The organism is Marinicauda salina, from assembly GCF_003122085.1.
Classification (GTDB): domain Bacteria; phylum Pseudomonadota; class Alphaproteobacteria; order Caulobacterales; family Maricaulaceae; genus Maricicauda_A; species Maricicauda_A salina.
This window is the reverse complement of record NZ_QEXV01000001.1, coordinates 564442-619922: the sequence shown is the minus strand read 5'-3', so window position 1 is coordinate 619922 and position 55481 is coordinate 564442. Positions and strand designations below refer to the sequence as shown.

Genomic DNA, 55481 nt, shown 5'->3' with positions numbered 1-55481 from the left:
GGCCTCGGCCTGGGAGATGGCGTTGGAGCCCACCGTGCCGTCCAGCACCAGGATGGTGTGGTGCGGCGCGGTCTCGTCGAGCTTTCGGACGACGCGGATGATCTTCCTGAGCTCGTCCATCAGCTCGGTCTTGTTCTGCAGCCGGCCGGCGGTGTCGATGAGCACCGCATCATCGCCCTCGCGCCGGGCCTGGTCGACGGCGTCCCAGGCCAGCCCGGCCGCATCCGAGCCCAGCGGGCGGGAGACGAATTTCGCCCCGGCGCGCCCGGACCACACGTCCAGCTGCTCGATCGCCGCGGCGCGGAAGGTGTCGCCGGCGGCCACCACCACGTCGCCGCCGTCGCGCGTCATCTTGACGGCGAGCTTGCCCAGCGTCGTGGTCTTGCCCGACCCGTTGACGCCGACGAACAGCACGATGCGCGGCGCCGGGCCGGACATGTCGAGCGGCTGCTGGTAGGGCAGAAGCGTCTCGGTCACTACGTCGGCGAGCGCTTCGCGGATCTCGGGATCGGTGACCTCCTTGTCGAACTTCTCCTTGGCCAGCTTCGCGACGACCTTCGCCGCCGTCGCCGCGCCGAGATCGGCGGCGATGAGGAGATCCTCGAGCTCCTCGAGCGCCTCGTCGTCGAGCTTGCGCCGGGTGAAGAAGCTCGAGACGGATTCGGAGATCTTCGACGAGGACTTCGACAGCCCCGACGCGAGGCGCGAGAAGAAGCCCTTCTTCCCGGCGTCCGGTTCGGGTTCGGTTTCGGGCTCCGGTTCAGCCGCTGCTTCCGGCTCGGCCTCCGGTTCGGGTTCCGGTTCAGGCTCGAGCGCCGGTTCCGGTTCGGGGGCGGGTTCGGTCGCGGCTTCCGCCTCGGGCTCCGGCTCCTCGGGTTCGACGGCCTCCCGGCTCTCGAATGCCTCGTCGGGCAGGTCGGGACCGTCGGCGAGCGTCTCCGGTTCGGCGGGTTCCGGCTCCGGCGCGCTTTCGCGCGGCTCGGGCGCGGGTTCCGCTTCCGGCTCGGCTGGCGCTTCTTCCGGCGCGGGTTCGGGCGCGGCTTCCTCGACCGGCGCCGCGGCGGCTTCAGCCTCGGCGCGCCGGGCCTCGGCCTCGCGCGCCTCCGCCTCTTCCTTCTTTTTCTTCTTCTTCCGTCCGAAGCCGAACCAGCTCATCGCGCCGCCCCGATCGCCTCCGCCGTCAGCACCTGGCCGTCATGGCCCGTCGCCCGCGCGCGCACAAGCGCGCCGGGGCGCGCCGGCGTCGCCAGGCGCGCCGGCGTGAAATCGGCGGCGCGCGCGAAGCCGGGCTTCTCGACGAGAAACTCCATTTCCGCGCCGACGCGGCCGTCGAGATGACGCGCGCGGGCGGCGTCGCCCTTCTCGCGCAGGCGCCGGGCGCGGTCCTTGATCGCCGCGCCGTCGAGCTGGGGCATGCGCGCGGCCGGCGTGCCCGGGCGCGGCGAGTAGGGAAAGACGTGCAGCCAGGCGAGATCGCATTCGTCGACGAGCCGCAACGTGTTCTCGAACATCGCCTCGGTTTCGGTGGGAAAGCCCGCGATCAGGTCGGCGCCGAAGGCGATGTCGGGACGAACCTTGCGCAGCCGCTCGGTGAGCGCGATCGCGTCGGCGCGCAGATGCCGGCGCTTCATGCGTTTCAGGATCATGTCGTCGCCGGCCTGCAGGGAGAGATGGAGATGCGGGCAGAGCCGCTCTTCCTCGGCGATCGCGGCGAACAGGTCGTCGTCGATCTCGATGGCGTCGATCGAGGACAGCCTCAGGCGCGGCAGGTCGGGAACCTGCTTGAGGATCGCGCGCACCAGCCGGCCGAGCTTGGGTTCGCCGGGCAGGTCCTGACCCCAGCTCGTGAGATCCACCCCGGTGAGCACGACTTCCGAATGGCCGGTTTCGACGAGCCTTCGCACCTGGTCGACGACGTCGCCGGCCGGCGCGGAGCGCGCATTCCCGCGTCCGTAGGGGATGATGCAGAAGGTGCAGCGATGATCGCAGCCGGTCTGGACCTGGACATAGGCGCGCGCCTTGCCGTCGAGCCCGTCGACGAGATGATCGGCGACCTCGCGGACTTTCATGATGTCCTCGACGGCGACCTTTTCGCCGCCGGTGACCGCCTCGGCGCGGAAGGTCTCCGGACGCAGCTTCTCGGCGTTGCCGATCACCCGGTCGACCTCGGCCATGGTCGCGAACTGGTCGGGATCGATCTGGGCGGCGCATCCGGTGACGATCAGCTGCGCGTCGGGCTTGTCGCGGCGCATGCGGCGGATCGTCTGGCGCGCCTGGCGGACGGCCTCGTTGGTCACCGCGCAGGTGTTGACGATCACCGCGTTCTCGAGCCCGCCGGCGCGCGCATGATCGCGCATCACCTCGGACTCCCAGGCGTTCAGCCGGCAGCCGAAGGTGACGATCTCCAGCCCGTCGTCCGCCTCGTCGGCGGCCGCGGCGAGGTTTTCCACAGGCGCGGTCATGGGCGCGGAAAGTGGGGGAGGCGCATCACCCGGTCAAGACGCGCGCAGCCGCGCGCTCGGCGGGGTTCGACGAGGTCGAGCCCGATCTCGCCCTCGAACTCGACCGGGCCGGACAGGTGGACGTGGTCATCGGCGTCCCAGCGCACGCCGAGCGCGCCGCCGTCGGCCTCGACGCGCGCCTCGCGGTCGGCGAGGCCGCGGCGATGCGCGGCGACGAGAGCGGCCGCCGCGCCGGTGCCGCAGGCCAGGGTCAGCCCCGCGCCGCGCTCCCAGACCCGAAGCCGGATATCGTCGCGAGCGCGAATCTCGGCGAAGCCGACATTGGCGCGCTCGGGAAACAGCGCATCGGTCTCCACCTGCGGACCGGTCTCCGCGACGGGAACGGCGTCGACATCGTCGACGAAGAAGACGACGTGGGGATTGCCCATCGACACCGCGCCCGGGCTTTCCAGCCGCCCGCCGCCGGGCAGGTCGACGGCGTAGTCGAGGCTCAGCGCATCCATCTCGCGGGCCAGCGGGATCTCGCGCCAGCCGAAGCGCGGCCGGCCCAGATCGACCTCCGCGCTCCCGTCGGGGAGCCGGCGCGCCGCCAGCGGGCCGCCGGCGCTCGCCATGGCGAGCGTCTCGCGGCCGCCTTCGCCGAAGACCAGGGCGGCGGCGGCGCGCGCGCCATTGCCGCAGGCGCCGACCTCGCCGCCGTCGCGGTTCCAGACCCTGAGCCGGAAATCGGCCGCGTCGCAGGGCTCAAGCACGAGCAGCTGGTCGAAGGGATGCGCCGCCGCGACGGCGCGCACGAGATCGGCGTTCAGCGCGGGCGGCGCGGCGGCGTCGCGCGCGTCGATCACCACGAAGGCGTTGCCCGCCCCGTTCATCCGCATAGCCTTCATGCCTCAGCCCATACGCCTTCCCCGACCGCCCGCCAAGACCGCCGATCAAGCGACGCATAACGGCCTAGTGACTTTGCCGTGTCTCTCACGCAGCTTATTTAGGGGGCCGATGTCGATACCGTTTCTAATTCCTCTGGCGACCGCGCTGATGATGCAGGCGGCCGCGGACGACGCGCCCGACGCGCCGACCGCAGAGTCGCCGCGGCCGGTCGTCGTCGAGCTGTTCACCAGCCAGGGCTGCCCGATGTGCCCCGACGCGAACGCCCTGCTGGAGGAGCTGGGCGAGGACGAGGACGTCATCGCGATCGCCTACGGGGTGAGCTACTGGAACATGTTCGGCTGGGAGGACCGCTTCGCCAAGCCGGAGTTCAACGTCCGCCAGCAGGATTACGTCGCGGCCGGAGAGGCGACGCGGGTCTACACCCCGCACTTCGTCGTCAACGGCTCGCCCGAAAAGCTGGCCTTCCGGCGCGAAACGATCGTCGAGGCGGTGGATGCGGCCCGTCCGTTGCCGCCGCTGCTCGGCCTGGAGGAGAGCGCCGGAGAGATCACCGTGCGCCTCGACGGCCCGGGACGCGAGACCGCGGCGAATGTCTGGATGGTCGAATACGAGCCGGGCGGGCAGGTCATGCGCATCGAGGGCGGCTCGAACGCCGGCGTCGACATGCGCCATTACAACATGGCCACCGGGCTGACCCGGCTGGGCGAGTGGGACGGCGGCGAACTCACCTTCACCTTCCCCGCGCCCGACGAGGACGAGGGTTGCGTGGTGCTCGTGCAGGCCGCCGACGGCGGCCCGGTCCTTGCCGCGGCCCGCCTCGACTAGCCGCCCTCGCCTTCCGGCTCAGGCGGCGCGGGCCGTTCGGCGAGCCCCGTCAGGGGCCGCGTCATCCGCTCATAGGCGTCCTCGCTGACCCGGAAGGCCCAGCCCTCGGCGAGCGCGTCGAAGCGCTCGGCCTCCGCCTGCGCGTCGTCGGTGAGCGCCTGGAAATCGATCGTCGCCCAGGCCGTCCCGTCCTGAATGCGGAAGGTGTAGGCGTAGACCAGCCCGTCGAACGCGCCCCCGGCGTGGCGCGCCACCACCCGGCGCGTGATCTCGGATTCGGGCCGAACGTCGCGGAAGCGCACCCGCGCGCCGGCGACGGCGACGCCGTTGCCGGCGCCGGCGGTGATCATTGACCACCCGTCGGGGCGGCGAAGTTCGAAATTGCGGCTCGCGCGGCCGGGCTTCTCCAGCCGGTAGCCGGGGCCCGACGCCGGCTCGATCTCGGCGGCGGCCACCCGATCGGGATCGATGTTCATGAAGTCGAGCCCGAGCCAGGCCCCGGCGTCGGCGAGATCCGGCAATCGCCCCTCCACCGAATAGGCGCGCGCCCCGCCGGCCGGGCGGATATAGGCGCCGGTCTCGCCGCGCGCGTCGCCCACGATGAGATCGGCCAGGCGCGATCCGTCCTCGGCGACGACGGTGAGGCGCACGCCCTCGCCGCCCGCGGTCGGATCGCCGAGGCCGAGCCGGGAGAGCTTGTCGGGATCGCGCGTCATCACGCGGCGATAGCGCAGCTCGGCGAGCGCGCCGTCGAGCGCGGCGATGCGCTCGGGCCGGACCGGGTATCCGCCGCGCGAGGGCATGGTCCAGCCGTCCTCGCCGCGAACCAGGCGGAACATCGTGTCGGCGGCGGTGATCTCGATGATCTGCGCGGTCTCCGCCTGCGCCGGCCAGTCGGGCAGGACCGGTCCGGCGACCTCAGGCCGGGCGCCCCGCGCGGCGTCGCGCCACAGCGCCACGCCGGCGAGGATGATCACCAGCACGGCCAGCGAGGACAGCCAGGCCGCGGTTCGGCGGCGGCGGGCGGCGGGAGTCGCGGTCATGGCGCGCCTCTCCGGCGCAGGAAGAGGAAGATCGCGCCGAGCAGCGCGACGCCGAGCGGCGGCGCCCACATCGTCCAGAAGACGAGCGCGCGCTCCAGCGCGTCGATCTCGCGCCGGAAGCCGCGCTCGACCTCGCGCAGTCGGGCGCGGGCCTCGACCATGCGCGCGCGCAGCTGTTCGGCCTCGGCGGCCTCGTCGCGGCTGGCGCCCCCGAGGACGGAGGACTCGCCCGCGGCGTTGAGTTCCTCAAGTCGTTCGCGCGCCGCCTCGAGTTCGGCCTCGAGCTCCCTCTGAACCTCGAGATAGCGCGCCTCCGCCTCGGCGCGCAGCGCCTCGACGCGCGTCATCGGCCGCGCCGAGGAAGATCGCGAGCGCAGCGAGACCAGGGCGGGATCACCCGCCAGGCGGTCGGCGAGATTGAGCGCCAGCGCGGGGTTGTCGGCGACGATGCGACCGCCGTCGACGGGATCGGATCGCAGGTAATAGGCCGGGTCCAGCCAGTCGGCGTCGGCGATCACGACGACCTCGCCGGGCCCGGCGGACGCCGACAGGTGATCGGACGGCTCGAACGCGATCTCGCCGGCGGGCGGCCCGTCAGGGTATGCCGTCGAGAGCGCGCCCGAGACACGCGCGGCGAGCGTCAGCGGCGCGTCGTCGTCCGGCGCGTAACCGGCGAGCAGCTCGGCGGGGCCCGGCGAGCCCGCCGCGATGTCGACATCGAGCCGGGCGCCGTCGGGACTGGTGCGCACGAGCGGCTCGAACGCCGTATCCGCGCCCTCGGCGGGGGTCAGAAGCCCCGGCGAGCCGAAATTGATCCCGCGCGCCAGCGCCGCCGTCGCCGGCGACTCCGCGCTCAGACCCGCGGGCGGGGCGGCGAACCAGAGCGGATAGGCGCGCGTGCGCGCGCGTCCGTCCTCGACGACCTGGACGGGCAGGCCGTGGGCGCGGTCCATCACCGCCACGGTCGGATCGTACCGCACGCCCCAGGCGGCCAGCAGCCGCGGCAGATCGGAGGCGCGTTGCGCCTGGACCGGCGGCACGCCGTCCGGGCCGGGCTTGAGCGCCACATGGGCCAGCGGGTCGACGGCGACCAGCACGCGGCCGCGCGACAGCGCGAACTGGTCGACGAGATAGGTCTGGCCCTCGCTCAGCGGCGGGGGGTGCAGGAGAAACAGCGCGTCGACGTCCGGGATCGCCTCGAATCCGGCGTCGAGCCATCTCACGTCGAAGGCGCCCGCGAGCTCGTCGATCACCGGGTTGGCCGAGTCGCCCTCGCCGTCGGGCTCGAAGGGCAGATCGGAGATCACCGCGATCGAGGGGATGCGCGCGCGCTCCAGCTGAGCGATGACGCGAACGAGCTCGTACTCGAGACGCGCCTCGTCGGCCGGGTCGAAGAAGCCGATCATGCGTTCGTCGTCGACGGCGTTCCGGCCGACGAGTCCGAAGAAGATCCGCCCGCCGGCGTCGCCGGAGATCGGCTCGAGACCCGCGGTGATGGCGGCGTCCTCCGCCTCGGAGAACGGCTCGGGGTCGACCTCGTCGAGCCGGATCATGCCGCGGGAGCGCGCCGTCATCGTGCGCAGCAGCTCGCGCACCCGGGCCGCGTAGGCGCGCAGGCCGGGATAGCGCGCGGCTTCGGTGCGCGAGTAATAGAAGGTGAGGTCGACGGGCTCGTCGAGCCGGTCGATCACGGTGCGCGCGCCCGGGCTGAGCGCGTAGAGCCCGCGCTCGGTGAAGTCCGCGCGGACCCCGCGGAGCAGCACGTCGGAGATCAGGTTGCCGCCGGCGAAAAGCACGATCACCGCGGCGATCACCACGGCGGCGAAGCGGGCATGGCTCATCGTCCGCCTCCCCGGTGCGCGTCGACCAGCGTCATCGCCGCGACCAGACCGGCGGCGATCAGCGAGACGAAGTAGACGATGTCGACCGCGCTCACGACGCCGCGCCTGAGCGAATCGAAGCGCGCCAGCGCCGACAGCTCGGCGAGCGCCTCGACCGCCGCGCCGGGCAGCCGCGCGGCCAGCGCGTCGAGGACGAAAGGCAGGCCGGACACGGTGATGAGGAAACAGGCGCCCGCGCCGAGCACGAAGGCGATCACCTGGTTGGACGTCGCCGCGCTGAGCGCCTGGCCGACGGCGAGATAGCCGCCCGCCAGCAGGAGCGCGCCGCCGTAGGCCGTGGCGATGGCGGCGTTGTCGGGCGCGCCGAGATAGTTCACCGCCGCCCACATCGGCGCGGTCAGCGCGAGCGCGATCGCCGCGACCGTCCAGGCGGCGAAGAACTTGCCGGACGCCGCAGCCCAGAGCGGGATCGGCGCGGCGAGCAGCATCTCCAGCGTGCCGCGATCGCGTTCTTCCGACCACAGGCGCATGGCCAGCGCCGGCATGAGAATCAGCAGCAGCCAGGGCATGTAGTCGAACAAGGGCGCGAGATCGGCGCGGCCGGTCTCGAACAGCCCGCCGACATGCCAGGCGAAGCCCGGCGCGGCGATGGCGAACACCACGAGGAACACATAGGCGAGCGGCGTCTCGAAATACGCCGCAAGCTCGCGCCGGTAGACCGCCAGCATCGGCCTCACGAAGCGCCCTCCTCGACCGGCTTGTCCTTGCCCGAAGCGCGTTCGCGGACGATTTCGCGGTCGCCGGCGGTCATCGCGCGGAAGGCGCTCGCCAGACCGCCGTCGGGGCCCGCCGCGGCGAGTTCGTGCGGCGTCTGGTCGGCCACGATCCGGCCGCCGGCGATGACGATGGCGCGGCTGCACACCGCCTCGACCTCGTCGAGCAGGTGCGTCGAGATGATGATGGCCTTCTTCGGCGCCATGTCGCGGATGAGCGCGCGCACCCCGTCCTTCTGGTTCGGATCGAGGCCGTCGGTGGGTTCGTCGAGAATGAGGATCGGCGGGTCATGAGCGATCGCCGCGGCGAGCGCGGCGCGGCGCTTGTAGCCCTTGGACAGCGTGCCGATCGGCTGGCTTGCGGCCGCGCCCAGCTTGGCGAGCTCGAGCGCGCGATCCTCCGCGTGCTTCAGATTCGCGCCCGAGAATCCGCGCGCGCGGAGATGAAAGCGGGTGAAGCCGCGCGGCGTCATGGCGGGATAGGCCGGCGCGCCCTCGGGCAGATAGCCCAGCCGGTTCTGCGCCTCGCGGCGGTCGAGGGCCGTATCGAACCCGTCGAGCAGCGCGCGGCCGGAATCCGGTTCGAGACAGCCGGCCAGCATCCGCATGGTCGTCGACTTGCCTGCGCCGTTGGGGCCGAGAAAACCCAGCACTTCCCCGCGTTCGAGCGTGAAGGACACGCCGTCCACCGCGGCGCGGCCGCGGAATCGCTTGACCAGTTCGTCCGCGACGATCATGGGCCCGTCCGCTGCGCTGTCGTCCCGGCCCTTAGCGATAGCGGAGATAAGCCGGCGACGCCACACGGATAGCAGCCCGGACGTCATCAAATACTGAACGGGCGCGCCGGCGAATTCGTCGGCGCGCCCGAACAGGTCGGAGACGGGGAGTGTCGGCCGGCGGCCCGCCGAGATCCGGGGGGCTGGGGGGGCTGAAAATCCAGATCCAGCGAGTTTGCTCGCCGACCGACCACTGTACGATGGGGTTGGCGTGCGGCGGCGCAAGGACCAAAGTATGGCGGGATTGAGGCGCGCGATGAAAACTTCGTAATGCCTCGCCCCCAGGGGCGCCGCGCCGGCTGGCGCGACGGCGAGGAGGCTGGATGACGGCGACGAGTCCGGACCCGCGCGAAGACGTCGTGATGTTCGAACGCCGGGAGCTGGACGCCATCCTGCGCCTCTACGGCATGATGGTCGCGGCCGGCGAATGGCGCGATTACGCCATCGACGGCCTCAAGGACCGCGCCGAGTTCTCGATCTTCCGCCACGCCGCCGAGCATCCGATCTACCGGATCGTCAAGACGCCGGCCGACGCCCGCCGTCAGGGCGCCTGGAAGGTCGTCGCCGCCTCCGGGCAGATCCTCAAGCGCGGCCATGAGCTGGCGCCGGTGCTGCGCGTTTTCGAGCGCCGCCGCCTGCGCCTGGCCTGAAACGACGACGCCCCGGCCGAGGCCGGGGCGTCGCGCGGTTTCCGGATCGGGTTCGCGCCTACTGGCGATTGCCCAGCATCATCAGGATGACCTGGAACATGTTCACGAACGCGATGTAGAGATTGAGCGCGCCGTAATACGTCATCACGGCCATGGAGCGCTCGTCCCCGGCGATCTCGTAATACATCAGCTTCAGGTTCTGCGTCTGCCAGGCGGTCACGCCGGCCATCAGGCCGAGGATCGCGAACTGGATGAGCCACTGCAGGCCCGAGCTTTCGATGAAGAACACGTTGATCAGGCTGATCACGATGACGCCGATGATCCCCATGAACAGGAAGCTCTGGATCGGCTGCAGATTGGTCTTCGTCGTGTAGCCGTACAGCGACAGGCCGAAGAAGGCCGCCGCGGTGATCACGAAGGCCTGCGCGATCGTGCCGAACGTAATGGAGATCGTGCCGGTGAGCGTCTCCGCCTGGGCGCCGGACGTCGCCAGCAGCACCCACACGCCGAGACCCGAGCCGATCAGGGCGACGACCGACCAGTAGAGCACGGCCGCGCCGGTCGGCGAGGGATTGCGCATGAAGAACATCGAGCCGAACAGCAGCGCGATCGGCCCGAACTGCACGATGTAGAGCATGGGCGGCGACAGCACGAACGCCGTCACCGGCGTCACCGTGCCGACGACATAGGCCAGCACTGCGGAAAGCAGCAGGCCCAGCCCCATCTTGTTGTAGACGCCCAGCATGAAGTTCCGCAGACCCTGGTCCACGGAGGTGTCCATGGTGCGGGCGCCGTAGGCTTGCCGCGAGAAGTCGTTCATCTGTCTCTCTCAACCTTCAGGTTTTCGGCCCGTCATTCTCTGCAGCGGACCGTCGCATCTGAATATCATGCGCGGACCGCCGTGTTTCAAGGAAAACCGGAGGGCGACGGCGCCGCGCCCGATCGCACAACCTTGACCGATCCGGCCCGGCCGTGCCTGTTCGCGTCCATGTCCCTTCGCGTCTTCGCGGCGCTGCCGCTTCCCCCCGAAATCGTCGAGCGCGTCCTGCCGCTGATGAAAGGCGTTCCCGGCGCCAAGTGGCGGCCGCCGGAGAACCTTCACATCACGCTGGCCTTCTACGGCGAGCTGGACGAGGACGTGATCGAGGAGCTCGACCTCGAGCTCGGACGCATCGCCATCCCGCCGTTCGAGCTGCGCCTCGAGGGCACGGGTCATTTCGGCAAGGCCGAGCCGAGCGCGCTCTGGCTCGGGGTGAGCGAGAACCCGCTGCTTCTGGACCTGGCGCGACGCTGCGCGAAGGCCGGACAGCGCGCCGGCGCGCCGCCGGACAAGCGCAACTACCACGCCCACGTCACGATCGCCTATCTCGGCGAGACCGATTTCGTACGGCTGCAGAAATTCGAGAAGCGGCTCAATCTCTACCGCTCGGAGCCCTTCGTCGCCGACCGCTTCCATCTCTATTCGAGCCGCCAGCGCAAGCCCGGCAAGGCGAACGTCTACGAAGTCGAGGCGGAATACCCGCTGCTCGCCTGAGGCGCTCAGATTCGGCGCACCAGCCCCTCGCAGCCCTTCTCGATGAGATCGAGGGCGGCGTCGAATTCGGCGGCGTCGCCGTAATAGGGGTCGGGCACGTCGCGGCCGGCCAGCCCGATCGACCAGTCCATCAGGCGCGAGATCGGCTTTTCAGGCAGCCGGCGCGCCGACAGCGCCGTGCGCAGCCAGCGCAGGTGGCCGCCGTCGAGCGCGATCAGGTAATCGAAGCGGTGGAAATCCTCGTCGACGCACTGGCGCGCCACGCAGCCCGACAGGTCATAGCCGCGCCGCTTGGCGGCTTCGACGGCGCGCGCATCGGCCGGCTGGCCGGCGTGCCAGTCGCCGGTGCCCGCCGAAGCGAAGACGAGGTTCTTGCCCGCGCGCTCGGCGAGGACCGTCGCGACGCCCTGCGCCATCGGCGACCGACAGATATTGCCGGTGCACACGAAGAGGATATGGCGCGTTTTCTCGGGCATCACCGTCGGTTCGATCGGATTGCTGAACGCATACACCGCCGGGGCTTAAGAAGGCGTTCACGCCTGTGGCGCGGTCTCACTCCCCGGCAACGTCGAAGGCGTCCTCGAACACGGTCAGCGTCCAGACCTCTCCTGCGCCGCTCAGGCGGAACACGTCGCCATAGGCCTCCGACGGCAGCCGCCCGTCGACGCAGCCGGCCTCGCCCGCCGCAGCTTCGCCGGCGTACTCGACGATCCACAGGCAGACCGTGTTGGAGTGCTCGGCGACGAGGGTCGCCGGCGCGTCGTCGGCGCGCACCGCGTCGATGGCGTCTTCGCGCGTCAGCGCCACGTCGACCCCGCCGCCGCAGCGCGCGACATGGTCGGGTCCGGCCTGGTGGGGAATGACAGGAACGCCCGCCGCCTCGGCGGTCCGCACCGTGCGGCAGGCCGAGCTGGCGCGGGCGGCGTCGACGCCGCCGACATCCGGTCCGGCGAGAAAGGTTCCGAGACGCGCGACCATCGCTTCGCCGCGCTCGCTCAGCGGACAGTCCAGCGCGTTGCAGTCCTCCGAGATCTTCCGGGCATGGCGCACGACCAGCACCTGCCGCTCCGGCGCGGCGGGCTCGTTCGACATCAGGGCGGCGGCGATCGCGAGGGTCAGCATGCGTTGTTTCTATTGCGAATGCGCCCGGCGGGAAAGGCCGGACTCATCCCTCCATCGCCGCCTTGATCGAGGCGGCGAGCGCCTTGACCTCGTCGGCCCGGGCCGAGCCCTTGCGCCAGGCCACGCCGATCTCGCGGCCGGAGACCGGCGGGTCGAAATGGCGTACGGCCAGATCCATGCCGTCGATGAGACCCGCGTCGAGGGCCAGCTTCGGCAGCAGCGTCGCCCCGAGGCCGCTGCGCACCATCTGCACCAGGGTGTGCAGGCTCGTGGCGGCGAAATCCGATCGCGCCGCGTCCGACGCCGCGCCGCCGGGACCGCCGCCGCACACCGAGAGCGCGTGATCGCGCAGGCAGTGGCCGTCCTCGAGCAGAAGCAGCGGTTCGTCGGCCACCATCGACGGCTCGAGCCGGTTGACCTTGGCGAGCGGATGGTCCGGCGGCGCGGCGAACAGGAATTCGTCCTCGGCGATCACGGTGGTCTCGATGCCCGTCGATTCCCAAGGCAACGCGATGAGCGCGGCGTCGAGCCGCCGCTCCTTGAGCGCGTCGACCAGCCTGTGGGTGAGGTCCTCGCGCAGGAACAGCTCAAGCTTCGGGAACTCGTCGCGCAGCGCGGGCAGGACCTTCGGCAGCAGAAAGGGCGCGATCGTCGGGATGACGCCGAGCCGGAACTGGCCGGTCAGCGGCTCGCCGGCGGCGCGGGCGGCGTGGACCAGATCCTCGGCCTCGGTCAGCATCAGCCGGGCGCGGGCGGCGGCGGTCTCGCCGGCCGGGGTGAGGGTGGCGCCGCGGGCGCCGCGCTCGACCAGCACCGCGCCGAGGGCGTTTTCGAGCTCCTTCACGCCGGCCGACAGCGTCGGCTGGGTGACGTGGGACGCCTCCGCGGCGCGGCTGAACGAGCCGTGATCGGCCAGCGCCACCAGAAACTGAAGCTGTCGCAGGGTCGGAAGTATCGTGCTCATGGCCATTGAAATAGGCTATGGGCGGTTAAGAAACAATCCATTGGATTTATGAGTCTCAGGCGCGCATATACGCATCGCGAAACGGGGCATGCCCCCGTCGCCCCGGCGACCGCCGGGGCGGTCGATATTTGTGAAACGAGTTTTCCGGAGGACGAAACATGCTGGGTATTGGCGACAAGCTTCCCGAGTTCGAAATCGTCGGCGTGAAGCCGGGCTTCAATCAGCACGAGGAGAACGGCGAGTCGGCGTTCGAGCCGATCACCGACAAGAGCTTCGAGGGCAAGTGGAAGGTCATCTTCTTCTATCCGAAGGATTTCACCTTCGTGTGCCCGACCGAGATCGTCGCCTTCGCCAAGCTGAAGGACGAGTTCGAGGATCGTGACGCCGTCGTGATGGGCGGCTCGACCGACAACGAGTTCTGCAAGCTCGCCTGGCGGCGCGAGCACGGCGATCTCGACAAGCTCGACATGTGGCAGTTCGCCGACACGACGGGCTCGCTGGTCGACTCGCTGGGCATCCGCTCGCCCGAAGGCGTGGCCTACCGCTACACCTACATCGTCGATCCGGACGGCACGATCCAGCACGTCTACGCGACGAACCTGAATGTCGGCCGCAATCCGGAAGACACGCTCCGCGTGCTCGACGCGCTGCAGACCGACGAGCTGTGCCCGTGCAACCGCGAGGTCGGCGGCGACACGCTCGCCGCCTAGCACCGGCGACATCGGTCGTCGCGGCTCCTGTCCCCTTTGCGCCGCGACGGCCTTCCTGGCCGCTCCGGACGCCCTCGAGCGTCCCTCCCCCCGACTTGAGGGGCGTCCGGAGCGCGCCAATCCCTTGTTCCAACGCACGCCTCGCCGCGCGCCTTTCGCGCGCCGCCGGCGGTCGCCACACGGAGGCCCAACCATGAGTCTCGACGCTCTCAAGGAACGCATTCCCGAGTACGCCAAGGATCTCAAGCTGAACCTGTCCTCGCTGGCCCGCGAGACCGTGCTCGACGATCAGAAGAAGTTCGGCGCCTTTCTCGCGGCGGCCTACGCCGTGGGCGAGCCCGAAACGCTCAAGTCCATCGCCGCCGAGGTCGAGGGCAAGCTGTCGGGCGAAGCCGTCGCCGCAGCCAGGGCCGCCGCTTCGATCATGGGCATGAACAATGTCTATTATCGCTTCCTGCACCTGGTGAAGTCGCCCGACTACAAGACGCTGCCGGCGAAGCTCCGGATGAACGTCATCGCCAATCCGGGCGTCGACAAGGCCGATTTCGAGCTCTGGTCGCTCGTCGTCTCGGCGATCAACGGCTGCGGCGCGTGCATCGACTCCCACGAGGCCGAGCTGCGCAAGGCGGGTCTGTCGACCGAGCAGATCCAGGCCGGCGTGCGGATCGGCGCGGTGGTCAACGGCGTCGCCGCCGTCGTCCGGGCGGAGAACGCCGCCGCCTGACCGGCGAAGCTCGATAACTTGATATGTTATTAACGCCGCCCGGGATCGCCGGGCGGCGTTTTTTCTATGCAATATCAACCGTATGACACTTTTTTGACAGTTCTCACATTTATCCGTATCCTGATTTTCATGAGCATTGCGATCGATCAAGGTCAGGAGCGCGCTCCGGCGCGCGAACGCGGCGACCGCGGACGGGCGACCTCCGCGCGGCGCTGGTTCTCGCGGCGCACCATCCGCGCCGCCGAGCGTTTCCGCGACATCGCCTGGACGACTCTCGCCACGCGCGGCGCGGCGGCGTTGACGATCGTCGCCATCGCACGCGCCGTGCCCGCCGAGGCCTTCTCGCCGTTCGCGCTGATCGCAGGTCTGGTCTGGCTGGCGATGGTCGGACGAGTCGCGCTCATCAAGACGGCCGACGCGCTGACGCGCCGGCGACGCTGATCAGCGCGCGAACGGGGCGAAGGCCTCGGCGACCGCCCTGTAGACGTCGCGTTTCCACGGAATGATCAGCTCGGGCACGCGTTCGAGACGCTCCCAGCGGAAGCCTTCGAATTCCTGCGGCGGGACCGCCGTGAGATCGAAATCGGCGTCGCGGCCGTGATAGCGGTAGGCGAACCAGCGCTGCTTCTGGCCGCGCCAGCGACCCTTGTCGCCGCGAACCTCCGGCGGGAAATCATACGCCAGCCAGGCGTCGATCGATCCCAGCGGCGCGACCATCTCCGCAGTCGCGCCGGTTTCCTCGTAGAGCTCCCTCAAGGCCGCAGCCTCGGCGTCCTCGCCCGGATCCATCCCGCCCTGCGGCCACTGCCACACCCATGGCCCCGGCGCGCCGAAGCGCTTGCCGATCCAGCACAGCCCCGCCGCGTCGAACAGGACGACCCCGGCATTGGGTCGATGGGCGGGAAAGGGGTCGGGGCCGGCGGCCCTCACGACTCCTGCTCGGCCTCGCCGGCCTGGCGGCGGAGGAGATAGGACGCGGGAGCGAGCTGATAGCCCCGTGCGGCGAGCCCCTCGGCCCAGCGCGCGGTGCGTTCGACGGTCGCGGGGTAGGCGAACCCCGATCCGAGCGCCGCGCCGTCCTGCAGCGCCAGCGCCTCGAGTTCGAGCAGGCGCTCCTCGATGGCGCGCGGCGTCGGGTCGCCGTCGAGGACCCGGTCGGCGAGCTCGAGCCGCGCATCGGCGCGGGACGCGGCGTCGGCCAGCGCCGAGCGCCGGCCGGAGCCGTCGTGGAAGATCGCCACGCCGCGCCGGTCGAGTTCGCGGAAGATCTCGGCCATCGACCCGGGCGCTGTCGCCAGTCGCGCGCCGAGATAATTGATCACGCCGGTATAACCCGCCGCGCGGCTGAGCAGCCATTCCAGGCGCTCGCGGTTCTCCGACGCATCCAGGTCGGCGAGCAGGGTGTGGGGGCCGGGATCGTTGTTGGGGTAATCGAACGGCTCCATCGGCAGTTCGATCAGCACCTCGTGACCGTCCGCGCGCGCCCGGTCGATCCAGTCCTGCAGGTTCGGCGCGTAGGGCACGAAGCTCAGCGTGACCTCCGCGGGCAGGTCCTCGATCGCGGTCTGCGTGATCGCGCGGCTCATGCCGAGCCCGCCCACGACGACCGCGATGGTCGGCGCATCGGGTTCGCCCTCGAAGGGGGCGGCGTACACCTCGGAACCGCGGCGGCCGTCCGCAGCGACCACCGGCAGCGGACCGCCCGGGCCGGGCTCGTAGAGGCCCTCGACGGGCGCGGGCGGCGCCCCGCGCGAGGCCGCTTGCCGATCCGGTTCGGAGCGCGCCCCGGACCCGCTCTGCGGCGCGGTCAACGTTTCGGCGGTCTCGCTCACGCCGGGAAGCGACGCGGCTTCCCCCTCGGTCTCGACGAACTCCACCGGCTCTCCGGCGGCGGCCAGCCCGAGAGGAGGCTCGCTGGCGATCGGCGCGCGGGCGCCGACAGCGACCTGGTCGCTGCGCCCCGTCAGCGCCAGCGCCGCGATGACCGCAATGCAGGCGACGGCGGCCGCGCCCCCCGCGAGAAGCGGAGCGCGCAAAGGTGAGGACTCGGAGCGGCGTGCAAGCATGGCCCTGCGACGGTGAACGGCGGAATCATCCGCCGCCGATCCTCATGGCCGCCGGGTAAAGAAGCGTTAACGAAGCCACGAAAAACCGCAGCCGGGCGCGGCGCGACTACTGATCCAGCCGCGCCTGCTCGACTTCCATCATCGAGGCGAGCACCTCGCGGGCGCGGAAGAGCTGGTAGTCCTCGCCCTCTTCCCAGTCCTCGGGCGGCTCCTCGACGGCCTCGGCGTCGATCTCGTGGCGCTCGTCGCCGTTCTCGTTGCCGAGCGCATTGCGCAGATCCGCCTCGGTGAAGCGCGACGGCGCCTCGGGGTCGATCCGCCGCGACGCGATCGCGATGTCCGGGTCCAGACCGGTGGCCTGGATCGAGCGGCCGGCCGGCGTGTAGTAGCGCGCCGTGGTCAGGCGCAACGCGCCGTCGCGGCCGCCGCGCAAGGGAATCACGGTCTGCATGGAGCCCTTGCCGAAGCTGGTCAGGCCGACGACGGTCGCCCGCTCGCGGTCCTGCAGCGCGCCGGCGACGATCTCGGACGCGCTCGCGGTGCCCGGATTGATCAGCACCACGATGGGCGCGCCCTCGAGCATGTCGCCCGGCCGCGCATTGTAGCGCCGCGTCTCGCGCGGATCGCGACCACGCGTGGACACCACTTCGCCGCCATCGAGGAAGAGATCGGCGACGCTCACCGACTGGTCCAGAAGGCCGCCCGGATTGGAGCGCAGGTCGAGGATCAGCCCCGGAAGGTCGGCGCCGTAGCTGGCCTCGAGATCCGCGATCGCCTCGACCACCGCATCCGTCGTGTGCTCGTTGAACGTCGTGATGCGCAGATAGGGCGTCGTGTCCTCCTCCATCCGCCACACCACCGAGCGCACCTCGATGATGTCGCGCACGATGGTGACGTCGAACGGCTCGGAGCCCTCGCGCGCAATCGTCAGCGTGACCGGCTCGCCGGCCGGACCGCGCATGCGCTCGACGGCGTCGTCCATGCTGGCGCCGAGCATGGATTCGCCGTCGACGGCCACGATCCGGTCTCCGGACTCGAGGCCGGCGCGCTCTCCCGGAGTCTCGGCGATCGGCGAAATGATCGTAATCAGGTCGTCGCGAATGGTGACCTCGATGCCGATCCCGCCGTACTCGCCGCGGGTCGAGACCTGCATGTCGCGGAAATCGTCGGGGCTGAGATAGCTCGAATGCGGGTCGAGCGCGCCGAGCATGCCGTCGATCGCGCTCTCGATCAGCTCGGCCTTGTCAGGATCGGTGACGTAATCGGACTCGATCCGGCTGAGCACGTCGCCGAACAGCTCGAGCTGCCGGAAGGTCTCCTCGCGCGAGTTCTGCTCGCCTTCGGCGGACAGCGCGAGCGCTGCTGCGCCGATGCCGAACACCACCGCGGAAGCCAGGATTTGCAAACGCATGCTTCACCGTCCTCTTCAGGCGCCGAGCGCCCTCGCCGTCAGCCCCTGCGAAATTCGGGCCGGAGCCACATCTCCGGGTCGTCGGCCTCGTCGCTGTTTCGCCTTATCTCAAGATAGAGACGCGGCGGCGGATTTTCACGGTCCGGCATCGCGCCGACCGGTTCACCCGCCAGAACGGACTGACCCTCGGCCGCGTAGACAAGCGCCATCCCGCCGATGATGAGAGTGTATCCATCGGCGGTGTTGATCATCAAGACGCCGTCGAAGCTTTGAAACGGTCCCGCGTAGACCACCACCCCGTCGAACGGCGCGGTGACCTGGGCCCGGGACCGCGTCTCGAACCATACGCCCTCGCGGACGACGCCGTCGGGGCCGCGCTCGCCGGCGCCGGAGACGATGCGCCCCCCGGCCGGCGGCCTCAGCCGGCCGCGCACGTCGGAAAAGCGCATGGATTCGGCCGGGCCGCTCACCGGCAGGGCGGCCATCAGCTCGCCCTCCTCCACCGGTCGCCGCTCCGGACGCACGCGCGGAACCGGCACGCCGGAGGGGTCCGGCGGCTCGGTCCGCCGCGGCGCCAGTCGCGGTTCGGCGTCGGCGAAGCGTCGGATCTCCGCGAGCAGTTCGCGCAGCGACCGCGCGCGCGAGGCGATCTCGGCGGCGCGGTCCGACAGATCGGCGGCCTCGGCGCGCAGGCGCTGCTCGGCGGCGCGGCGCTCGGCCAGCAGATCGGAGACCTCCGCGCGGGTCTCGGCGAGACGGGCGCGGGCCTCGGCGACGGTTTCGCGCTGATCGCCCAGCTCCGCGCGCAGCGCGGCGAGTTCCTCGAGGCGCCGGGCCAGGTTCGCCGCGCGCGCTTCCAGCATCGGCGCGATGCGCGCCATCAGCCCCGCGGCCCGGGCGGCCTCGGCGGCGTCGTCGGGCGTCACGGCCAGCGCCGGCGGATCGGCGAGCTCGAAGCGCTGCAGGGCGGCGAGCACGCGGGCGAGGCTTTCGCGCTCGCGAGCCAGCTGCTCGGAAAGGGCGGCCTCCTCGGCCTCGAGCTCGGCGAGCCGCGCTTCACTGGTGTCGGCGGACGCCTCGGCGGCGCGCACCCGTTCGGCGGCCTGAACGAGGCGCGCCTGCAGCTCGGCGATCTCGGCGGCCAGCGCGTCGGCCTCTGCGGCGCGGGCCTCGCTCTGCTCGCGGGTCTCCTCGGCCTCGGCCTCCAGCGCCTCGATCCGTTCGGGATCGGGCGCGTCGGCCGGCTGGGCGAGGAGCGCGGCGACCAGAACGAAAGGCGGCATCAGGCTCAATCCCGGTGGTAGGGCGATCCCGCAGCGAGCGCCACGGCGCGATAGAGCTGCTCGGCGAGCATGACGCGGACCAGCTTGTGCGGCCATGTCGCCGGTCCGAAGGCGATCCGTCGCGTTCCGGCCGGCAGCCGCGCCGCATCGAATCCATCCGCGCCGCCGATCAGGAAGACCATGTCGCGCACGCCGTCGTCGCGCGTCTCCTGCAGACGCCCCGAAAAGGCCCGGGATGTCAGCGCTTCGCCGCGTTCGTCAAGCGCGACCACAGTGGCCAGCGCCGGCAGGTCGGCGATCAGCGCCTCGGTCTCGGCGGCGCGGTCGGCGAGGTTGCGCGGATCGATCTCGCGCTCGACGAACGGGCCGAGCCCGACGCCGCGGCCGAGGCCCTCGGCGCGCTTGAGATAGTCGTCGACGAGCGTGCGTTCGGGACCGGACTTGAGGCGGCCGATCGCGCGGATTTCGACGCGCAAGGCGCCTACGCCGGGCCGGCGGGAGCGGCCGACCAGAGCTTCTCGAGATCGTAGAAGTCGCGCACTTCCGGCCGGAAGATGTGCAACACCACGTCGCCGACGTCGATCAGCACCCAGTCGCAGCTCTTGATGCCCTCGACGCGGGGCGCGCCGTGGCCGCTCTCCTTGAGCTTGCGGATCACGTGATCGGCGATCGCGCCGACATGGCGGTTGGACCGGCCGGTGGCGATGATCATGAGGTCGGTGACGGACGACTTGCCGTGCAGGTCGATGACCACGACGTCTTCGGCCTTGTCGTCTTCGAGGACGGAGAGGATGAGGCTCTCAAGGGCCTCCGCGTCGCCGGCGCCGGCCGGATTTCCGGCCTCGCTCTCCCGCGCCCGGCGGCGTTGCAGTTCAACGGACAGCGTCGATGCTCCTTCTTCCCAGCACGGTCGAGCGTATCACGCTTCGCCGCCGCGTTCGAGCCAGTGAATGGAGTAGGGAACCGTGTCGTGGACCCACGCCTCGACCGGCTCGAATCCGGCCCGCCGGGCCAGGTCCTGGAAGCCGTTCACGGTGAACTTGTGGGAGTTTTCGGTGTGGATGGTTTCGGTCTCGCGGATGACGAAGTCGCGGCCCGCCACCGAGAAGCGCATGTCACGCGTGGCGACGAGATACATCTCGACGCGCGAGCGGTACGGGTTCCAGAACGCGGCGTACTCGAAGCCGTCGCGATCGAGCGTCCCGCCGAGCTCGGCGTTGATCCGGTCGATCAGGTTGTAATTGAAGGCCGCCGTCGCGCCGCCGGCGTCGTCATAGGCGGCTTCGAGGACCGCGCGGTCCTTGCGCAGGTCGGCGCCGACGATCAGGGCATCGCGCGGACGCAACCAGCCGTGCAGCGTCTGGAGCAGCGCCAGCGCGTCGATCAGCTCGAAATTGCCGATGGTCGAGCCGGGGAAGAACACCAGGCGGCGACCTTCCGGCAGGGGCAGAGCGTCGAGATCGATCGCCTCGGTGAAATCGTGACACACCGCGCCGATCGTCAGGCCGGGATGGTCCGAGGCCAGCTTCGCGCAGGCCGCGCGCACGTGATCGCCGGAGATGTCCATGCCGACATAGCCGGCCGGCGCGTCGAGCGCGTCGATGAGCTTGCGGATCTTGACGCTCGATCCCGCGCCGGGCTCGAGCACGACCCCTCCGGGACCGGCCAGCTCGCGCAGAGCCGGGCCGATGCGATCGAGCAGTTCGAGCTCGGTGCGCGTGACGTAGTATTCGGGCGCGTCGGTGATGCGGTCGAAGATCTCCGACCCCGCCTGATCGTAGAAATACTTGGGCGGGATCGCCTTCTGCGGCTTCGACAGCCCGTCCAGCACGTCGGCCCGGAAGTCCGAAGCGGGCGGATGCAGATCCTCGAAGAAGGCGAGCGCAGGCGGTCGCGCGCCGGCGTCGGTGGTGCTCATGGGATTCCGGCTCCGGCGGCGGCTTCAGTCCGCTGTTTCGTGGCGCAGCGCGGACGATGCGTGAGGATGTAGCGGCTCGACCAAGTAAGTCCAGCACGGGGGCTCCTGCATGGGAAGCCGCCGGGCCGCGGTTTCGGCAAGGCGCGCGGACCCCAGGCGCCGCGCCGCCGGCGACAGCCGCGCCGACAGCGAATCCTCCGGCCGGGAGACGACGCACAGCGGAACCCGCGCGGCGATCTCCACCCATCCCTTCCAGCGATGGAAATGCGCCAGCGCGTCGGCGCCCATGATCCATACGAAATGAACGCCGGGATGGCGACGCTGGAGATGGCGGACGACATCGATCGTGCGATTGGTTCCCAGGCGCGCCTCGAGGTCGCTGACGACCATGCGCGGCTCGGCGGCGAGCGCGCCGATCGCCGCCATGCGTTCGGCGAGCTCGCCGGGCGCGTGAGGCTTGAGCGGGTTCTGCGGCGAGGGCAGCCACCACACGCGATGCAGGCCGAGCCGGCGCAGCGCGGTGCGCGCGACATGAAGATGCCCCGCGTGCGGCGGATCGAAGCTGCCCCCGAACAGCCCGACGCGCATGCCCGGACAGAGCGTCTCGGTCTTCAGCGCGGCGGCTCTCACGGCGTCCAGCCCGCCGGCGCATCCTCGGCGGCGGCCTCGGCCCGCGCCTCGGACACCGTCTCCCAGACCCGGCCGAGCAGGTCGCGCACGTTCTCACCGCTCACGCCCGAGACCGTCTCCACCGGCTTGCCCGCGGCCGCCTCGAGCGCCTGCTTGCGCTCGGCTAGCGTGTCGGCGTCGACGGCGTCGATCTTGTTGAGCGCGAGGATCTCCGGCTTGTCGGCGAGCCCCGCGCCGTAGGCGTCGATCTCGTCGCGCACGGTGCGCCAGGACGCGACCGGATCGTCTTCCGTGGCGTCGACGAGATGCACGAGCACGGCGCAGCGCTCGATATGGCCGAGAAAGCGGTCGCCGATGCCCGCGCCCTCGTGGGCGCCCTCGATCAGGCCGGGAATGTCGGCGAGCACGAAGCGCGAGCCCGCGCCCAGATCGACCACGCCGAGATTGGGATGCAGCGTGGTGAAGGGATAGGCCGCGATCTTGGGATGGGCGCGGCTCGCCGCCGACAGGAAGGTCGACTTGCCCGCATTGGGCAGCCCGACCAGGCCGGCGTCGGCGATCAGCTTGAGCCGGAGCCAAAGCCAGCGCTCCTCGCCCGGCTCGCCGGGCTGCGACTTGCGCGGCGCCTGGTTGGTCGAACTCTTGAAATGCGCGTTGCCCTTGCCGCCGCGCCCGCCGGCGGCGAGCAGGACGCGCTCGCCGACCTCGGTGAGATCGGCGAGCACGGTCTCCTTGTCCGCGTCGAGGATCTCGGTGCCGACCGGGACCTTGAGCACGACGTCGCCGCCGTCGGCGCCGGTGCGGTTCTTGCCCATGCCGTGCCCGCCGCGCTTGGCCTTGAAATGCTGCTGGTAGCGGTAGTCGATCAGCGTGTTGAGCGACTCCACCGCCTCGGCCCAGACGTCGCCGCCTCGCCCGCCGTCGCCGCCGTCCGGTCCGCCGAACTCGACATAGGCCTCGCGGCGGAAGGACACGCTGCCCGCCCCGCCGTCGCCCGACTTCACGTAGACCTTGGCTTCGTCCAGGAATTTCATTCGCCCGCCTCCTCGCGGCCGCGGCCCGGCTCAGGCCGTCTCCAGCGCCATGCGTGGACAGGGACTCCGCGCCGCCCGCGCCAGCGACCAGGCCTGCTCGACCTCGCCGGTATAGCCGAAGCCGAGGCGTCGGAGCACCCGGGCCGAGGCCGGATTGTCCTCGAAATGGCCCGCGACGACCGGACCGAGCCCGTCGGCGGCGGCCTCGGCGAGCATGAGCGCGCCCGCCTCGGTCGCGTAGCCGCGTCCCCAGGCCGATCGCGCCATCCAGAAGCCGAGCTCCCAGGCGCCGTCGGATCTGGGATGCAGCCCCATCACGCCGAGCCGCGCGCCGCGCTCGCAATGCTCGATCATGCGCACGCGATCACCCCGCGCCTGCTCGCGGGCGCGCATGATCAGGATGAAGCCCTCCGCACACAGACGCGGGTTCGGGCAAGGAATGCGCGACGTCATGCGCGCGATCTCCGGCCGGCTGGTCTCGGCGGCGACGAACGCCGCGTCCTCCAGCGCCAGCGGCCTGAGCCGCACGCGCGCCGCGCGTTCATCGGTTTCCGCATCCAGGCTTTCGGACTGGCCGTCCATCGCCGCCTCCGTGGTTCCGGGGGAGATCGAACGAAGAAGGGGAGACGGCGATCCGTCTCCCCTCGAGCCTGTCCGGAATGTCGGACCTTCGGATCGCCCCCTTCAAGCGGGCGATCGCGGTCGCGTCGCCCTATTCCGCCGCGTCGGCGAGCGGCATGACGGACACGTAGGTCCGGTCGTTCTTCTTCTTGGCGAACGCCACGCGGCCCTCGGTCAGGGCGAACAGGGTGTGATCCTTGCCCATGCCGACATTCTCGCCGGGATAGTACTTGGTCCCGCGCTGGCGAATGATGATGTTGCCCGGAACGACCGCCTGGCCGCCGGCTTTCTTGACGCCGAGGCGGCGTCCGATCGAGTCGCGGCCGTTACGCGAGGAGCCGCCCGCCTTCTTGTGAGCCATGTCTCGCTCTCCTGTTCGTCTGCGGCGGCCCTAGGAGCCGGCCAGCTTCTTCGCTTCGGCGATCCAGTCGCCCTTCTCGGCCTTCGCCTTCAGGCCCGGGACGAGTTCATCATACTTGTCGAGATCGGCGGCTTTCCAGCCCGCGATCTGCGCGAACGACGTCACGCCAGCCTCGACCATCTTCTTCTCGAGCGCCGGGCCCACGCCGGTCAGCTTCTTGAGATCGTCGCCCGCGGCGGCCTTCTTGGAGGCCGCCGGCGTCGGCGCCGACTTCGTCGCGTCCTTGGCCGCGGCCGGTTCGGCCTTCTCGGCGGTCTTCTTCGGCGCGGCCTTCTTCGCCGCGGCGGGCTTTTCAGCCTTCTCAGCGGTCTTCGTCTCCGCCTTCGGCTTGGCGCTCGCCTTCGTCTTCGCCTTGGAGCCCGGGGCGACGATCTCGGAGATCGCCACCAGCGCCTCCCACTGGCGATGGCCCTTCTTGCGGCGATAGTTCTGGCGGCGGCGCTTCTTGAAGACGACGACCTTGCCCGCCTTGCGGACGTCGACGAGCTCGCCCATCACCTGGGCGCCCTTCACCAGGGGATCGCCCACGGTGACGCCGCCCTTGTCGTCGCCGAGCATCAGCACCTCGTCGAACGCGACCACGTCGCCGGGCGCGCCGTCCACCTTCTCGATGCGCAGCTTGTCGCCCTCGGCGACCTTGTACTGCTTGCCGCCGGTCTTGATCACCGCGTACATGACGTCTTCCTTCTTGCTCGGGCCGTCGCGGGATCATCCCGTCGCGGCGCCCTTTTTCTTCGCCGCTTCTGATGAAGGCGGGCGTTGTCAAAACGAAACGGCCCGCTCCCGGCGCGGGGAGCGGACGCGAGCGCGCGATATAGACTCAGGACGCGCGCCGCGTCAATCGAGCCGCAGGGTCCGGGCGCCGGTTCGACCGCGCCGGCGCGGGCCTCGCGGATATATCGATCCTGTTCGATGAAGCGCCACATCGTTTTCGCGGCGGGTCGCGCCGGCGTGGTCGCCCGTGCGGGCCGCGCCCGCGCTCGTCTCTTGATTTTGTTCGACCACTCCGTCACAACGCCGGCTCCCCGTGCGGAGAGGTGCCGGAGTGGTCGAACGGGGCGGTCTCGAAAACCGTTGAGCGCGCAAGCGTTCCGAGGGTTCGAATCCCTCCCTCTCCGCCATATTCCCCTCGCAAAAGGCGTCTTCTGATCCGGGTGCGTCCGGATGACGTCGCGGTTGCCCCCGGCGCGAGGCCCGCGGACCCGCGACGCCGCCCACACCCCCGCCGCTAGCCCGAAAAACCCTGTCCCGCTGGCGCGCCGGGGGTCCCTCGGCTCGACCCGACGCCGCCGCCGCGGCGGTCCAGATCCGGCCCCGGCGTTGCCAACATACCGACCGGCTGGTACGTGTATGTTCTGATGATTTCGGTCATCGGGCAATGGGGAGGAAGAAAAATGTTTTGTGTTTACGGGGCTTACGTGCGCGCTCGACGGCGCGCCGCTTCATCGGCTTCCGCCGCGGCGATCGCGGCCTTCGCCCTGAGCGGCGCCGCCCCGGCCCTGGCTCAGGAGGGCGCGGATGAAAACGACCGCGATGCGGACGTTGAAGTCATCATGGTGACGAGCAAGCGCGGGACGATGGACGTCCAGGACGTTTCGAACAGCATCACCAGCTTCGACGAGAACCGTCTGGAGCGCCTCGACGTTCTCGATTTCGAAGACTTCATCACCCAGGTGCCCGGCGCCAACTTCATCTCGAACGGCGGCGCGGGGCGCGGCAACGAAGTCGCCTCCATTCGCGGCCTCTCGCCGGTCGGGGACAATACGCTCGCCGTCGTGGCTCAGTATCTCGACGGCGCGCCGCGCTTCGGCGAGAATTATCGCTTCTTCGACATCGGCGAAGCGTCTGTCTACCGCGGCCCGCAAGGCACGCTCTGGGGAGCGCAGGCCATCGGCGGACTCGTTTCATTCAGGTCCAACCGTCCGGACCCGACGGGCTATGACGCGTCCATTCAGGCCGACGTCTATTCGACCGAGGGCGACGGCGGGCTCAGCCACCGGATGGCCGGGCACGTCAACATCCCGATCGTCGAGGACCGGTTCGCCGTCCGCGTCGCGGCCCAGCATATCGACGAGACCGGTTACATCGACAACCTCACCACGGGCGACGACGATGTGAACGCGGTCGAGGAGACGGCGTGGCGCGTCTCGGCGCTCGCCCGGCCGACCGACTGGCTTGATCTGACCGTCATCTATCACGGCAACGACCTCACCTCGAACGCGCCGTCCTTCTTCGACATCGGCCTCGGCGATTTCCAGATCGAAGAGCCGTTTACGCGCAATCCCGCCAATCAGGCCTATGACCTGTTCAACTTCATCGTCGACGCGGACCTGGGCTGGGCCCAGCTGAACTATACCGGCTCCTATTTCGATCAGGAGCGGAGCGTCGTCGACTTCGACACCAATGTGTACGGCTTCATCCCGCTCGCGCGGACCGATTCCATAGACGAGAAGAGCTCGTGGACTCACGAACTCCGGCTTTCGTCGACGGGCGAGCGGCCGCTGAGCTGGATCGCCGGCGTTTATTACGACGACCTCGAAACCTTCGATCCGCAAACCCAGACCCAGGTCGACGCCAGCGGCGCGCCGGGATCGCCGCCCTTCGTGATCTCGGTCCTGGGCGGAGCCGAGGATCGGCGGGAGCTCGCCTTCTTCGGCGAGGCGACCTACCAGTTCAATGACATGTGGTCCGTCCTCGTCGGCGGACGCTACTTCGACTGGGAAGTCGATAACCGGGAGGAATTCACCTATTTCGGCACGAACTTCCAGCAGGAGACCGGCGTCGTCGGCGGCGACGACTTCTTCTGGAAGGCGCAGCTCAGCTTCGCGCCGAACGACGACCAGCTGTTCTACGTGACGCGATCGGAGGGTTTCCGGTTCGGCGGCTTCAACCCCTTCGTGGGTCCGGCGCTAGGCATTCCGGAAGAATTCGTGAAGTTCGACCCGGACACGCTCGTCAATTACGAGATCGGGGCGCACACGAGCTGGCTGCGCGACCGGCTGCACGTCAACGGCGCGATCTACTCGATGGACTGGAGCGACATTCAGACCGTCGTGTTCAACGAGTCGGCCACGTTCGCCTTCACGACCAACGCGCCGAGCCTGGACGCCTTTGGCGGCGAGATCGAGGTCATGGCGCGTGACGTCTTCACCGACGGCCTCTACGTCATGGCGAGCTACGCCTACACTGAGAACGAGTTCACCTCCGACGCGGTGGTGTATCCGGGGCCGGCCCTGATCGAGGAAGGCGAGGAACTGCGCCGCACGCCGCGTCAGACCTGGTCGCTCGATGTCGGATACGATTTCGAGATCGGCTCCGGCGCGAACGGTTTCGTGCGCGCCAACTACTGGCACCGCGACCGCACCACGACGGAGGGCTTCAACCGGGCTGACGGCGCCGTTCCGGTGCCGGCCCAGGACGTCCTCAACGCCTCGGGCGGCGTCATGTTCGACCGCTGGCAGATCAAGCTCTACGTCGACAACGTCACCGACGAGCGGCCGTTCATGCAGATTTTCCCGCAGGCGGCTGCAGGCGCGCCGGGCGGGGACGCGCCGGCGCGTGCGTCGAGCATCCGTCCGCGCACGGTCGGGTTCGAGCTGACGCGAACCTTCGGCGGCTGACCTTGGCGAGCGATGCGCCGTCTCCGAACATCGGCGCCGCAGTGCTGAATCGCGCCCGCCGGCGGCGCATCGCTCGCAAACCGCGACAGTTGAAGGGGCGGCATTCGTGACGGACGTGCAGACGACAGCGCCGGCTGGCCATCCGGAATCGGGCGCTCGCTCCGCGACTCGGAGCCAGCCGGCGCAGGGTCTCTCGCGAAGCGCTGTCGTCGCCTATGCGGCGCCCGTCGCGCCGATGTCGACCCTGCACGCGCCGGCGCTGGCGATCCTGCCGGCGCTCTACGCCAATCACACCGCCGTCAGCCTGACCACGATCGGGCTCATCCTCACGATCACGCGCCTGTTCGATGTCGTGACGGATCCCCTGATCGGATATTTCTCGGATCGCTCGCAGTCGCCCTGGGGACGCCGCAAGCCGATGATCGTCGCCGGGGCGGCGCTCGCCGCCGCCGGGGCTCTTTTCTGGCTGCGGCCGCCCCCGGACGCGGGGGCGACGTGGTTCCTGCTTTCGTCGGTCGCAGTCTATCTCGGCTGGACGCTCGTGGAGGTGCCGCACGCGGCGTGGCTGAGCGAGGTCGCCCCGCGCTATGACGACCGCTCGCGCATTTCGGCCTACCGGATGGCGGCCTATTATCTGGGCTATCTCGGATTCGTCTCGGCGCCGCTCTGGCCGATCTTTCCGACGACCGAGATGACGCTGCAGGTGACCGGAGCCGTTGCCTGGATCCTCATCGCGGCCATTCCCCTGAGCGTCGCGTGGGCGGTCGCTTCCGTTCCAAGGGCTGTCGGCGAACCGGCCCGTCAGAGCGAAGCGGGCTTGATCGAGGTTGGAAAAGCGCTCCTGAACAACGGCCCGTTCGCTCTGCTCTCGGCCAGCTTCGTTGTCTCTGCGACGGCCAGCGGAATGGTGGCCGGCCTCTATTTCTTCTTCATCGACAGCTATCTGGGAATCCTCGACAGGATCGCCCATGTCGGCCTGATCGTGGCGGGCCTGAGCGTCGGCGTCGCCTTTCTGTGGCCGATGGTCCTGAAGCGCGTCGAGAAGCATCGCGGGCTCGCCTTCTGCTCGGCCGGCACCGCCCTGACCCTGGTCACCATGGCCCTCATTCCGCCCGGCCCGTCAGCCTTTCCCATGCTCGCGGCGATTTTCGGTCTTTCCGCCGTGCTGACGTCGGGCAGCCAGGTCTGCCTGATGGCGATCATGGCCGACGTCGTCGACTTCGACGAATACAAGACCGGCCAGAACAAGGCGGCGAACTACTACGCCTTCACCACGCTCTACACGAAGCTCGGACTGGCCGTGGGCGGCGGCGCGGCCTTCATCATCGTCGGGCTGTTCGGCTTCGACCCGACCGGCGAGAACACCACGGTCGCCATGGCGGGCTTCTTTCTGACGTTCATCGGGATTCCGATCCTGCTCAACCTGTCTGCTGCGGCGCTCATCTGGATATTTCCGATCGATCGCGGACGTCACCGGATCATCGAGCGCGCACTCCGACGCCGCCGCGCGAGGACGGCCTAGACAATGCCAGGCGCTCGACCCGACACGCCCCCGTCCATATTCACGACGCCGACATGCGGTTGGGCGATCCGCAACTTCGCGGCCCTGATCGAGAAGGGGCAGGCGTTCGACCTCGTTTCCGCGCGCGGCGCCGACGGCGAAAAGACCGCTTCCTTCCTCGCCGCCACTCCGCTCGCCCAGACGCCGACGCTGTTGGCGGACGGCGTCAGCGTCTGGGATTCTCTGCTCATCAACGAGTTCATCGACGAGCGCTATTCCGGCGCGCCGCTGATGCCGGACGGCCCGGTTCTTCGGGCGGAGGCGCGACGCTGGAAGCATTATTGCGACCGGCGCGTCATCCCGCTGATCAACGCCGCGTTCACCGGAGACACGTCCGTCGAGGCGACTCTGGAAGGCCTCGAGCACGCGTTCGCCCGAATGGAGCGGGACCGGCTCGCATCCTCCGGAGGCCCGTTTTTCTTCGGCGTCGAGTTTTCGCTCGTCGACCTGGCCTTTCACACCCTGTTCGGACTGATCGACGGGATGCAGCAGCATTTCGGTCTTTCCGCCGATATGCCGGACTGGGCGGCGTCCTGGGCCGAAGCGATCGCCGCGCGGCCGTCCGTCGTTCGCGCCAGCGGCCTGCCGGAGGCCCTGGGCCGGCACGGCGACGACACGCCCCTGAGCATCGAGCCGGAAGCTTGCGGCGCGGCTGACCAGCCGATCGCCGGGGTCGGACATGCGGATTCCGCGCCGGACTGAAACGCCGCGTTCGCGTGCGCGGACGCTTCTCCTCTGCGCCCGCCACCTCGGAAACCATATCGGTTTGGGCCGTGCGACGCCGCCGGCCGGCGCCGGATCCGGTCCGGCGGATCAGCCGCGCCGGGCCACGACCATCTCGTGGATGAGGATCGGATCGTTCAATAATTGCGGCCGCAGCCATTCGGGTATGCCGCCGGCGTCGGACGCGGACAGATCCGGATCGCCGGTCTCGCGATCATGGATCGCGCGAACCACGTCCATGCCGCCCACGACCCGGCCGAAGACCGCGTAGCCGGCTCCCGCGTCGGTCGCCTCCCTGAAATCGAGGCCCGGCGTGTCCTCGAGACAGATGAAGAACTCGGTCGTGGCCGTTCCGCGCTCCATGCGCGCCATGGAGACCGCGCCGGCGCCATGCCTCAATCCGGTCGTCGCCGTCGTCTCGTGTTCGATCGGCTTTGGTTGATCCAGATCCTTGTTCGCGCCGCCCTGGATGATCGACAGATTGGCGCCCGTGGCGTCGTCCTTGTGCGCGCTCCGGTAAAAGCTTCCGCCTCGAAAGAGCCCCTCATCGATATTCCTGAGAAAGTTCCGCGATGTGATCGGCGCCTTGTCGAACTCCAGCTCGACCTCGATGTCGCCCAGCGCAGTTCTTATGATCACGTCCGGCATTCTCGTCGCCTCGATTGGAAGGGCCGGTCCCGCAGGGCGCGCCTAGCCCGATTGGCCTGAACGGCGTTCGCTCGCGCTCAGCGCGAGCGCAAAAAGCTCGATGAATTCATCGAAAATGCGCTCGATCATTTCCGGCGGATTGACGATCGTCTCCAGGCTCAGGCCCCGGATGAAGCAATTGACGACATAATCGCACATCACCGGGTCCGGCCGGGACGCGAATTCGGCGAATTGGGACTGGTCCCACTCGCCATCATATTGACGCTGCAACGCGCCCGAGAACGCTTCCCTGAGATCCTTATCGGTCCGCGCGGCGACCATGAATTCGATCATCGCCGGGAAGTGTTCCTGATAGATGTCGTACTTCAGCTTCACCTGCTCGCGCAGATCCCGGCTCTCGCCGTTCGAAGCGGCCTGCCTGATCTTGATCGATCGTTGGCGCACAAGATGCGCCGCCGCATCCGCGATCAGTTCGGCCTTGTTTTCGTAATGGTGATTGAGCGCGCCCCGGGTCACCCCGGCGCGCTTGGCCACTTCATGCGTGGATGTGGACGCGTAGCCGCGCTCCGTCAGGCAGTCGAGCGTCGCTTCGACCAGGCGCAGACGAGTCGCCTCGCTCATCTCGCGATTGGTGCGGGAAGTCCGGGCGGGCTTGGTTCGCGTTTCTGTCATGTCGGCAATTTCAGCTTTCCAGCAGCGACGTCGGAAAACCTAGCCCCATCCGATCCATTTCGATATGGCGGCGTCCAAGGTCGCCGCCCACATACAAACTCGATGGTATGTATCGCAGGCAATCATCCAAGGATCAAGGCGGCCCTTCGAGCCCCCTCCACTGCCGCCCGACAGCGCCGCCATTCGTCCCCCAGCGACACTGAGTCCCACACGAAGGCTTTGACCGGATCGAATCCGGAGTCGGAATCGTTGTTCTGACAGACGCAGCATCGCGACGGGACGCATCATGGCCGAACAACCGACGCGCGACGACATCGTCCGGCTGTTCGGATCGCTGGCCGATCACACGGTCGTCGAGATCCTGGCGCTCGAGCCGAGCCTCGGCGATCTCGAGGCCGCCGCGCTGCAGCTCGACGAGGAAGACGACGTGCTGGGCGAGGCCCGCCGCCCGCTCTCCGGCGTGGCCGGCCGCATCTACGACCTCCTCCAGAACGCCGGCGCCGCGCCGCCCGACCGGGAGCGCGAGTGATGACCGGGCCGGCCGCCGACAGCGTCCTCGAGGCGGTCGGCGAAGCGCTCGCGGCCGAAGCCCGGCTCGACCGGGCGCGCGAGACGATCGCGCTGGAGCGCGACGACTCCGGCGCGCTGATCATGACCGCCGAGCTGAACAGCGTCGCCGAAAAGCGCCTGGCGCTCGAGCGCGCCGCCGCGGTCGCGGGCGTCGCCTCCATCGTCGACCGTCTGCGCATCAAGCCGGCGACGCCCATGGAGGACAAGGCGATCCGCGAGCATGTCTGCCGGGCGCTCGACGCCGACGACGGTTTCTGGAACCTCGCCCTCGTCGAGACGGTGGAGAAGGAGGATCGCGTCTTCCGCGACGCCGCGGGCGAGCCGGCCGGCCGCGTCGCCGTGGAGGTCGATGACGGCGTCGTCATCCTCAACGGTGCGGTTCCCAGCCTGCAGCACAAGCGGCTGGCGGGCGTCCTGGCCTGGTGGACCCCGGGCAGCCGCGACGTGGTCAACGGAATCGAGGTCGAGCCCGCCGAGGAAGACGGCCCCGACCGCATCGAGGAGGCCGTGCGGATCGCGCTCGATCGCGACCCGTTCGTCGATGCGTCCGAGGTCCGGGTCGGGGTGCGCGGCGCGACGGTCCGGCTCACCGGCGCGGCGGCGGACGCCGAGCAGCGGCACATGGCCGAGTGCGACGCCTGGTACGTGTTCGGCGTCGACGACGTGATCAACGCGATCGAGCTGACCCAGACCCCGTCATAGCGAAAGGAGGCGGACCGCCATGTCGACCTACATCATGCTCACCCGTCTCAGCCACGAGGCGCTGAAATCGCCGAGCTCGCTCCAGGAGCTGGAGCGTCAGGTCAAGGAACGCCTCGACGCCGAGTGCCCCGACGTCGAATGGAAGGACAGCTACGCCGTCCTGGGCCCGGCGGACTATCTCGACATCTTCGAGGCGCCCGACAACGCCGCGGCGACGAAGGTCGCCACCATCATCCGCACCTTCGGCCACGCCGAGACCGAGATCTGGGGCGCGACGCCCTGGGACGAATTCAAGGAGATGGCGCGCTACCTGCCGCCCGCGGCGCGCGAGGGCGGCTGACCGGGTTGCGCCGGGCCGGTCGGCCCGAGCGCGCAATATGCGGCGCGTCATGACTCGATCGCCGGCGGCGGCTAGGCTGGACGTCTCCAGCCCGCCGCATGGGAAGGCGCTCGCCCGATGAAACCGCTGACGCTTCTCGTCGTCCTCGCCGCACTGTTCACGCCGGGATGCGTGCCGTTCGTGCCCCTGCTCCTTACCGAGCCGGCGCCGTCGGCCTGCGAGGCGGGGGAATGCGACGCCCGTCGGTCGCCCTGAGCGGCGCGCCGCGGACCTAGCCGCCCTGCGAGATCGCGATGACGTCGTCCTCGGCGACGGACAACGCGCTGAAGGCCGGCGCGTCCCATGACGTCGCCGGGGCGAACCCGGCCGGCGTCGCCGCGCCGCCGCCCACCAGCTCGTCGAGGGCGGCGTCGGCCGCCTCGACATAGGTCGACAGCGTGAACGCGGCGTCGACGTCGTCCGTCTCGACCGCCGCTACGATCTCGCCCGGGTTGGTCGCGTCGCCGAACGCGTCGGCGAAGCGCCCGCCGTCATACGCGAAACCGTCGGCCTCCAGCACGGCGAACAGGCCGGGCTCGGCCGGGCCGAGCAGCGCCGCCGGGTCGAACAGGCCCGGACCGGCGAACGCGGCCGTCTCGAAGCCGGCGGCCGGGTCCGTCATCAGGGCGGACTCCGAACCGTCCGTCTCGTAGGCGGAGGCCCCGCCGCTCTCGAGCAGCTGGATCTCCGTGGCGCTCGTCGCGCTCGCCGCGAGCGGCTCGGCCGCCGGCTCGACGGTGAGGTCCAGCGTTCCGTCAATCCAGTCGCCGTCGCCGTCGAAGCCGCGCACGTCGAAGTTCATGTCGAACGGATCGCCGGTTCCCAGCGCGAAGATGGAGAACGCGCCGAGATCGAAATTGTTGAAGTCGGGGTCGGAATCGTTCGCCGAGACGCGCACGCCGGAGAACAGGTCGTCGGTGTGGATCTCGTAGAACTCGCCTTCCTCGAGGCCGGAGATGTTCACCGACCCGTCGCCGTTATAGTCGATCGTTCCGCCCCAGCTGTCCGTGATGTCGACGCCGAATTCGTCGTAGATCCTCACCTCCGTGATCTCGACGAGGCTTCCCTCGCCGAAGATGTCCTGATCGCCGTCGGTGGCCAGCGCCTCGACCAGGATGGCCGTGGTGTTCGACTGCGGGCCCTGGACCTGCTGGATCTCCTGCTTGAAGGCGTTGGCCTCCACGACGCCGTCCCAGTCGAAGCCGGTCGCCGTATCGCCGTCGGTGACGGCGTTGTGGACGAACTCCATCTGGACGGCCTCGCCGGCGCCGATGCTCTGATTGCCGACTGCAATGCCCTCGGAGCTCGTGTTCACCGGGCCCGGGTCGCCATCCAGGATGATGTCGACATCGTCGCCGTTATTGATCGCATCGTCGGCGCCGATGACCTGGATGTCGCTGTTGCCCGCCGTCACGCCGGCCAGATCGGTCACGGAGATCTCGCTGCCGTTCTGGATGTCGACGGCGAACTGGGCGCTCCACTCGCCGGTGTCGGGATCGAGCGTGATGGTGAACACCGTGTCGCCGGCCGGATCCGGCGCGCCGTCGGAGCCGACCCGGCCCTCGAGCGTGTCCGAGTCGAAGCCGTAGAGGAAGATCGGCTCGCCCTCGCTGAGCAGCGGGTTGCCGTCGCTGTCGAAGGCCTGGTCGCCGTCGGTTCCGAGGAACACGACTTCGCCGATCCCGTCGCCGCCGGCCTCGAAAGTGAGCGATCCGGTGGCCTCGCTCGGCGCCTCGTTGACGATGGACAGGTCGTCGCCGAACAGGAAGTCGGGCACGTCGTCGTCGAGATCGACGTCGAAGGCGACCGAAACGGGATCGCCGTCGGAATCCGTGGCCGTCAGCGTGATCCCGCTCAGAGGCAGGTTGTCCTCCGCACCCGGATCATCCTTGTGATGAGCCTGCGGATGGTCGATCGGCAGCGACTGCGTCGCCTCGTAGGCGTAGTCGACCGCGCCGCCGCCGAGCGGGGTCGCGCCGGTGATCGCGATGCGGATGACCTCGCCTTCGCTCGTCGAGCCGACGATGTCGCCGGTGCCGCCTTCGATCGCGAACACGATCGTCTCGCCGCCGGACTCGTAGCCCGCCGCGTTGAGCGTGGTCAGCGTCGCGGGATCGAACGCGACCGCGTCCAGAAGCTCGGCTTCGGTGTCGCCGGGCTGGTCGTTGAAGAACTTGATCTCGACGACGCCGCCCTCGCTCGAGACGCCGGGGTTCACCAGGTCGTCGTCGTCGAGGGCGAGATCGGCCGCGTCGCCCGCGAGCGGCTCGGAATCCGGCGCGATGTTCAGCTGGACCGTGGCCGTGGATTCGTCGCCGTCGCCGTCGATGATCGTGTAGGTGAAGCTGTCGGCGCCCTCCTCGCCGCCCCCCGGCGTGTAGGTGAACTCGCCGCTCGAGGCGTCATAGGTGACGACGCCCTTGGCGGGCTGGGTCCACGTCACCGCGACGTCGGGATCGTTGTCCGTATCCACCCCGTCGGCGCCGAAATCGTCATTGGCGAACACGTCGAAGGTGACGGCGGTGTCCTCAGGCACGGCGATGACGCCGTCATTATTGGCGTCGGGCGTGGCGTCATTGATCGTGACGTCGAACGAGCCCGGCGCGGCGAGCGCATCGCCGTCATCGCCGTCGGAGACGTCGAACTGCACCGTGATGGAGTCGTCGTCCTCGGAGTTCGGATCGGCGTGCTGGAGCGGAACGCTCTGCGTGACCTCGTAGTCATAGGTCACCGTGCCGTCGCCGTTGTCGGTCGAGCCGGTCACCTCGATTTCGATGACGACCGAGTTGTCCGATTGCGCCCGGCCGACGAGCGCGCCGCCCTCGATGGCGAAGACCACATCTTGGCCGTCGAGCGTCTGCAGTTCGCCCGCCAGACCGTCGGTGGAGAAGGCGAAGCTCGCGCCGCCGACATCGTTTCCGTAGTCGATGGTGACCGAGCCCGTGTCGGTCGACGTTCCGCCGCCGTCGGTGTCGTCGTCGTCGACGAAGAGATCCGTCGCCGCTTCGGAGATCTCCGGCGTGGAGTCGGGCTCGAGATTGATGGTCGCGACAGCCTCGGAGACGTCGCCGTCCTGGTCGACGATCTGGTAGGTGAAGCTGACCGGGTCTTCCTGGCCGGCGTCCGGGGTGAAGGTGAAGCTGCCGTCCGCGTTGAGCGTCAGCGAGCCCTCGGCCACGTCGGAGATCAGCGAGACCTGCGGATCGCTCGCGTCGCCGTCGGCGCCGAACGCGTCGTTATCGATCACATTCCCCGAGACGGCGGTATTCTCGCCGCCCTGGTCGGCCTGGTTGTACGCATCGTCCTCGGGCTCGGGCACGTCGTCGTCGATGGTGACGGCGATCGAGCCGGAGACGGTGTCGGAGTCATCGCCATCGGTCGCGGTGAAGCCCACGTTCGACAGCACGACGTCGTCCTCGCCGGCCGCATCGTGATCGATCACGCCCGACAGCGTCGTCTCGTAGGCGTAGGTGACCGTGCCGTCGCCGTTGTCGGTCGCCCCGGTGATCGCGATGCGGATGACTTCCTCGCCGTTCGCCGAGCCCACGAGATCGCCGGTTCCACCCTCGATGGCGAAGGTCACGGGATCGCCGCCCGAGGTCAGACTCTGGGCGTCCAGACCGTCGGTGAGCAGAACCAGCGCCGCGCCGGGATCGGCGGGGACGTCGTTTCCGTAATCGATCGTGATTTCGCCGGTGTCCGACGCCGCCGACGCAGCGAGATCGCCGCCGGGAAGCCCGTCCTCGTCGACGAACGCGTCCTCGGCGGCGCTCACGACCGGCTCGGAGTCGGGCTGCAGCGTGATCGTGGCCGTGGCCTGATCGGTGTCGCCGTCGCCGTCCGTGATCGTGTAGTCGAACGTGACCGAGCTTTCTTCGCCGGCGGCCGGCTCATAGGTGAAGGTCCCGTCGGGGTTGACCGTCAGCGAGCCGGCGCCCGAGGTCAGCGTGTAGTCCGTCACCGCCGGGCTGTCGGCGCCGTCCGCGCCGAAGGCGTCCGCGCCCGCGCCGTTGTTCGCCAGCACGTTGCCGGAGACCGGGTCGTTCTCATTCGTCTGCGTGAAGCTGTCGTCGAAGGCCTCGGGGACGTCGTCATTGATCGTGACGTCGAAGGTCCCGGAGACGTCATCGCCGTCGTCGCCGTCCGCGCCGGTGAAGCTCACTGTGATGGAGTCGTCGTCTTCCGTGTCCGGATCGGCGTGCTGGAGCGGCTGGTGCTGGGTGACCTGGTAGTCGTAGGTCACCTCGTCGCCGCTCGGCGTCGAGCCGGTGACTTCGACCTCGATGACGACGGAATTATCAGCCTGCGCCCGGCCGACGAGCACGCCGCCCTCGATGGCGAAGACCACGTCCTGGCCGTCGAGCGTCTGAATCTCGCCCGCCAGACCGTCGGTCGAGAAGGCGAACGTCGCGCCCGCGGCGTCATTGCCGTAGTCGATCGTCACCGAACCCGTATCCGTCGACACGCCGCCGTCCGTATCGTCGTCGTCGACGAAGAGGTCCGTCGCCGCGACAGAAATCTCGGGCGTGGAGTCGGGTTCGAGATTGATGGTTGCGACAGCCTCGGAGACGTCGCCGTCCTGGTCGACGATCTGGTAGGTGAAGCTGACCGATCCTTCCTGGCCGGCGTCCGGCGTGAAGGTGAAGCTGCCGTCCGCGTTGAGCGTCAGCGAGCCCTTCGAGACGTCCGAGATCAGCGAGACCTGCGGATCGCTCGCGTCGCCGTCGGCGCCGAACGCGTCGTTATCGATCACATTCCCCGAGACGGCGGTATTCTCGCCGCCCTGATCGGCCTGGTTGTAGCTGTCGTCGTTGGCCTGCGGGACGTCGTCGACGATGGAGACGTCGAACGACCCCTGGGCGGCATCCCCGTCATCGCCGTCGGTGACCTCGAAGCCGACATTGAGCAGCGCCTCGCTGTTCTCGACCCCGCCGTCGACATGCTCGACCGGCTGGGAGAGCGTGACCGCATAGTCATAGGTCACCTCGCCCGTGGACGGATCGGTGACGCTGGCGCCGGTGATCGAAATACGGATCACCTCGGAGTCGTCGCCGGCGGACCGGCCGACCAGATCGCCGCCCTCCAGCGAGAAGTTGACGGCGTCGCCATCGAGCGTCTGAAGCTGACCGTCGAGCGCGCCGTCGTCGAGCAGGTCGATCGAGCCCAGGAGGTCGCCCGGGACGTCATTGCCGAAGGTGAACACCGCCGACCCGGTCCCCGTCAGGCTCTCGGTGGAGTCGGTCTCGTCGGTCCGCGAGGTCGCATCGTCGTCATTGGCGAAGGCGAAGCCGTCCTCGTCGACCGTCACGTCGTCGGCGGCGTCGAAGGCCGGCTCGGAATCGGTCTGCAGCGTGATCGTGGCGGTCGCCTGGGCGACGTCGCCGTCCGCATCCGTGATGGTGTAGTCGAAGCTGACCGGGTCTTCTTCGCCGGCGGCTGGCGTGTAGGTGAAGGTCCCGTCGGCGTTGAGCGTCAGGTCGCCCGAGCCGGTGAACGATCCGCTGACCAGCTCGACATAGGGCGAACTCTCGCCGTCGGCGCCGGCCGAGTCCGCGCCCGACCCGTTGTCGGCGAGCACGTTCCCGCTGACGTCGGCGTTTTCTTCGGACTGGGTGAAGCTGTCGTCGAACGCCTCGGGGCTGTCGTCATTGATCGCGACGTCGAATGTCCCGGAGACATCGTCGCCGTCATCGCCGTCGGTCGCAGTGAAGCCGACACCCAGAAGGAAGGCGTCGTCCTCGCCGGCCCCGGCGTGCTCGACGGGCTGGGACAGCTCGACGTCGTAGTCATACGTCACCGCGCCGTCGCCGTTGTCGGTCTCGCCGGTGATCGAGATGCGGATCACCTCGGTTCCGTCGGCGCGGCCGACGACCTCGCCGCCTTCCAGCGCGAACACGACCGGGAAGCCGTTCGAGGTGAGCTGGCCGTCCAGGCCCGCCGCCGACAGTTCGAAGTTCGCATCGGCGCTATCATTGCCGTAGTCGATCGTCACCGAGCCCGAGTCGGTCGCCGCCGCGGCGGTCAGATCGCCGCCCGGCAGCCCGTCCTCGTCGACGCCGAGATCGGCCGGCGCCCCGTCGATCTCCGGCGTGGAGTCCGGCTGCAGGTCGATCGTGGCCGTGGCGGTGGATTCGTCGCCGTCGGCGTCGGTGATCGTGTAGTCGAAGCTGACGCTGCCTTCTTCGCCGGCCCCCGGCGTGTACGTGAAGGTCCCGTCGGCGTTGAGCGTCAGGTTGCCCGAGCCGGTGAACGATCCGCCGACCAGCTGGACATAGGGCGAGCCCTCGCCGTCAGCGCCGGCGCTGTCGGCGCTGTTGCCGTTGTCGGCGAGCACGTCGCCGGTGACGTCGGCGTTTTCTTCGGCCTGCGTGAAGCTGTCGTCGAACGCCTCCGGGCTGTCATCATTGATGGTGACGTCGATCGAGCCGGAGACGGTGTCGGAGTCATCGCCGTCGGTCGCGGTGAAGCCCACGCTCGACAGGACGACGTCGTCCTCGCCGGCCGCATCGTGATCGATCACGCCCGACAGCGTCGTCTCGTAGGCGTAGGTGACCGTGCCGTCAGCGTTGTCCGTCGCCCCGGTGATCGCGATGCGGATCACTTCCTCGCCGTTCGCCGAGCCCACGAGATCGCCCGATCCGCCCTCGATGGCGAAGGTGACCGGATCGCCGCCCGAGGTGAGCCCCTGGCCGTCGAGCCCGTCGGTGAGCAGAACCAGCGCCGCGCCGGGATCGGCGGGGACGTCGTTTCCGTAATCGATCGTGATCTCACCGGTGTCCGACGCCGCCGACGCAGCGAGATCGCCGCCGGGAAGCCCGTCCTCGTCGACGATTGTGTTCCCGGCGGTCCCCACGACCGGCTCGGAGTCGTCCTGCAGCGTGATCGTCGCCGTGGCTTCGGACGTGTCGCCGTCGCCGTCGGTGATCGTGTAGCCGAAGGTGACCGGGCCTTCTTCGCCCGCGCCCGGCTCGTAGGTGAAGCTCCCGTCGCCGTTCACCGTCAGCGAGCCGGCGCCCGAAGTCAGCGTGTAGTCCGTCACCGCCGGGCTGTTCGCGCCGTCCGCGCCGAAGGCGTCCGCGCCCGCGCCGTTGTTCGCCAGCACGTTGCCGGTGACGTCGGCGTTCTCTTCGGACTGCGTGAAGCTGTCGTCGAAGGCCTCGGGCACGTCGTCATTGATGGTGACGTCGAAGGTCCCGTCGACGTCATCGCCGTCGTCGCCGTCGGTTCCGGTGAAGCTCACCGTGATGGACGCGTCGTCTTCCGTGTTCGGATCGGCGTGCTGGAGCGGCTGGTGCTGGGTGACCTCGTAATCGTAGGTGATCGTGCCGTCGCCGTTGTCGGTCGAGCCGGTCACCTCGATCTCGATGACGATCGAGTTATCCGCCTGCGCCCGGCCGACCAGCGCGCCGCCCTCGATGGCGAAGACCACGTCCTGGCCGTCGAGCGTCTGAATCTCGCCCGCCAGACCGTCGGTCGAGAAGGTGAAGGACGCGCCGGCGGAGTCATTGCCGTAGTCGATCGTGACCGAGCCCGTATCCGTCGACACGCCGCCCTCGGTGTCGTCATCGTCCACGAACAGATCCGTCGCCGCGGCCGAGATCTCGGGAACGCTGTCCGGCTGCAGCTCGATCGTTGCGGTCGCCTGGGAGACGTCGGCGTCGGCGTCGGTGATGGTGTAGGCGAAGCTGACCGAGCCTTCTTCGCCGGCCGCCGGCGTGTAGGTGAAGCTCCCGTCGCCGTTATTGACGAGCGAGCCTGCGCCCGTCAGCGAGCCGCTCACGAGCGCGACGCTCGCCGTGGCCGCGCCGTCGGCGCCGGGCTCGTCATTGGCGAACACGTCGATCGTGACCGGGTCGTTCTCGGTCGCCTGCGTCGCGCCGTCGTCGAACGCCTCGGGGGTGTCGTCATTGATCGTGACGTCGACCTCGCCGGACACCGCGTCGCCGTCGGCGTCCGTGGCGGTGAAGTCGACTCCGCTCAGGATCTGGTCGTCCTCGCCGGCCGCGCCGTGATCGATCACGCCCGACAGGGTTGTTTCATAAGTATAGGTGACCGTCCCGTCGCCGTTGTCGGTCGAGCCGGTGATCGCGATGCGGATGACCTCGGTCCCGCCGGCGCGGCCGACGATGTCGCCGCCTTCGACGGCGAACGTCACCGGGACGCCGCCGGAGGTCAGCTGGCCGTCGAGCCCGTCGACGAAAAGCGTCAGCGCCGTCGACGGATCGGCGGGAACATCGCCGCCGAAGTCGATGGTGATTTCGCCGGCATCCGACGCCAGCCCGGCCGGCCCGTCGCCGCCCGCCAGCCCGTCCTCGTCGACGGACGTGTCCTCGGCGACGTCGATCTCCGGGGCGTAATCGATGTCGCCGGTCTTGAGCGAGCCCTCGCGGTCGCCGTCGATCTCGCCGACGCTGGTCAGACGCACGGCGACGTCGCCGAGCATGTCGAGCGTCAGGTCGACACCGTCATGGCTGAGGGTGAAGCTGGTCGACTGGATGTCGTCCTGGGCGATGCCCTGCGTGCCGAACTCGACCCCGGCGTCATAGCGGCCGTACGTGTTCGCCACCTCGCCGCGCACATTCGCGCCATGGCCGAGATCGACGACGTCATCTTCGGCGATCCGGTAGTCGGTGATGTCCGGCCCGGTGATCGAAAGGCCGCCCAGCAGGGAGTCGTCGAAGTCGAAGAACAGCCCGCGGAGATCGCCGATCGAACCGTCGTCCGTCAGGACCTCGATTTCGAAGAGAAGCGAACCGTCAGGCTGCTCGGTGACGCGAACCTGCGTGTCGACCTCGGCCTCGAGAATAAATGTGGTGCTGGCCATGCCGCCCCCCAGCTGCGGAACCGCCCGGTCCGCTCGACGGCCGGCGCGGGCCTCTGCGCGTTCTCTCGCCCCTCGCGAGTGAGCAGGCGCGATTTCAACTGAATGTTAACTCTGTTTTAACCATCTCGCCAGCGCGATTATTTCATTCGCCGGCTGCGTTCGGCGGCGGCGCATCCGTATTTCTGCGAGACGACAATCAGCGTTCCTCCGGGCCATCCTCGGCAATGAGTCCCGGAGGACGAGCCATGGCGTATCTCGACATCATCAGCGGCGACGCGCAGCCGATCATCCGGCGGCGGGATCGCGAGACCCGTCCGCCGGGGGTCGTGCGCTGCCTCGCGCCCGGCGAGGCGTTCTACCGCGAGGGCGATCCCGCGGACCGCGAGTTCGACCTGCTCGACGGCATGGTCCGTCTGGTCCGGTTCTCGGGCGACGGCGGACGCCAGGTCATCGGTTTCGCCTGCCCGGGCGAGCGGATCGGCGCTCCACTGGCCGACCGCCACGCCCACACCGCCGAGGCGGTCACCCGGTGTCGCGCGGTCAGCGTGGGCGGCGCGTTCGAGCGCGAGGATCCCGAACGCCTGCGCGAGGCGCTCCGAAGGACCACCGCGCGCCTGGAGCGCGCCGAATCCCAGATCCTCCTGATGGGCCGTCTCTGCGCGCTCGAGCGCGTCGCCGGCTTCATCCTGATGATGGCCTCGCGCCTCGCCGGCGCGGACGAGCACGACCCGCCCGCCTTCGAACTGCCGATGGACCGCCGCGACATGGCCGACTTCCTCGGCCTGACGGTGGAGACGGTGAGCCGCAAGCTCACTGCACTGCGCGAGGGCGGGATAATTGATCTGCCCACGCCGCGCCAGGTCCGCGTTCTCAGCTGGCCGGGCCTGCGGCGCTGCGCCGGCGGCGTCGCCTCAGGTCTCTGAGGCGGCGCTGCACGGCGACTCCCGATCGCCGGATAACGCCCGAAAGGCCCGGACGCCCCGGAAAAGGGGTGCGCCCGGCCGGGGTCGGGCCGGGCGCAGCAGCGCGGCTTCGGGGAGTGGAGGGCGAGCGGGCCGCGCCGCCATACAGTCATGTTGCGCATCGGCCGGCGTTCAGCCGATGCGGATCTCGTCCTTCACCGAAGTCACGCCGGGCGCCGCCCAGATCGCGTCCTCGATGAGCTTGCGGTCGTGCCAGCTGTGCACCTTCCCCGACAGGCGCACCTGGCCGCCCTCGACATCGACGGCCACGGATTTCGCCTCGGCGGCGGCGTTGCGCGCCAGGGCCGACACGATGCGCTGCTTGAGGTCATCCGGCTGCGAGGTCGAGCGGATGGCGATCTCGTTGGTCACGCCGACGACGCCGCTCAGATACCGCACCGCGCGCTCGGCGGCCTCGCGCTGGTAACGCCACTCGACGTCGCCGCCGAGCGTGATCCAGCCGCGATTGACCGAGACATGGATGTCGCTGCCGGGAATGTTCGACTGCCAGCGCAGGCTGTTCACCGCGCGGGTCGCGATGTCCTCGTCGTCCACCTGCTTGGCCGAGGGCGGCCGGACCTCGATGTCCATCGCGACGCCCCTGACCTGCTTGACCCGGCGCACGGCGCGCTCGGCGGCCAGCTTCTCGGCGTAGGTCTCGACATGACCGCCCAGCGTGACCACCGAGTCGTGCACGGTCACGGCGACGTGTGCGGCGTTGAGGCTCGGCTCCCACTCGAGTTCGGCCTCGACCAGTTCGCGCAGCTCCACGTCCTTCATCCGACCGCTCCGGTATCCCTGTGGCGACCGATCCGTGCGACGGATCGTCCGGGTTTACGGTCGCGCGGGCGACTGTCGCGGGCATTGACTGGAATCAACTCCGCCTTGCGTAGTATTGCGGGGCTGACGGCGGCGCAGGAGCTGCGGAAAGCTCCGCCGCGCAAGACGGGAGAGCCGCCATGGCCGACATCCTGATCGTCTACGCCACGGTCGAAGGCCAGTCGCGGCGCATCGCCGACCTGCTCGGGGACCATCTCGTCCGCTGCAAGCATGGCCGGACGCTGGTCGACGCCACCGATCCGCCCGAGGACCTGGACGTATCGGCGCACGACGCCGTCATCCTCGTCGCCTCGGTGCACGCCGATCGCCATCACGCCGCGGCGGTGAATTTCGCCCGCAAGAATGTCGCCGCGCTCAACCGCACGCCGTCCGCGCTGGTCTCGGTGTCGCTGCACGCCGCGAGCGGCGAAGCCGAGGACGAGGAGGAGATGCGGGCCTATGTCGACCGGTTCTGCGCCGAGACGGGCTGGCTGCCGCGCGCCGTCCACTACGCCGCCGGCGCGCTGCGCTTCGCCCAGTTCGACTTCTTCAAGCGCTGGATGGCCCGGCGGCTGACGCGCGAACTGGGCATGGAGTTCGACCCCGAACGCGATGTCGAGCTCACCGACTGGCGCGCGCTCGAGGCCTTCGCCGACGACTTCCTAGCCGAGCATGTCGGACGCTGACCAACGCCGGGGGATCGCGCCGGCCGGGGAGGCCGGCGGCCGTGGCTGACCGGGAGGCCGCCGCCGCGGAGCGCCCGGTGCGCTGGCACGGGGTCGACCCCGGCGACGCCGCCGGGCGACTGGCCGCCGATCTCGACGCGGGGCTGTCGGAAGCCGAGGCCCGCGACCGCCTCGCCGAGGCCGGCCCCAACGAGATCGAGGCCGCCGAGTCCTTCTCGATCCTGGCGACGCTCGGCCGCCAGCTCGCCGATCCGCTGATCCTTCTGCTCATCGCCGGCGTCGTGCTGGCCGCCGCGCTCGGCGAGCGCTTCGACGCGATCATGATCGCTGCGATCGTGGTGCTGAACGCCGCGCTCGGCTTCTTCCAGGAATGGCGGGCCGAGCGCGCGCTCGCCGCGCTGGAGGGCATGCTGGCGCCGGCGTGCAATGTGGTGCGCGACGGCGAACGCCGGCGGATCGACGCGCGCGAACTCGTCCCCGGCGACCTCGTCGAGATGCATCGCGGCGAACGCGCGCCCGCCGATCTCAAGCTGGCGTCCGGCGAGGGCCTGCTCGCCGACGAATCCGCGCTGACCGGCGAGGCTCACGCCGTGGCCAAGGCCCCGGGCGCGGATCCGGACGACGCGCCGGTCCACGCCCGCGCCTCGATCCTGTTCGCCGGCTCGCTGCTGCTCGACGGGCGCGGCAGGGGAGTCGTGGTCGCGACAGGCGATCACACCGAGTTTGGCCGCATCGCCGCGCTCGCCGCCTCGGTGCGCCGCCAGGCAACCCCGCTGCAGAGGCGGCTCGCGCGCCTGAGCCGGGTGCTCGGCGCGGCCGCCGTCGTCGCCGCCGTGCTGGTCGCCGCGCTCGGCCTGCTCGCCGGGCGCGACCCGCTGGAGATGCTGTTCACGGGCGTTTCGCTCGCTGTCGCCACGGTGCCCGAGGGCCTGCCGGCCGTGGTCGCGCTCAGCCTGGCGCTCGGCGTGCGCAAGATGGCCAAGCGCAACGCGCTCGTGCGCCGGCTGCGCGGGGCGGAGACGCTCGGCTCGGCGACGGTCATCTGCACCGACAAGACCGGCACGCTGACCACCGGCGAGATGAGCGCGGTGAGCATCGTCACCGCGGCGGGCGAGACCGATTTGTCCGAGGGCGAGGCGCCGCCCGACGCGCTCGAGGTCGACGCGCTGCGGACCGCCGGGCTGTGCAACGACGCCGAGCTCGCCGAGGATGGCGGCGTCGCCGGCGAGCCCACCGAACGGGCCCTGCTGGCGGCCGCTCACCGGTTTGATGCGGTGGACGCCGAGGGTCCGCCCCGCGTCGCCGAGCAGCCCTTCTCCGCGGAGCGCAAGCGCATGCTGGTCGTCGTCGAGCGCGACGGCGAACTCCACGCGCACATGAAGGGCGCGCCCGATTACGTGCTGCCGCTGTGCGCGCAGATCCGAACCGCGGACGGGGTCGAGCCGCTCGACGACGCGGGCCGCCGGCGCTGGATCGACCGCGCCGAGGAAATGGGCGAGGCCGGCCTGCGCGTGCTCGCCGTGGCTCACCGAGATACATCGGCCGACCGGCTTCACAGCCTTGAGGAGGTCGAGCGGGAGATGGTCTTTCTCGGGCTCATCGGCCTGATGGATCCGCCGCGGCCGCGGGCCCGCCCGGCGATGGAGGCGGCGCGCGCGGCCGGCATCCGGGTGGTCATGATCACCGGCGACGCGGCGGGCACCGCCCGCGCCATCGCCCGCGAGGTCGGGCTGGACGCGACCGAGGTGCTCTCCGGCGCGGAGATCGACGGGCTCGACGACGCCGCGCTCGCCGAGCGCCTCGAGCGCCGGCCGGTGCTCAGCCGCACCACGCCCGAGCACAAGCTGCGCGTGGTGCGGCTGCTCCAGGACGGCGGCGACATCGTCGCCATGACGGGCGACGGCGTGAACGACGCGCCGGCGCTGAAACAGGCCGATATCGGGGTGGCGATGGGGATACGCGGCGTCGACGCGGCCCGCGCCGCCGCCGACATGGTCCTGCTCGACGACGATTTCGGCACCATCGTGGATGCGGTGCGCGAGGGCCGGCGCCAGGACGAATCGATCCGGAATTTCGCGCGCTTCCTGCTGGCGTCGAATTTCGGCGAAGTCGTCGCGGTGGCGGCGAACGTGGTGACCGGGGCGCCGCTGATCCTGACGCCGGTGCAGCTCCTCTGGGTCAACCTGCTGACCGACGGGCCGATCGCGCTGGCGCTCGGCGTGGAGCGCGCCGGACCCGACCTGATGGCGCGGCCGCCGCGCCGGCCCGGCGCACGCGTGCTCGACCGCACCGCCTTCATGCTGGTCGCGGTGTTCGGGGGATGGCTCGCCGCCGTCACGCTGGCGACGTTCCAGCATCTCCTGCCGGCCGGCGCGCAGACCGCCAACGCCGCCAGCTTCAGCGCGGTCGTCGTGATGAGCTGCGCGACCGTGTTCGTTTTCCGGTCGCTCGAGACGCCGAACACGCGGCTCGGCTGGTTCTCGAACCAGTGGCTCGTCGCGGCGGTCGCGGCGACCCTGGCGGTCCAGCTGGCGCTGGTCTACGCGCCGCCGCTTCAGCGGCTGATGGAGGTCTCCGCGCCGCCGGCCATGCTCTGGCTCGGGCTCGGCGCCGCGGCGCTGCCCGTGCTGATCGTGCCGGAAATCGTCAAGTCCGTACGCGGATCAAAGGGCGCGGCGTTGAGAGAGGGTTGAGGCGCGGCGGCCGCCGCCCGGCCGCAAAGCCGCTCCGCGTCGAGCCCGTCATAGCGCGCCAGCGCGTCGGCGGCGACGCACAGGGCCGGGCCGTCGCTCATCAGCACGGCGAGCTGGAGCACGGTGATCAGGCGGGAGCGCGGCGCGCCCATGGCGTGAAGCCGGTCGATCTTGCGCGCGACGGCGGCGTCGGCGCGCGCCGCCGCGGCGAAGGCGAGTTCGAGCAGAGCGCGCTGTTCGGTCGAGGGGCCGGCGCCGATCGGGCCGACCGTCATGGACAGGAGCGACCGGAGCGCATTGGAGCCGGCAGGGGTTCGTCGCGCCATGCGGCGCAGGCCGTCGCTCAGCTCGCGGTGTCGGAGCTTCAGATCGAGATCGGTCATCGCACTCATCCTCCCAGGATCGGGCGGCGCATGTGAGCGCCGCCTCGTTGTCGTCCCTCCCCATTTCGCCCCGGACCCCTCGGCCCCACGCTCACGGCATGCGGACATAGGGTCCCGGCGCGGGTTCGATCGGCGCATAGCCCTTGGCCGGCGCGCCCATGGCGGGCGGCGCGACCTGTTCCGGCGCGCTGCGCGCGGCGAGCCATTCGGTCCAGGCCGTCCACCACGAGCCCTCGCGCGGCGCGATGCGCTCGCGCCAACGCTCCGGACTGACATACCGGTCCTCGGGGTCCTGCGCGGCGATGCGGTAGCTGCGGCCCTCATGACCCGGCTCGGAGACGATGCCGGCGTTGTGGCCGCCGGAGGTCAGCACGAAGGTGACCGGCGTGCGCACGAAGAGGTGCAGCTTGTAGACGGAGTTCCACGGCGAAATGTGGTCGCGTTCCGTGCCGACGAGGAAAACCGGCGCGGCGATGTCAGACAGCGCGACGACTTCGCCCTCGACGGCGAAGCGTCCGGCGCTGAGCCGGTTCTCCAGGAAGAGCCCGCGCAGGTAGTCCGAGTGCATCCGGGCGGGCAAGCGCGTGCGGTCGGAATTCCACATGCTTAGATCGAACGGCTTGTCGCGCTCGCCGAGCAGGTATTCGCGCGTCGCCTTCTCCCACAGCAGCTCGTCGGCGCGCAGGAAGGTGAAGGTGCCCGACATCTGGTCGCCCTCAAGCACGCCCTGGTCCCACATCATGTCCTCGAGATAGGCGATCTGCGCCTCGTCGACGAACAGCATCAGATCGCCGGCCTGGGCGAAATCGACCTGGGCGGCGAGCAGCGTGATCGAGGCGAGCCGATCGTCGCCGCGGCCGGCCATGTGCGCGGCGGCGATGCTCAGCAGCGTCCCGCCCAGGCAGTAGCCGCAGGCGTGGATGCGTTCGCCGGGGACGATCGCGGAGACGGCGTCGAGCGCGGCCATGATCCCGAGACGGCGATAGTCGTCGAGCGAGACGTCGCGATGCTCCGGACCCGGATTGATCCAGGAGATCATGAACACGGTGAAGCCCTGGTCGACCAGCCAGCGGACCAGCGAATTGTGGGCGGACAGGTCGAGCACGTAGTATTTCATGATCCAGGCCGGCGCGATCAGCACCGGTTCGCGCCGCACGGTCTCCGTGGTCGGGGCGTACTGGATCAGCTCCATGAGTTCGTTGCGAAAAACGACCTGGCCAGGCGTGGTCGCCAGCGTGTCGCCAAGCGCCGCGCGCGCCGCCTCGCCGCTCTTCGCGCCGATCGCCGCATTGGTCATTTCCTCGGCGAAATTCTCCGCGCCGGCGACGAGATTGGCGCCGCCGGTCGCAAGCGTCCGCTTGATCACCTCGGGATTGAGCCAGGGAACATGCGCCGGGCACAGCGCGTCCATCGCGAAGTCCGCCATGAAGGCGGCGCGCTCCGCGTCGCGCGCACGCATGCCCCGCATCGGTCGGGTCGCTTCGCGCCACCAATCTGCGGCCGCCGCCCAGCTCTGCGCATAGAACTCGAACGGGGGCGCGCGCCAGTCGGGGTCGTCGAGGCAGTGGCGCTGATCCAGCTCGAAGGGCGGCTCCGCATTCTCGCCCGCCGCCCGGCGTCCGGCCCAGGCGGCGAGCCTGGCGCCGTCGGCGACCGCCTTTTCTCCAAGGTCGAGCATGCGGCCCGGCGAGGCCGCCAGATTGACGGCCCAGTCGACCCACGGCGCCGTCACGGCGAGCGGGGAGACGCCTTGGGTGAGACGCGCCGCCGCGGCGCGCACGCCGCGGTCCAGAGCCGCGTGCGGGGCCGCCGCCGCGGCCTCGTCGACCGTCTCGGGCGGCGGGGGCGGCGCCGCTTCCTGCGGCTTCAAGGCGACGGGTTTGGATCCAGCCATGGCCCGGACGGTGGGCCTCGGGCGCGCACCGGGCAAGCCGGGGATACTACGCAGTTTTCCGTGTCAGACGGCCGTCGGGTCGCGCTCGGCGTCGGTCTTCAGGCGCACCAGCTCGGCGGCGCTCTTCCGCTCCGTCTTCTCGAAGATCCGCGCGCGGTGGAACTCGACGGTGCGGGGGCTGAGATTCAGCCGGCGCGCGACGACCTTGTTCGCCGCGCCGGTGATCAGCTCCTCGAACACGTCGCGTTCGCGCGGCGTCAACGAAGCCATCAGCTTACGCGCGGTCAGGTGCGCGTCGAGCGCCGTGCGAAGGCGGCCGGCGCGGGAGAGGGCCTGGTCGACGGCCTCGAACAGGACTTCGCGCCGCCAGGGCTTGCGGATGAAATCCACCGCCCCGGCCTTCAGGGCTCTCACCGCGGAGTCGACGTCGGCGTGGGCGGTGATCATGATGATGATCAGGCAGGGAAAGCGCTCCCGGAGCATGGGCACGGCGCTGACGCCGTCCTCGCCGGGCATGCGGATATCGAGCAGCAGGCAGCCGCTGGCGTCCGGCTCCAGCGAGTCGAGCAGACCGGCGATGCTCGAGAACGTCGCGACCGCCCGGTCGTGGGCGGCGAACAGCGCCTCGACGGACTCGCGCACCATCGGGTCGTCGTCGACCAGGTAGAGCCGCGGCGCGGGCGCCCGCTCGCGCGCCGACGCGACCGTTCCGGCGACGGTTTCGCTAATCATGCCCGCTCTCCGTCAACGGCAGCTCGACCCGCGCCGCGGCGCCGCCCGTCTCGGCCGCCAGAAGCTGGATGCGGCCGCCGTGGGCCTCGACGATGCGCCTGGATATCGAGAGACCGATTCCGAGCCCGTCGCTGCGCGTGGTGATGAAGGATTCGAAGATGTCGCCCGCCCCCGCGCCCGGCGGGCCCGGCCCGGTGTCGACGACCTCGATGACGAGCGCCTCGTCGGTCTCCGCCCGGGCGGTCGAGATCGTGACCACGCGTTCCTCGGCGTCCTCCACGGCTTCAAGCGCATTGCGGATCAGATTGACGATCACTTGCTGCAGCTGAACCCGGTCGACCGGGATCTCGGGAAGATCCCGCGCGAAGCGGCGCGTAATGACTGCGCCGACGCGCGCGGCGGCGGGATCGAGATGGCCGAGCGCGTCCTCCAGCACGTCGTTGATTTGCACGGGCGTACGTTCGAAGGGCGCATTGCGGGTGAGCTGCTTGACCCGTCCGATCACTTCGCCGCCCATCGCGGCCATCTCGCGGGCCTTCTCGATCAGGGGAAGGGTCTCCTCTGCGGACGCGCCCGCCTCCAGGCGCGCCGCGGCGGCGTCGAGATAGTTGCCGAGCGCGGTGAGGGGCTGATTGACCTCGTGGGCGACCGTGGCGGCCATCTCGCCGAGCGCGCTCAGACGGCCGGCTTCCTCCATCCGCTCCCGCAGCGCGTGGTTGCCGGCCTCCGCGGCGACCCGGTCGCTGACGTCGCGGATCATGCCGACGAAGCCGCGATCGCCATTGGAATCGGCGTCGGCGATCGCGATCTCGACGGGAAATATCTCTCCGTCGCGCCGCAGACCGTGAAAGCGCCGGCGCCAGTTCGTCGACCGCCGCTCGCCGCTGCTGAGGTAGTGCTCGATATAGCCGTCGTGCGCGCTCGCATAGGGCTCCGGCATCAGCCGGTTCACGTTCTCGCCGCAGAGTTCCGCCTCGGACCAGCCGAACATCTCCTCGGCCGCCCGGTTGAGACTGAGCATGCGGCCGTCCGCATCGGTGCGGATCACCGCCTCCGGCACGGTGTCGAGGACGCCTCGAAGCATCGAGCCGCGCGACTCGGCGCTCGCGATCGAGAGCCGGTCCTCCACCATGAGGCTTGCGACGCGCGCCAGCGTCAGCAAGGGACCGCTCAAACCGGGGGGCTCGCGATCCGGTTCGTCACGCGCCTCCAGGGCGAGCACCCCGACGAGGTGATGATCCGTGACGACCAGCGGCGCGGCGACCAGGTCGCCACCGGGGCCGTCCTCGGCCTCGAACGTCAGGAATTCGCGGCAACCCTCCCGCATCGCGCTCTCGACGGCGACGGCGATCTCGTGACGGGCGCGGGGGGCGGGATCGCCCCCGTGCACCACAAAATCGTCGGCGTCATGATCGGCGCGCCGCCAGATGAAGACGCGCCAGCCCGGCGTGAGCGCGTCGATCGCCGCCACGATCGGCGCGAGCGCGTCCTCGAGCTCCGCGTCGTTCGCATACCGATCCAGCGCGAGGGAGATCGCCGCGGTCCAGTCGCGCGTGCGATCGGCGTTCTCCGCTGCAGCGGTCGGGGTTCCCAGCATCTGGACAGGCCGTATGGAAGCGCCGGGCGTCAGCGCCCGGTCAGGAATATCGTTATACAGCAAAAATCGCGATGAATTAACCATTCACGCGAAACCGCCGCAGCGGGCGTCGAACGCGGCGCGGGAAAACAGACCGTTCGAACCGGGGACCGGCCGGCTCCCCGGACGCCCTGATCGCCGCCCTGCGCTCAGCCGCCGCGTTTCACCGTAATCTTGCGTTCGCGAAGCCAAGCGTCCTTCGGCTTGGGCACGGTGACGGTCAGGACGCCGTCCTTGAAGCTGGCGTCGACGCGGTCGTCCTCGGGCTCGAAGCCGAGCGGAACGACGCGTTCGAAGCGGCCCCAGGCGCGCTCGACGAGATGGCGCTTCTCGCCCTTCTCCTCGCGCGAGGACTGTTTCTCGCCCGAGATGATCAGGCTGGAATCGTCCACCGAGACCTCGACATCGTCTTCGGTCATGCCGGGCAGCTCGGCGGTCAGCACCAGTTCGCCGTCCTTTTCGACGAGGTCGACGCTCGGCGCCCAGCCGCCGTCGCGCCCGGCGAAGGCGCGCAGCCGCGGCGCCGAGGCGAACTCGTCGAACAGCCGGTCGACCTCCTCGTGCAGCGCGCCGAACGGATCCTCGGCCCAGGCGCCTTCGAACGGCGCGAGCGCGCGGCGCCGGGTGCGCTGGCGACGACGCGGCTCCATCGATTGCGTTTTCATGACTGCCTCTCCTCGCCGCGCCGCTCAGTTCTCGCCCGGCTTCGCGCGAGCGCTCACCTCCTGCATGCTGGACATCGCCATCTCGCTCATGCGGCTGAACTCGTCGATATAGTCCTGCATGAAGGTCTGCGCGGCGCGCGTCGCGGCGTGCATCGCGTCGGTGGGCGTCTGGCAGCAGGCGAGATCCTCGAAATAGTCGTGATAGCGCTCGGCGCGCCGGGCGGCGAAATGCGCCGCCTCCTCGCTGAACGCCCGGCTGGACTTCCACATGCCGTCGCCGGCGGCTTGCATGGTCTCGGCCATGCCGGTCATCGCCGCGCCGGGACTGTCCTTGCGCTTCTTGCCGTCGCCGGCGGACTTGTGCGCGCCGCCGCCGGACGTGGACGAGGCGCTCTGACGCGTCTCGGTCTGGTGGGAGGAAGTCGACATGGATGGCTCCTTCGTCCGTTCGCGCCGGAGCGCGGTCGGACCGGCTTTCAAGGCCCGCCTGCCGGCGCGGGTTTTCGATGCCGGCAGTCAGACTCCGCCGGGAGCGGCGCTCAAGCTCGCAAGAATACTGAACGATGCGTTAACGCGCCGCGGCGGCTGCGCGATCGCGCGGGTCGCCCGACGCCGCCGCGCGCACTATCGTGCGTCGCAGCGTTGCGCGGCGACGGCCGCGCGCCTGCAGGCGGACGGGCCCGATGGACTACTACGAGAACCGCACTTACGACGAGCTCGAGACCGGCGAGCATGCAAGCCTGACGCGGACGCTCAGCGCCGACGACATCGAGATGATCGGCGTCATGGCCGGCGCCGTGACCGCGCCGCGGGCGGGCGAGACCGGCGTCGACGGCGCGGCGATGTGGACCGCCGGGCTCGTCGTCGCCGCGCTCAGCGTCAAGCTGCCCGGGCCGGGCACGACGATCCTCGGCCAGGACCTGGAGTTCGGAAAGCCCGTGGCCCCCGGCGACGCGGTGACGGTCGAGGTCCGGGTGCTCGAGAAGGGCGAGGACCGGCGGGTCCGCCTCGCTGTTCACGGCGAGAACGAAACCGGCGAGACGGTCGTCACCGGCGAGGTCGAGGTCGCCGCGCCGGCCGAGCGCGCGCGGCTGCAGCGCCAGACCCGTCCGCAGGTTTTCCTGCACGAGCAGGGCTTGCGGCTGAAAGGGCTGATCGAGCGGGCGCGCCGGTACGACCCGGTCCGAACGGCTGTGGTTCATCCCGTCGACGACAAGTCGCTGGGCGGCGCGCTCGCCGCCGCCGAAGCCGGCCTGGTCGAGCCCGTGCTCGTCGGTCCGCGCGCGAAGATCGAGGCCGCGGCGAAGGCCGCCGACCTGGATATCTCGGCGCTGGAGCTCGTCGACGCGCCGCACAGCCACGCCGCCGCGGCGCGCGCCGTGGCGATGGCGCGCGAGGGCGCCGTCGCCGCGCTGATGAAGGGCGCGCTGCACACCGACGAGATCATGGGCGAGGTGGTTTCGTCCGAGCACGGACTGCGCACCGAGCGGCGTATCAGCCACGTCATGGTCACCGACGCGCCGGCCTATCCGAAGCTGCTCCTGATCACCGATGCGGCGATCAACATCGCCCCGGACCTCGAGGAAAAGCGTGACATCGTCCAGAACGCGATCGATCTCGCCCGCGCGCTGGACATCGCGGCGCCGAAGGTCGCGATCCTCGCCGCAATCGAGACCGTCTATCCGCGCATGCGCTCGACGGTCGAGGCCGCCGCGCTGTGCAAGATGGCCGATCGCGGCCAGATCACCGGCGGCGCGCTCGACGGCCCGCTGGCCTTCGACAACGCCGTCTCGCCCGACGCCGCGCAGACCAAGGGACTGGATTCGCCGGTCGCGGGACAGGCGGACATCCTCGTCGCGCCCGACATCGAGGCGGGCAATATCCTGGTCAAGCAGCTCGACTATCTCGCCGGCGCGACCGCGGCCGGCGTGGTGATGGGCGCGCGCGTGCCGATCATCCTGACCAGCCGGTCCGAAGGCGTCCTGCCCCGCGTGGCGGCGTCGGCGGTCGCCCAGCTCTACGTCAACAACAAGGTCCGGCCCGCCGAATGACCGACGCCGTCCTCGTGCTCAATGTCGGCTCGTCGAGCGTCAAGCTGGCGCTCTACGCGCTCGACGACGTCTCCGCGGCCAGGCTGCGGGGGCGGGTGACGGGGATCGGAACCCGGCCCGAGGCGGACATCGTCGACGCCGACGGCGTCGCGCTCGCTCCCGGCCCGGCCGCCGAGCTCGCGCCGAAGTCGAGCCACCCCGCCTGCCTCGACGCACTGCTGGCCGCCGTCGCCGACGACGCCGCAGCCTACGAAGTCCGCGCCGTCGGCCACCGCATCGTCCACGGCGGACGCGACCACGCCGAACCCGTCGCGATCGACGACGCGGTGCGCGACGCGCTCGAGGCGCTGACTCCGCTCGCGCCGGGCCATCAGCCGCACAATCTCGCCGGCGTCGACGCCGCGCGGAAGCGCTGGCCCGAGGCGATCCCGGTCGCATGCTTCGACACCGCCTTCCACCGCACCCAGCCCCGCCAGGCCGAGCTGTTCGCGCTGCCGCGCGCATACGCCGATCGCGGCGTGATCCGCTACGGCTTCCACGGCCTGTCCTACGAGCACATCGCCGCCGTCGCCCCCGACATCGTCGGCGAAGCGGCCAGAGGGCGCCTGATCGCCGCCCATCTCGGCCACGGCGCCAGCCTGTGCGCGATGCGGGACGGGAAGAGCGTCGCCACCACGATGGGCTTCACCGCGCTCGACGGCCTGCCGATGGCGCGGCGCTCGGGCGCGATCGATCCCGGCGTGCTGCTGCACCTCCTGCAGGAGGACGGCATGAGCCCCGAAGCGGTCGCCGACCTGCTCCACAACCGCTCGGGCCTGTACGGGCTGTCCGGGGTGAGCGACGACATGCGCGACCTGCTGGCGAGCGACGACCCGAACGCCGCCGAGGCGGTGGAGCATTTCTGCTACCGCGCCGCGCGGGAGATCGGCGGGCTCGCCGCGACGCTCGGCGGGCTCGACGCGCTCGTCTTCACCGCCGGGATCGGCGAGCACGCCGCCCCGGTCCGCGCCCGCATCGTCGAGCTGTGCGGCTGGCTCGGCGCCGATCTCGACCCCGCGGCGAACGCGGCCGATGGCCCGCGCATCTCGACCGCCGACAGCACGGTCTCGGCCTGGGTGATCCCGACCGACGAGGAATCGCGCATCGCCCGGGGGGCGCGGACCGTGCTGCAAGCCGGCCGGACTTGACGCACGCGCCGCGGGCGGCGCGAATGCGGGCGATGGCGACGCCGAAGGCCCTCAATCTCGCGGACTTCAGACCGCTGGCGCGCAAACGCCTGCCCGCGCCGATGTTCCACTACATCGCCGGCGGCGCCGACGACGAGTGGAGCCTGGCCAACAACACCGACGCGTTCGCCCGCTACGAGCTGGTCCCCCGCCATCTCAACGACATCTCCGAGATCGACCTGTCGACGCGGGTGCTGGGCGCCGATCTCGCCATGCCGCTGATCCTGTCGCCGACGGGGATGAACCGGCTCTTCCATCACGGCAAGGAGCTCGCCGTGGCCCGCGCCGCCGAGGCCGCCGGCGTCATGTATTCGCTGTCGACCGTGGGCACGGCCTCGA

51 protein-coding genes and 1 tRNA gene (2 of these 52 only partly in view) are annotated in these 55481 nt (G+C 70.0%); 20 read left to right on the top strand and 32 right to left on the bottom strand.

Translation table 11 applies throughout. From position 1 onward, the window contains the following. The 3 genes in view from ftsY to dapF are tightly spaced (each overlapping or abutting the next) and all read right to left on the bottom strand, a layout consistent with a single transcriptional unit that may run on beyond the window. Positions 1–1155: the 5' portion of a signal recognition particle-docking protein FtsY gene (ftsY, locus tag DDZ18_RS02800; protein ID WP_109251824.1), read on the bottom strand. 195 nt of this gene lie to the left of the window's left edge; only the first 1155 of its 1350 coding nucleotides appear in the window; it begins with the start codon at positions 1153–1155; its stop codon lies beyond the left edge, outside the window. After that, positions 1152–2462 (bottom strand): tRNA (N(6)-L-threonylcarbamoyladenosine(37)-C(2))-methylthiotransferase MtaB, encoded by a 1311-nt coding sequence (gene mtaB, locus DDZ18_RS02795; RefSeq protein ID WP_109251823.1) that lies wholly within the window; start codon positions 2460–2462, stop codon positions 1152–1154. Before mtaB ends, ftsY begins: the two co-directional genes overlap by 4 nt. Beyond that, the gene (dapF, locus tag DDZ18_RS02790; RefSeq protein ID WP_199241116.1) at positions 2459–3349 is read right to left on the bottom strand and encodes a diaminopimelate epimerase; all 891 of its coding nucleotides are present in this window, start codon (positions 3347–3349) and stop codon (positions 2459–2461) included. The genes mtaB and dapF overlap by 4 nt, the downstream gene beginning before the upstream one ends. Before the next feature lie 109 nt (positions 3350–3458). On the opposite strand from dapF, the gene DDZ18_RS02785 reads away from it, so the two are divergent. Beyond that, positions 3459–4175, top strand: coding sequence for a DUF1223 domain-containing protein (locus DDZ18_RS02785; RefSeq protein ID WP_158272044.1), 717 nt, complete (start codon positions 3459–3461; stop codon positions 4173–4175). Here the strand turns inward: DDZ18_RS02785 and DDZ18_RS02780 are convergent. Genes DDZ18_RS02780 through DDZ18_RS02765 form a run of 4 tightly spaced genes read right to left on the bottom strand, consistent with a single transcriptional unit; the run spans position 4172 to position 8569 of the window. Continuing rightward, entirely contained in the window at positions 4172–5218 is a 1047-nt protein-coding gene (locus tag DDZ18_RS02780) for a DUF4340 domain-containing protein (protein ID WP_109251821.1), read from the bottom strand. The two genes, DDZ18_RS02785 and DDZ18_RS02780, sit on opposite strands and share 4 nt — an antisense overlap. Then, positions 5215–7059 (bottom strand): GldG family protein, encoded by a 1845-nt coding sequence (locus tag DDZ18_RS02775; protein WP_109251820.1) that lies wholly within the window; start codon positions 7057–7059, stop codon positions 5215–5217. The genes DDZ18_RS02780 and DDZ18_RS02775 overlap by 4 nt, the downstream gene beginning before the upstream one ends. Continuing rightward, entirely contained in the window at positions 7056–7787 is a 732-nt protein-coding gene (locus DDZ18_RS02770; protein WP_233245706.1) for an ABC transporter permease, read from the bottom strand. The genes DDZ18_RS02775 and DDZ18_RS02770 overlap by 4 nt, the downstream gene beginning before the upstream one ends. A gap of 5 nt (positions 7788–7792) precedes the next feature. Then, positions 7793–8569: an ABC transporter ATP-binding protein gene (locus DDZ18_RS02765; protein ID WP_109251818.1), complete on the bottom strand. Its 777-nt coding sequence runs from the start codon at positions 8567–8569 to the stop codon at positions 7793–7795. Positions 8570–8931: 362 nt separating this feature from the next. Here DDZ18_RS02765 and DDZ18_RS02760 point away from each other — a divergent pair, with 362 nt between their 5' ends. Then, positions 8932–9258 (top strand): DUF2794 domain-containing protein, encoded by a 327-nt coding sequence (locus DDZ18_RS02760; protein WP_109251817.1) that lies wholly within the window; start codon positions 8932–8934, stop codon positions 9256–9258. Positions 9259–9316: 58 nt separating this feature from the next. Here the strand turns inward: DDZ18_RS02760 and DDZ18_RS02755 are convergent, their stop codons facing one another. Beyond that, positions 9317–10078 (bottom strand): Bax inhibitor-1/YccA family protein, encoded by a 762-nt coding sequence (locus tag DDZ18_RS02755; protein ID WP_109251816.1) that lies wholly within the window; start codon positions 10076–10078, stop codon positions 9317–9319. 168 nt (positions 10079–10246) lie between these two features. Here DDZ18_RS02755 and thpR point away from each other — a divergent pair, with 168 nt between their 5' ends. Further along, positions 10247–10792 carry an RNA 2',3'-cyclic phosphodiesterase gene (thpR, locus tag DDZ18_RS02750; protein WP_146190590.1) on the top strand — a complete coding sequence of 182 codons (546 nt, stop codon included), beginning with the start codon at positions 10247–10249 and terminating at the stop codon, positions 10790–10792. A 5-nt stretch (positions 10793–10797) separates the two neighbouring features. Here thpR and DDZ18_RS02745 read toward each other — a convergent pair whose 3' ends face one another. From DDZ18_RS02745 to DDZ18_RS02735, 3 genes are all read right to left on the bottom strand, one after another. Next, positions 10798–11268: a low molecular weight protein-tyrosine-phosphatase gene (locus DDZ18_RS02745; protein ID WP_109252209.1), complete on the bottom strand. Its 471-nt coding sequence runs from the start codon at positions 11266–11268 to the stop codon at positions 10798–10800. Positions 11269–11344: 76 nt separating this feature from the next. Next, positions 11345–11914 (bottom strand): phosphoglycerate mutase family protein, encoded by a 570-nt coding sequence (locus tag DDZ18_RS02740; protein ID WP_109251814.1) that lies wholly within the window; start codon positions 11912–11914, stop codon positions 11345–11347. 43 nt (positions 11915–11957) lie between these two features. After that, entirely contained in the window at positions 11958–12878 is a 921-nt protein-coding gene (locus DDZ18_RS02735; protein ID WP_109252208.1) for a hydrogen peroxide-inducible genes activator, read from the bottom strand. A 158-nt stretch (positions 12879–13036) separates the two neighbouring features. Between DDZ18_RS02735 and DDZ18_RS02730 the strand changes: the two genes are divergently transcribed. From DDZ18_RS02730 to DDZ18_RS02720, 3 genes are all read left to right on the top strand, one after another. Beyond that, on the top strand, positions 13037–13588 hold the full coding sequence (locus DDZ18_RS02730) for a peroxiredoxin (protein WP_109251813.1): 552 nt from the start codon (positions 13037–13039) through the stop codon (positions 13586–13588). A gap of 193 nt (positions 13589–13781) precedes the next feature. Further along, positions 13782–14312, top strand: coding sequence for a carboxymuconolactone decarboxylase family protein (locus tag DDZ18_RS02725; RefSeq protein WP_109251812.1), 531 nt, complete (start codon positions 13782–13784; stop codon positions 14310–14312). A gap of 129 nt (positions 14313–14441) precedes the next feature. Continuing rightward, on the top strand, positions 14442–14753 hold the full coding sequence (locus tag DDZ18_RS02720; protein ID WP_109251811.1) for a hypothetical protein: 312 nt from the start codon (positions 14442–14444) through the stop codon (positions 14751–14753). On the opposite strand, the gene DDZ18_RS02715 is transcribed toward DDZ18_RS02720, so the two are convergent. The 12 genes from DDZ18_RS02715 to DDZ18_RS02660 all read right to left on the bottom strand — a co-directional run bounded on the left by DDZ18_RS02715 (position 14754) and on the right by DDZ18_RS02660 (position 24371). Beyond that, the gene (locus tag DDZ18_RS02715; RefSeq protein ID WP_109251810.1) at positions 14754–15242 is read right to left on the bottom strand and encodes an RNA pyrophosphohydrolase; all 489 of its coding nucleotides are present in this window, start codon (positions 15240–15242) and stop codon (positions 14754–14756) included. Further along, positions 15239–16348 (bottom strand): divergent polysaccharide deacetylase family protein, encoded by a 1110-nt coding sequence (locus tag DDZ18_RS02710; RefSeq protein WP_158272043.1) that lies wholly within the window; start codon positions 16346–16348, stop codon positions 15239–15241. The genes DDZ18_RS02715 and DDZ18_RS02710 overlap by 4 nt, the downstream gene beginning before the upstream one ends. Positions 16349–16484: 136 nt before the next feature. Further along, positions 16485–17789 (bottom strand): S41 family peptidase, encoded by a 1305-nt coding sequence (locus DDZ18_RS02705; protein ID WP_109251808.1) that lies wholly within the window; start codon positions 17787–17789, stop codon positions 16485–16487. A 38-nt stretch (positions 17790–17827) separates the two neighbouring features. Next, on the bottom strand, positions 17828–19072 hold the full coding sequence (locus DDZ18_RS02700) for a murein hydrolase activator EnvC family protein (protein WP_158272042.1): 1245 nt from the start codon (positions 19070–19072) through the stop codon (positions 17828–17830). 5 nt (positions 19073–19077) lie between these two features. Beyond that, on the bottom strand, positions 19078–19548 hold the full coding sequence (locus DDZ18_RS02695; protein ID WP_109251806.1) for a 23S rRNA (pseudouridine(1915)-N(3))-methyltransferase RlmH: 471 nt from the start codon (positions 19546–19548) through the stop codon (positions 19078–19080). Positions 19549–19553: 5 nt separating this feature from the next. After that, positions 19554–19943 (bottom strand): ribosome silencing factor, encoded by a 390-nt coding sequence (gene rsfS, locus DDZ18_RS02690; RefSeq protein ID WP_109251805.1) that lies wholly within the window; start codon positions 19941–19943, stop codon positions 19554–19556. Between the two features lie 48 nt (positions 19944–19991). Continuing rightward, positions 19992–20990 carry an L-histidine N(alpha)-methyltransferase gene (gene egtD, locus DDZ18_RS02685; RefSeq protein ID WP_109251804.1) on the bottom strand — a complete coding sequence of 333 codons (999 nt, stop codon included), beginning with the start codon at positions 20988–20990 and terminating at the stop codon, positions 19992–19994. A 24-nt stretch (positions 20991–21014) separates the two neighbouring features. Next, a complete protein-coding gene (locus tag DDZ18_RS02680) occupies positions 21015–21620 on the bottom strand; it encodes a nicotinate-nucleotide adenylyltransferase (RefSeq protein WP_233245679.1) in 606 nt (201 codons plus the stop codon). Next, entirely contained in the window at positions 21617–22654 is a 1038-nt protein-coding gene (gene obgE, locus DDZ18_RS02675) for a GTPase ObgE (RefSeq protein ID WP_109251803.1), read from the bottom strand. Before obgE ends, DDZ18_RS02680 begins: the two co-directional genes overlap by 4 nt. A gap of 30 nt (positions 22655–22684) precedes the next feature. After that, positions 22685–23236 carry a GNAT family N-acetyltransferase gene (locus tag DDZ18_RS02670; protein WP_109251802.1) on the bottom strand — a complete coding sequence of 184 codons (552 nt, stop codon included), beginning with the start codon at positions 23234–23236 and terminating at the stop codon, positions 22685–22687. A 130-nt stretch (positions 23237–23366) separates the two neighbouring features. Next, complete coding sequence (gene rpmA, locus DDZ18_RS02665) at positions 23367–23636, bottom strand: 50S ribosomal protein L27 (RefSeq protein ID WP_109251801.1); 270 nt, start codon at positions 23634–23636, stop codon at positions 23367–23369. A 30-nt stretch (positions 23637–23666) separates the two neighbouring features. Continuing rightward, complete coding sequence (locus DDZ18_RS02660) at positions 23667–24371, bottom strand: 50S ribosomal protein L21 (RefSeq protein ID WP_109251800.1); 705 nt, start codon at positions 24369–24371, stop codon at positions 23667–23669. A gap of 356 nt (positions 24372–24727) precedes the next feature. On the opposite strand from DDZ18_RS02660, the gene DDZ18_RS02655 reads away from it, so the two are divergent. The 4 genes from DDZ18_RS02655 to DDZ18_RS02640 all read left to right on the top strand — a co-directional run bounded on the left by DDZ18_RS02655 (position 24728) and on the right by DDZ18_RS02640 (position 29579). Continuing rightward, positions 24728–24817 (top strand) — tRNA-Ser (locus tag DDZ18_RS02655). Between the two features lie 432 nt (positions 24818–25249). Further along, entirely contained in the window at positions 25250–27316 is a 2067-nt protein-coding gene (locus DDZ18_RS02650) for a TonB-dependent receptor (protein WP_158272041.1), read from the top strand. A gap of 106 nt (positions 27317–27422) precedes the next feature. Continuing rightward, positions 27423–28838 carry an MFS transporter gene (locus DDZ18_RS02645; RefSeq protein WP_332903309.1) on the top strand — a complete coding sequence of 472 codons (1416 nt, stop codon included), beginning with the start codon at positions 27423–27425 and terminating at the stop codon, positions 28836–28838. A gap of 3 nt (positions 28839–28841) precedes the next feature. Beyond that, positions 28842–29579 carry a glutathione S-transferase family protein gene (locus tag DDZ18_RS02640; RefSeq protein WP_109251797.1) on the top strand — a complete coding sequence of 246 codons (738 nt, stop codon included), beginning with the start codon at positions 28842–28844 and terminating at the stop codon, positions 29577–29579. 111 nt (positions 29580–29690) lie between these two features. Here DDZ18_RS02640 and DDZ18_RS02635 read toward each other — a convergent pair whose 3' ends face one another. Further along, entirely contained in the window at positions 29691–30248 is a 558-nt protein-coding gene (locus tag DDZ18_RS02635; RefSeq protein ID WP_109251796.1) for a peptidylprolyl isomerase, read from the bottom strand. A gap of 42 nt (positions 30249–30290) precedes the next feature. After that, on the bottom strand, positions 30291–30869 hold the full coding sequence (locus DDZ18_RS02630) for a TetR/AcrR family transcriptional regulator (RefSeq protein WP_158272040.1): 579 nt from the start codon (positions 30867–30869) through the stop codon (positions 30291–30293). Between the two features lie 337 nt (positions 30870–31206). Here DDZ18_RS02630 and DDZ18_RS02625 point away from each other — a divergent pair, with 337 nt between their 5' ends. The 4 genes from DDZ18_RS02625 to DDZ18_RS13855 all read left to right on the top strand — a co-directional run bounded on the left by DDZ18_RS02625 (position 31207) and on the right by DDZ18_RS13855 (position 32787). After that, a complete protein-coding gene (locus tag DDZ18_RS02625; RefSeq protein ID WP_109251794.1) occupies positions 31207–31449 on the top strand; it encodes a hypothetical protein in 243 nt (80 codons plus the stop codon). Further along, a complete protein-coding gene (locus DDZ18_RS02620) occupies positions 31449–32192 on the top strand; it encodes a BON domain-containing protein (protein WP_109251793.1) in 744 nt (247 codons plus the stop codon). The genes DDZ18_RS02625 and DDZ18_RS02620 overlap by 1 nt, the downstream gene beginning before the upstream one ends. 19 nt (positions 32193–32211) lie before the next feature. Further along, complete coding sequence (locus DDZ18_RS02615) at positions 32212–32532, top strand: GYD domain-containing protein (protein WP_109251792.1); 321 nt, start codon at positions 32212–32214, stop codon at positions 32530–32532. A gap of 117 nt (positions 32533–32649) precedes the next feature. Beyond that, complete coding sequence (locus DDZ18_RS13855) at positions 32650–32787, top strand: hypothetical protein (protein ID WP_158272039.1); 138 nt, start codon at positions 32650–32652, stop codon at positions 32785–32787. Between the two features lie 16 nt (positions 32788–32803). On the opposite strand, the gene DDZ18_RS02610 is transcribed toward DDZ18_RS13855, so the two are convergent. Then, positions 32804–41395 carry an Ig-like domain-containing protein gene (locus DDZ18_RS02610; RefSeq protein ID WP_109251791.1) on the bottom strand — a complete coding sequence of 2864 codons (8592 nt, stop codon included), beginning with the start codon at positions 41393–41395 and terminating at the stop codon, positions 32804–32806. Positions 41396–41640: 245 nt separating this feature from the next. On the opposite strand from DDZ18_RS02610, the gene DDZ18_RS02605 reads away from it, so the two are divergent. Beyond that, complete coding sequence (locus tag DDZ18_RS02605; RefSeq protein ID WP_158272038.1) at positions 41641–42318, top strand: helix-turn-helix domain-containing protein; 678 nt, start codon at positions 41641–41643, stop codon at positions 42316–42318. Positions 42319–42489: 171 nt separating this feature from the next. On the opposite strand, the gene DDZ18_RS02600 is transcribed toward DDZ18_RS02605, so the two are convergent. After that, positions 42490–43137, bottom strand: coding sequence for a BON domain-containing protein (locus tag DDZ18_RS02600; RefSeq protein WP_109251789.1), 648 nt, complete (start codon positions 43135–43137; stop codon positions 42490–42492). A gap of 179 nt (positions 43138–43316) precedes the next feature. On the opposite strand from DDZ18_RS02600, the gene DDZ18_RS02595 reads away from it, so the two are divergent. Beyond that, entirely contained in the window at positions 43317–43862 is a 546-nt protein-coding gene (locus DDZ18_RS02595) for a flavodoxin domain-containing protein (RefSeq protein WP_109251788.1), read from the top strand. Between the two features lie 41 nt (positions 43863–43903). Next, positions 43904–46555, top strand: coding sequence for a cation-translocating P-type ATPase (locus tag DDZ18_RS02590; protein WP_109251787.1), 2652 nt, complete (start codon positions 43904–43906; stop codon positions 46553–46555). Positions 46556–47029: 474 nt separating this feature from the next. Here the strand turns inward: DDZ18_RS02590 and DDZ18_RS02585 are convergent, their stop codons facing one another. The 5 genes from DDZ18_RS02585 to DDZ18_RS02565 form a co-directional block, all read right to left on the bottom strand. Next, on the bottom strand, positions 47030–48832 hold the full coding sequence (locus tag DDZ18_RS02585; protein WP_109251786.1) for a PHA/PHB synthase family protein: 1803 nt from the start codon (positions 48830–48832) through the stop codon (positions 47030–47032). A gap of 63 nt (positions 48833–48895) precedes the next feature. Further along, complete coding sequence (locus DDZ18_RS02580; protein ID WP_109251785.1) at positions 48896–49564, bottom strand: response regulator transcription factor; 669 nt, start codon at positions 49562–49564, stop codon at positions 48896–48898. Continuing rightward, complete coding sequence (locus tag DDZ18_RS02575; RefSeq protein ID WP_109251784.1) at positions 49557–51161, bottom strand: two-component system sensor histidine kinase NtrB; 1605 nt, start codon at positions 51159–51161, stop codon at positions 49557–49559. The genes DDZ18_RS02580 and DDZ18_RS02575 overlap by 8 nt, the downstream gene beginning before the upstream one ends. A 188-nt stretch (positions 51162–51349) precedes the next feature. Continuing rightward, on the bottom strand, positions 51350–51865 hold the full coding sequence (locus tag DDZ18_RS02570) for an Hsp20/alpha crystallin family protein (RefSeq protein ID WP_109251783.1): 516 nt from the start codon (positions 51863–51865) through the stop codon (positions 51350–51352). Positions 51866–51889: 24 nt separating this feature from the next. Further along, positions 51890–52294, bottom strand: a complete 405-nt coding sequence (locus DDZ18_RS02565) for a phasin family protein (RefSeq protein ID WP_109251782.1) — start codon at positions 52292–52294, stop codon at positions 51890–51892. A 254-nt stretch (positions 52295–52548) separates the two neighbouring features. Here DDZ18_RS02565 and DDZ18_RS02560 point away from each other — a divergent pair, with 254 nt between their 5' ends. The 3 genes in view from DDZ18_RS02560 to DDZ18_RS02550 are tightly spaced (at most 32 nt apart) and all read left to right on the top strand, a layout consistent with a single transcriptional unit that may run on beyond the window. Next, a complete protein-coding gene (locus DDZ18_RS02560) occupies positions 52549–53916 on the top strand; it encodes a bifunctional enoyl-CoA hydratase/phosphate acetyltransferase (RefSeq protein WP_109251781.1) in 1368 nt (455 codons plus the stop codon). Further along, entirely contained in the window at positions 53913–55103 is a 1191-nt protein-coding gene (locus DDZ18_RS02555; protein ID WP_109251780.1) for an acetate/propionate family kinase, read from the top strand. Before DDZ18_RS02560 ends, DDZ18_RS02555 begins: the two co-directional genes overlap by 4 nt. Positions 55104–55135: 32 nt before the next feature. Further along, on the top strand, positions 55136–55481 hold the 5' end (the start) of the coding sequence (locus tag DDZ18_RS02550; protein ID WP_109251779.1) for an alpha-hydroxy acid oxidase. It continues 815 nt past the right edge of the window; the window shows 346 of its 1161 coding nt (coding positions 1–346); the start codon lies at positions 55136–55138; its stop codon lies off the right edge, out of view.

Excerpts from the sequence above, each read along its gene's own strand:
- mtaB (WP_109251823.1), bottom strand. The coding sequence starts at position 2,462 with ATGACCGCGCCTGTGGAAAACCTCGCCGCGGCCGCCGACGAGGCGGAC.
- dapF (WP_199241116.1), bottom strand. The coding sequence starts at position 3,349 with ATGAAGGCTATGCGGATGAACGGGGCGGGCAACGCCTTCGTGGTGATC.
- DDZ18_RS02785 (WP_158272044.1), top strand. The coding sequence starts at position 3,459 with ATGTCGATACCGTTTCTAATTCCTCTGGCGACCGCGCTGATGATGCAG.
- DDZ18_RS02780 (WP_109251821.1), bottom strand. The coding sequence starts at position 5,218 with ATGACCGCGACTCCCGCCGCCCGCCGCCGCCGAACCGCGGCCTGGCTG.
- DDZ18_RS02775 (WP_109251820.1), bottom strand. The coding sequence starts at position 7,059 with ATGAGCCATGCCCGCTTCGCCGCCGTGGTGATCGCCGCGGTGATCGTG.
- DDZ18_RS02770 (WP_233245706.1), bottom strand. The coding sequence starts at position 7,787 with ATGCTGGCGGTCTACCGGCGCGAGCTTGCGGCGTATTTCGAGACGCCG.
- DDZ18_RS02765 (WP_109251818.1), bottom strand. The coding sequence starts at position 8,569 with ATGATCGTCGCGGACGAACTGGTCAAGCGATTCCGCGGCCGCGCCGCG.
- DDZ18_RS02760 (WP_109251817.1), top strand. The coding sequence starts at position 8,932 with ATGACGGCGACGAGTCCGGACCCGCGCGAAGACGTCGTGATGTTCGAA.
- DDZ18_RS02755 (WP_109251816.1), bottom strand. The coding sequence starts at position 10,078 with ATGAACGACTTCTCGCGGCAAGCCTACGGCGCCCGCACCATGGACACC.
- thpR (WP_146190590.1), top strand. The coding sequence starts at position 10,247 with ATGTCCCTTCGCGTCTTCGCGGCGCTGCCGCTTCCCCCCGAAATCGTC.
- DDZ18_RS02745 (WP_109252209.1), bottom strand. The coding sequence starts at position 11,268 with ATGCCCGAGAAAACGCGCCATATCCTCTTCGTGTGCACCGGCAATATC.
- DDZ18_RS02740 (WP_109251814.1), bottom strand. The coding sequence starts at position 11,914 with ATGCTGACCCTCGCGATCGCCGCCGCCCTGATGTCGAACGAGCCCGCC.
- DDZ18_RS02735 (WP_109252208.1), bottom strand. The coding sequence starts at position 12,878 with ATGAGCACGATACTTCCGACCCTGCGACAGCTTCAGTTTCTGGTGGCG.
- DDZ18_RS02730 (WP_109251813.1), top strand. The coding sequence starts at position 13,037 with ATGCTGGGTATTGGCGACAAGCTTCCCGAGTTCGAAATCGTCGGCGTG.
- DDZ18_RS02725 (WP_109251812.1), top strand. The coding sequence starts at position 13,782 with ATGAGTCTCGACGCTCTCAAGGAACGCATTCCCGAGTACGCCAAGGAT.
- DDZ18_RS02720 (WP_109251811.1), top strand. The coding sequence starts at position 14,442 with ATGAGCATTGCGATCGATCAAGGTCAGGAGCGCGCTCCGGCGCGCGAA.
- DDZ18_RS02705 (WP_109251808.1), bottom strand. The coding sequence starts at position 17,789 with ATGCGTTTGCAAATCCTGGCTTCCGCGGTGGTGTTCGGCATCGGCGCA.
- DDZ18_RS02700 (WP_158272042.1), bottom strand. The coding sequence starts at position 19,072 with ATGCCGCCTTTCGTTCTGGTCGCCGCGCTCCTCGCCCAGCCGGCCGAC.
- egtD (WP_109251804.1), bottom strand. The coding sequence starts at position 20,990 with ATGAGCACCACCGACGCCGGCGCGCGACCGCCTGCGCTCGCCTTCTTC.
- obgE (WP_109251803.1), bottom strand. The coding sequence starts at position 22,654 with ATGAAATTCCTGGACGAAGCCAAGGTCTACGTGAAGTCGGGCGACGGC.
- DDZ18_RS02670 (WP_109251802.1), bottom strand. The coding sequence starts at position 23,236 with ATGGACGGCCAGTCCGAAAGCCTGGATGCGGAAACCGATGAACGCGCG.
- rpmA (WP_109251801.1), bottom strand. The coding sequence starts at position 23,636 with ATGGCTCACAAGAAGGCGGGCGGCTCCTCGCGTAACGGCCGCGACTCG.
- DDZ18_RS02660 (WP_109251800.1), bottom strand. The coding sequence starts at position 24,371 with ATGTACGCGGTGATCAAGACCGGCGGCAAGCAGTACAAGGTCGCCGAG.
- DDZ18_RS02650 (WP_158272041.1), top strand. The coding sequence starts at position 25,250 with ATGGTGACGAGCAAGCGCGGGACGATGGACGTCCAGGACGTTTCGAAC.
- DDZ18_RS02640 (WP_109251797.1), top strand. The coding sequence starts at position 28,842 with ATGCCAGGCGCTCGACCCGACACGCCCCCGTCCATATTCACGACGCCG.
- DDZ18_RS02635 (WP_109251796.1), bottom strand. The coding sequence starts at position 30,248 with ATGCCGGACGTGATCATAAGAACTGCGCTGGGCGACATCGAGGTCGAG.
- DDZ18_RS02630 (WP_158272040.1), bottom strand. The coding sequence starts at position 30,869 with ATGAGCGAGGCGACTCGTCTGCGCCTGGTCGAAGCGACGCTCGACTGC.
- DDZ18_RS02625 (WP_109251794.1), top strand. The coding sequence starts at position 31,207 with ATGGCCGAACAACCGACGCGCGACGACATCGTCCGGCTGTTCGGATCG.
- DDZ18_RS02620 (WP_109251793.1), top strand. The coding sequence starts at position 31,449 with ATGACCGGGCCGGCCGCCGACAGCGTCCTCGAGGCGGTCGGCGAAGCG.
- DDZ18_RS02615 (WP_109251792.1), top strand. The coding sequence starts at position 32,212 with ATGTCGACCTACATCATGCTCACCCGTCTCAGCCACGAGGCGCTGAAA.
- DDZ18_RS13855 (WP_158272039.1), top strand. The coding sequence starts at position 32,650 with ATGAAACCGCTGACGCTTCTCGTCGTCCTCGCCGCACTGTTCACGCCG.
- DDZ18_RS02610 (WP_109251791.1), bottom strand. The coding sequence starts at position 41,395 with ATGGCCAGCACCACATTTATTCTCGAGGCCGAGGTCGACACGCAGGTT.
- DDZ18_RS02605 (WP_158272038.1), top strand. The coding sequence starts at position 41,641 with ATGGCGTATCTCGACATCATCAGCGGCGACGCGCAGCCGATCATCCGG.
- DDZ18_RS02600 (WP_109251789.1), bottom strand. The coding sequence starts at position 43,137 with ATGAAGGACGTGGAGCTGCGCGAACTGGTCGAGGCCGAACTCGAGTGG.
- DDZ18_RS02595 (WP_109251788.1), top strand. The coding sequence starts at position 43,317 with ATGGCCGACATCCTGATCGTCTACGCCACGGTCGAAGGCCAGTCGCGG.
- DDZ18_RS02585 (WP_109251786.1), bottom strand. The coding sequence starts at position 48,832 with ATGGCTGGATCCAAACCCGTCGCCTTGAAGCCGCAGGAAGCGGCGCCG.
- DDZ18_RS02580 (WP_109251785.1), bottom strand. The coding sequence starts at position 49,564 with ATGATTAGCGAAACCGTCGCCGGAACGGTCGCGTCGGCGCGCGAGCGG.
- DDZ18_RS02575 (WP_109251784.1), bottom strand. The coding sequence starts at position 51,161 with ATGCTGGGAACCCCGACCGCTGCAGCGGAGAACGCCGATCGCACGCGC.
- DDZ18_RS02570 (WP_109251783.1), bottom strand. The coding sequence starts at position 51,865 with ATGAAAACGCAATCGATGGAGCCGCGTCGTCGCCAGCGCACCCGGCGC.
- DDZ18_RS02565 (WP_109251782.1), bottom strand. The coding sequence starts at position 52,294 with ATGTCGACTTCCTCCCACCAGACCGAGACGCGTCAGAGCGCCTCGTCC.
- DDZ18_RS02560 (WP_109251781.1), top strand. The coding sequence starts at position 52,549 with ATGGACTACTACGAGAACCGCACTTACGACGAGCTCGAGACCGGCGAG.
- DDZ18_RS02555 (WP_109251780.1), top strand. The coding sequence starts at position 53,913 with ATGACCGACGCCGTCCTCGTGCTCAATGTCGGCTCGTCGAGCGTCAAG.